Origin of the sequence: Sphingobium sp. B8D3B (genome assembly GCF_025961875.1) — a bacterium.
Classification (GTDB): domain Bacteria; phylum Pseudomonadota; class Alphaproteobacteria; order Sphingomonadales; family Sphingomonadaceae; genus Sphingobium.
Map to the genome: position 1 here is coordinate 1,191,333 of NZ_JAOQON010000001.1, position 56,305 is coordinate 1,247,637.

Annotated in this window: 51 protein-coding genes, 1 tRNA gene and 1 pseudogene (2 of these 53 only partly in view); 27 read left to right on the forward strand and 26 right to left on the reverse strand. The window is 65.6% G+C overall.

From position 1 onward, the window contains the following. The 3 genes in view from M2343_RS05565 to M2343_RS05575 are tightly spaced (at most 53 nt apart) and all read right to left on the reverse strand, a layout consistent with a single transcriptional unit that may run on beyond the window. Positions 1–529, reverse strand: partial view of an SDR family oxidoreductase gene (locus tag M2343_RS05565; protein ID WP_264575908.1) — the 5' portion only. It extends 137 nt beyond the left edge of the window; only the first 529 of its 666 coding nucleotides appear in the window; its start codon is at positions 527–529; the stop codon falls past the left edge of the window. Between the two features lie 53 nt (positions 530–582). Continuing rightward, complete coding sequence (locus tag M2343_RS05570; protein ID WP_264570168.1) at positions 583–1,254, reverse strand: ABC transporter ATP-binding protein; 672 nt, start codon at positions 1,252–1,254, stop codon at positions 583–585. Continuing rightward, positions 1,247–2,497: a lipoprotein-releasing ABC transporter permease subunit gene (locus M2343_RS05575; protein ID WP_264575909.1), complete on the reverse strand. Its 1,251-nt coding sequence runs from the start codon at positions 2,495–2,497 to the stop codon at positions 1,247–1,249. Before M2343_RS05575 ends, M2343_RS05570 begins: the two co-directional genes overlap by 8 nt. A gap of 589 nt (positions 2,498–3,086) precedes the next feature. On the opposite strand from M2343_RS05575, the gene M2343_RS05580 reads away from it, so the two are divergent. The 3 genes from M2343_RS05580 to M2343_RS05590 all read left to right on the forward strand — a co-directional run bounded on the left by M2343_RS05580 (position 3,087) and on the right by M2343_RS05590 (position 5,838). Then, complete coding sequence (locus M2343_RS05580) at positions 3,087–3,554, forward strand: Hsp20 family protein (RefSeq protein WP_181559518.1); 468 nt, start codon at positions 3,087–3,089, stop codon at positions 3,552–3,554. A 257-nt stretch (positions 3,555–3,811) separates the two neighbouring features. Beyond that, positions 3,812–5,035: a bifunctional glutamate N-acetyltransferase/amino-acid acetyltransferase ArgJ gene (argJ, locus tag M2343_RS05585; RefSeq protein ID WP_264572693.1), complete on the forward strand. Its 1,224-nt coding sequence runs from the start codon at positions 3,812–3,814 to the stop codon at positions 5,033–5,035. A gap of 5 nt (positions 5,036–5,040) precedes the next feature. Beyond that, positions 5,041–5,838, forward strand: a complete 798-nt coding sequence (locus M2343_RS05590; protein WP_264575910.1) for an inositol monophosphatase family protein — start codon at positions 5,041–5,043, stop codon at positions 5,836–5,838. Positions 5,839–5,942: 104 nt separating this feature from the next. Here M2343_RS05590 and trxA read toward each other — a convergent pair whose 3' ends face one another. The 9 genes from trxA to M2343_RS05635 all read right to left on the reverse strand — a co-directional run bounded on the left by trxA (position 5,943) and on the right by M2343_RS05635 (position 20,313). Next, positions 5,943–6,263 carry a thioredoxin gene (trxA, locus tag M2343_RS05595; protein WP_181559514.1) on the reverse strand — a complete coding sequence of 107 codons (321 nt, stop codon included), beginning with the start codon at positions 6,261–6,263 and terminating at the stop codon, positions 5,943–5,945. Between the two features lie 29 nt (positions 6,264–6,292). Beyond that, on the reverse strand, positions 6,293–9,769 hold the full coding sequence (gene addA / locus M2343_RS05600) for a double-strand break repair helicase AddA (protein ID WP_264575911.1): 3,477 nt from the start codon (positions 9,767–9,769) through the stop codon (positions 6,293–6,295). Then, positions 9,762–12,791, reverse strand: coding sequence for a double-strand break repair protein AddB (gene addB / locus M2343_RS05605; protein ID WP_264575912.1), 3,030 nt, complete (start codon positions 12,789–12,791; stop codon positions 9,762–9,764). The genes addA and addB overlap by 8 nt, the downstream gene beginning before the upstream one ends. Then, positions 12,784–13,509 (reverse strand): nucleotidyltransferase family protein, encoded by a 726-nt coding sequence (locus M2343_RS05610; RefSeq protein ID WP_264575913.1) that lies wholly within the window; start codon positions 13,507–13,509, stop codon positions 12,784–12,786. Before M2343_RS05610 ends, addB begins: the two co-directional genes overlap by 8 nt. After that, positions 13,506–14,498, reverse strand: coding sequence for an aminoglycoside phosphotransferase family protein (locus M2343_RS05615; protein ID WP_264577503.1), 993 nt, complete (start codon positions 14,496–14,498; stop codon positions 13,506–13,508). Before M2343_RS05615 ends, M2343_RS05610 begins: the two co-directional genes overlap by 4 nt. Further along, on the reverse strand, positions 14,495–14,953 hold the full coding sequence (gene tsaE / locus M2343_RS05620) for a tRNA (adenosine(37)-N6)-threonylcarbamoyltransferase complex ATPase subunit type 1 TsaE (RefSeq protein WP_264575914.1): 459 nt from the start codon (positions 14,951–14,953) through the stop codon (positions 14,495–14,497). Before tsaE ends, M2343_RS05615 begins: the two co-directional genes overlap by 4 nt. 4 nt (positions 14,954–14,957) lie before the next feature. Next, the gene (locus M2343_RS05625; RefSeq protein ID WP_413716040.1) at positions 14,958–17,306 is read right to left on the reverse strand and encodes a PAS-domain containing protein; all 2,349 of its coding nucleotides are present in this window, start codon (positions 17,304–17,306) and stop codon (positions 14,958–14,960) included. 92 nt (positions 17,307–17,398) lie between these two features. Further along, the gene (locus M2343_RS05630) at positions 17,399–18,445 is read right to left on the reverse strand and encodes a 2-oxoacid:ferredoxin oxidoreductase subunit beta (protein WP_264570157.1); all 1,047 of its coding nucleotides are present in this window, start codon (positions 18,443–18,445) and stop codon (positions 17,399–17,401) included. Continuing rightward, positions 18,442–20,313 (reverse strand): 2-oxoacid:acceptor oxidoreductase subunit alpha, encoded by a 1,872-nt coding sequence (locus M2343_RS05635; protein WP_264575916.1) that lies wholly within the window; start codon positions 20,311–20,313, stop codon positions 18,442–18,444. The genes M2343_RS05630 and M2343_RS05635 overlap by 4 nt, the downstream gene beginning before the upstream one ends. A 158-nt stretch (positions 20,314–20,471) precedes the next feature. Between M2343_RS05635 and M2343_RS05640 the strand changes: the two genes are divergently transcribed. From M2343_RS05640 to M2343_RS05655, 4 genes are all read left to right on the forward strand, one after another. Further along, entirely contained in the window at positions 20,472–20,957 is a 486-nt protein-coding gene (locus M2343_RS05640) for an RNA pyrophosphohydrolase (protein ID WP_181559507.1), read from the forward strand. A 141-nt stretch (positions 20,958–21,098) separates the two neighbouring features. Further along, complete coding sequence (locus tag M2343_RS05645) at positions 21,099–21,320, forward strand: hypothetical protein (RefSeq protein ID WP_264575917.1); 222 nt, start codon at positions 21,099–21,101, stop codon at positions 21,318–21,320. 94 nt (positions 21,321–21,414) lie between these two features. Continuing rightward, positions 21,415–21,843: a ketosteroid isomerase-related protein gene (locus M2343_RS05650; RefSeq protein WP_264575918.1), complete on the forward strand. Its 429-nt coding sequence runs from the start codon at positions 21,415–21,417 to the stop codon at positions 21,841–21,843. Next, the gene (locus M2343_RS05655; protein ID WP_264575919.1) at positions 21,840–22,433 is read left to right on the forward strand and encodes a GNAT family N-acetyltransferase; all 594 of its coding nucleotides are present in this window, start codon (positions 21,840–21,842) and stop codon (positions 22,431–22,433) included. Before M2343_RS05650 ends, M2343_RS05655 begins: the two co-directional genes overlap by 4 nt. A 1-nt stretch (position 22,434) precedes the next feature. Here the strand turns inward: M2343_RS05655 and M2343_RS05660 are convergent, their stop codons facing one another. Continuing rightward, a complete protein-coding gene (locus tag M2343_RS05660) occupies positions 22,435–25,008 on the reverse strand; it encodes a TonB-dependent receptor (RefSeq protein ID WP_264575920.1) in 2,574 nt (857 codons plus the stop codon). 191 nt (positions 25,009–25,199) lie between these two features. Here M2343_RS05660 and M2343_RS05665 point away from each other — a divergent pair, with 191 nt between their 5' ends. Continuing rightward, complete coding sequence (locus tag M2343_RS05665) at positions 25,200–25,694, forward strand: nuclear transport factor 2 family protein (protein WP_264575921.1); 495 nt, start codon at positions 25,200–25,202, stop codon at positions 25,692–25,694. A gap of 9 nt (positions 25,695–25,703) precedes the next feature. Here M2343_RS05665 and M2343_RS05670 read toward each other — a convergent pair whose 3' ends face one another. The 8 genes from M2343_RS05670 to plsY form a co-directional block, all read right to left on the reverse strand. Next, entirely contained in the window at positions 25,704–26,438 is a 735-nt protein-coding gene (locus tag M2343_RS05670; protein WP_264575922.1) for a 3'(2'),5'-bisphosphate nucleotidase CysQ, read from the reverse strand. Further along, entirely contained in the window at positions 26,435–28,369 is a 1,935-nt protein-coding gene (cysN, locus tag M2343_RS05675) for a sulfate adenylyltransferase subunit CysN (protein WP_264572677.1), read from the reverse strand. The genes M2343_RS05670 and cysN overlap by 4 nt, the downstream gene beginning before the upstream one ends. After that, the gene (gene cysD, locus M2343_RS05680; RefSeq protein ID WP_264575923.1) at positions 28,369–29,274 is read right to left on the reverse strand and encodes a sulfate adenylyltransferase subunit CysD; all 906 of its coding nucleotides are present in this window, start codon (positions 29,272–29,274) and stop codon (positions 28,369–28,371) included. Before cysD ends, cysN begins: the two co-directional genes overlap by 1 nt. Before the next feature lie 175 nt (positions 29,275–29,449). Further along, on the reverse strand, positions 29,450–32,035 hold the full coding sequence (gene topA, locus M2343_RS05685; RefSeq protein ID WP_264575924.1) for a type I DNA topoisomerase: 2,586 nt from the start codon (positions 32,033–32,035) through the stop codon (positions 29,450–29,452). 73 nt (positions 32,036–32,108) lie between these two features. Next, a complete protein-coding gene (locus M2343_RS05690; protein WP_264575925.1) occupies positions 32,109–32,738 on the reverse strand; it encodes a DedA family protein in 630 nt (209 codons plus the stop codon). A 78-nt stretch (positions 32,739–32,816) separates the two neighbouring features. Then, on the reverse strand, positions 32,817–33,119 hold the full coding sequence (locus M2343_RS05695; RefSeq protein WP_264575926.1) for a hypothetical protein: 303 nt from the start codon (positions 33,117–33,119) through the stop codon (positions 32,817–32,819). A 439-nt stretch (positions 33,120–33,558) separates the two neighbouring features. Then, positions 33,559–34,650 (reverse strand): DNA-processing protein DprA, encoded by a 1,092-nt coding sequence (gene dprA / locus M2343_RS05700; RefSeq protein ID WP_264575927.1) that lies wholly within the window; start codon positions 34,648–34,650, stop codon positions 33,559–33,561. After that, the gene (gene plsY / locus M2343_RS05705) at positions 34,647–35,261 is read right to left on the reverse strand and encodes a glycerol-3-phosphate 1-O-acyltransferase PlsY (protein WP_264575928.1); all 615 of its coding nucleotides are present in this window, start codon (positions 35,259–35,261) and stop codon (positions 34,647–34,649) included. Before plsY ends, dprA begins: the two co-directional genes overlap by 4 nt. Before the next feature lie 153 nt (positions 35,262–35,414). On the opposite strand from plsY, the gene M2343_RS05710 reads away from it, so the two are divergent. After that, positions 35,415–36,164, forward strand: coding sequence for a ParA family protein (locus tag M2343_RS05710; RefSeq protein WP_264577504.1), 750 nt, complete (start codon positions 35,415–35,417; stop codon positions 36,162–36,164). Positions 36,165–36,174: 10 nt separating this feature from the next. On the opposite strand, the gene M2343_RS05715 is transcribed toward M2343_RS05710, so the two are convergent. Both M2343_RS05715 and M2343_RS05720 read right to left on the reverse strand, forming a co-directional pair. Then, complete coding sequence (locus M2343_RS05715; RefSeq protein WP_264575929.1) at positions 36,175–38,538, reverse strand: putative bifunctional diguanylate cyclase/phosphodiesterase; 2,364 nt, start codon at positions 38,536–38,538, stop codon at positions 36,175–36,177. 76 nt (positions 38,539–38,614) lie between these two features. After that, on the reverse strand, positions 38,615–40,333 hold the full coding sequence (locus M2343_RS05720) for a fatty acyl-AMP ligase (RefSeq protein ID WP_264575930.1): 1,719 nt from the start codon (positions 40,331–40,333) through the stop codon (positions 38,615–38,617). 195 nt (positions 40,334–40,528) lie between these two features. Between M2343_RS05720 and M2343_RS05725 the strand changes: the two genes are divergently transcribed. From M2343_RS05725 to M2343_RS05740, 4 genes and pseudogenes are all read left to right on the forward strand, one after another. Beyond that, a complete protein-coding gene (locus M2343_RS05725; protein WP_264575931.1) occupies positions 40,529–41,083 on the forward strand; it encodes a regulatory protein RecX in 555 nt (184 codons plus the stop codon). After that, positions 41,080–41,664 (forward strand): DUF192 domain-containing protein, encoded by a 585-nt coding sequence (locus M2343_RS05730; RefSeq protein ID WP_264575932.1) that lies wholly within the window; start codon positions 41,080–41,082, stop codon positions 41,662–41,664. The genes M2343_RS05725 and M2343_RS05730 overlap by 4 nt, the downstream gene beginning before the upstream one ends. A 60-nt stretch (positions 41,665–41,724) precedes the next feature. Next, positions 41,725–42,120 (forward strand): NADH:ubiquinone oxidoreductase subunit NDUFA12, encoded by a 396-nt coding sequence (locus M2343_RS05735; RefSeq protein ID WP_264575933.1) that lies wholly within the window; start codon positions 41,725–41,727, stop codon positions 42,118–42,120. A 236-nt stretch (positions 42,121–42,356) separates the two neighbouring features. Beyond that, a pseudogene (locus M2343_RS05740) lies at positions 42,357–42,527 on the forward strand (DUF2155 domain-containing protein); the annotation flags it as partial. 35 nt (positions 42,528–42,562) lie between these two features. Here the strand turns inward: M2343_RS05740 and aat are convergent. Further along, on the reverse strand, positions 42,563–43,303 hold the full coding sequence (aat, locus tag M2343_RS05745) for a leucyl/phenylalanyl-tRNA--protein transferase (RefSeq protein WP_264575934.1): 741 nt from the start codon (positions 43,301–43,303) through the stop codon (positions 42,563–42,565). 118 nt (positions 43,304–43,421) lie between these two features. Between aat and M2343_RS05750 the strand changes: the two genes are divergently transcribed. From M2343_RS05750 to M2343_RS05770, 5 genes are all read left to right on the forward strand, one after another. Beyond that, the gene (locus tag M2343_RS05750; protein WP_264575935.1) at positions 43,422–44,111 is read left to right on the forward strand and encodes an alpha/beta fold hydrolase; all 690 of its coding nucleotides are present in this window, start codon (positions 43,422–43,424) and stop codon (positions 44,109–44,111) included. Between the two features lie 77 nt (positions 44,112–44,188). Further along, positions 44,189–44,264, forward strand: a tRNA-Trp gene (locus tag M2343_RS05755). A gap of 144 nt (positions 44,265–44,408) precedes the next feature. Beyond that, entirely contained in the window at positions 44,409–44,615 is a 207-nt protein-coding gene (gene secE / locus M2343_RS05760) for a preprotein translocase subunit SecE (protein ID WP_181559485.1), read from the forward strand. 44 nt (positions 44,616–44,659) lie between these two features. Next, positions 44,660–45,196, forward strand: a complete 537-nt coding sequence (gene nusG, locus M2343_RS05765) for a transcription termination/antitermination protein NusG (RefSeq protein WP_181559484.1) — start codon at positions 44,660–44,662, stop codon at positions 45,194–45,196. 299 nt (positions 45,197–45,495) lie between these two features. Continuing rightward, positions 45,496–47,607, forward strand: coding sequence for a PQQ-dependent dehydrogenase, methanol/ethanol family (locus tag M2343_RS05770; protein WP_264575936.1), 2,112 nt, complete (start codon positions 45,496–45,498; stop codon positions 47,605–47,607). Positions 47,608–47,625: 18 nt separating this feature from the next. On the opposite strand, the gene M2343_RS05775 is transcribed toward M2343_RS05770, so the two are convergent. Further along, the gene (locus M2343_RS05775; protein WP_264575937.1) at positions 47,626–48,300 is read right to left on the reverse strand and encodes a spermidine synthase; all 675 of its coding nucleotides are present in this window, start codon (positions 48,298–48,300) and stop codon (positions 47,626–47,628) included. Positions 48,301–48,413: 113 nt separating this feature from the next. On the opposite strand from M2343_RS05775, the gene M2343_RS05780 reads away from it, so the two are divergent. The 7 genes from M2343_RS05780 to M2343_RS05810 all read left to right on the forward strand — a co-directional run bounded on the left by M2343_RS05780 (position 48,414) and on the right by M2343_RS05810 (position 54,282). Continuing rightward, positions 48,414–48,869: a hypothetical protein gene (locus M2343_RS05780; protein WP_181559481.1), complete on the forward strand. Its 456-nt coding sequence runs from the start codon at positions 48,414–48,416 to the stop codon at positions 48,867–48,869. Between the two features lie 109 nt (positions 48,870–48,978). After that, positions 48,979–50,355 carry an MFS transporter gene (locus tag M2343_RS05785; RefSeq protein WP_264575938.1) on the forward strand — a complete coding sequence of 459 codons (1,377 nt, stop codon included), beginning with the start codon at positions 48,979–48,981 and terminating at the stop codon, positions 50,353–50,355. 117 nt (positions 50,356–50,472) lie between these two features. Continuing rightward, positions 50,473–51,171 (forward strand): HPP family protein, encoded by a 699-nt coding sequence (locus tag M2343_RS05790; RefSeq protein WP_264575939.1) that lies wholly within the window; start codon positions 50,473–50,475, stop codon positions 51,169–51,171. Positions 51,172–51,349: 178 nt separating this feature from the next. Then, positions 51,350–51,781 carry a 50S ribosomal protein L11 gene (gene rplK / locus M2343_RS05795; protein WP_181559478.1) on the forward strand — a complete coding sequence of 144 codons (432 nt, stop codon included), beginning with the start codon at positions 51,350–51,352 and terminating at the stop codon, positions 51,779–51,781. A gap of 4 nt (positions 51,782–51,785) precedes the next feature. Continuing rightward, on the forward strand, positions 51,786–52,484 hold the full coding sequence (gene rplA, locus M2343_RS05800) for a 50S ribosomal protein L1 (protein WP_181559477.1): 699 nt from the start codon (positions 51,786–51,788) through the stop codon (positions 52,482–52,484). A 187-nt stretch (positions 52,485–52,671) separates the two neighbouring features. After that, positions 52,672–53,682, forward strand: coding sequence for a hypothetical protein (locus tag M2343_RS05805; protein WP_264570135.1), 1,011 nt, complete (start codon positions 52,672–52,674; stop codon positions 53,680–53,682). Between the two features lie 72 nt (positions 53,683–53,754). Continuing rightward, positions 53,755–54,282: a TIGR02281 family clan AA aspartic protease gene (locus tag M2343_RS05810; protein ID WP_264570134.1), complete on the forward strand. Its 528-nt coding sequence runs from the start codon at positions 53,755–53,757 to the stop codon at positions 54,280–54,282. A gap of 103 nt (positions 54,283–54,385) precedes the next feature. Here the strand turns inward: M2343_RS05810 and M2343_RS05815 are convergent, their stop codons facing one another. Continuing rightward, positions 54,386–54,931: a PEPxxWA-CTERM sorting domain-containing protein gene (locus tag M2343_RS05815; protein WP_264575940.1), complete on the reverse strand. Its 546-nt coding sequence runs from the start codon at positions 54,929–54,931 to the stop codon at positions 54,386–54,388. Between the two features lie 595 nt (positions 54,932–55,526). Between M2343_RS05815 and rplJ the strand changes: the two genes are divergently transcribed. Both rplJ and rplL read left to right on the forward strand, forming a co-directional pair. Next, positions 55,527–56,042, forward strand: coding sequence for a 50S ribosomal protein L10 (rplJ, locus tag M2343_RS05820; protein WP_181559473.1), 516 nt, complete (start codon positions 55,527–55,529; stop codon positions 56,040–56,042). An 83-nt stretch (positions 56,043–56,125) separates the two neighbouring features. Continuing rightward, on the forward strand, positions 56,126–56,305 hold the beginning of the coding sequence (gene rplL, locus M2343_RS05825) for a 50S ribosomal protein L7/L12 (RefSeq protein ID WP_181559472.1). Its footprint extends 201 nt past the window's final position; only the first 180 of its 381 coding nucleotides appear in the window; the start codon lies at positions 56,126–56,128; its stop codon lies off the right edge, out of view.

Below are 56,305 nucleotides of genomic sequence, written 5' to 3' on the forward strand. Positions count from 1 at the left end.
GTACCCAGCCGGGGTGGAGGGAAGCCACCGCAATCCCCTCGCCAGCCAGATCGGCGGCGAGGCACTGGACGACCTTGTTCACCGCCGCCTTGGAGGCGCGATAGGCGAGATGGCCCGACTGAGGCGCGGCCATCGACCCCATGCGGCTGGAGGTCACCGCCACGCGCGGATGAGCCGCTTTGCGCAAATTGGGCAGCAGTGCCTGGATCACCCGCAACGGCCCGAGCACGTTCACATCGAGCGTCCGCAGGAAGCCATCGAAGTCCATGTCCGTGCTGCTCTGACGCTCGGGGCCGATCACTCCGGCATTGGCAAGCAGCAGGTCGACCGGCCTGCCATCGAGCGCCGCAGCGAACTTGCTGACCGATTGCGCATCCGCCACATCCAGCGCCATGGTGGTGCCGAAGATGGGGTCGGCCCGGTCTTCGCCGCGCATGGCGCGGATCACATCATGCCCGTCCTGCGCATATTGCCGCGCCAGTTCCAGGCCGATGCCCCGATTGGCGCCGGCGATCACGATGGTTGCCATGAGTCGTCTCCTGTCGCGTGCCGCCGGCCACCATGGCGCGCCGGCACAAATCGCTAATCGAGAAACCCGTCATGCAGCCGAACGATCCGGTCCATCCGTGCCGCCAAGCGCTCATTATGCGTCGCGATGAGCGCGGCTGAGCCCTGCTCGCGGACCAGCCGGATGAATTCGTCCAGCACCACATCGGCCGTGCGCTCATCCAGATTGCCGGTCGGCTCATCGGCCAGCACCAGCGCCGGGCGATTGGCGAGCGCACGCGCCACCGCGACGCGCTGCTGCTCGCCGCCGGAAAGCTGGCTCGGCTTGTGCTCGAGCCGGTGGCCGAGACCGAGGCTGGTGAGCAGGCTTTCCGCCCGCGCCAGCGCCTCAACCTTGCTCTTCCCCAGGATCAGCTGCGGCAGGATGACATTCTCGACCGCGCTGAAATCGGGCAGCAGATGATGGAACTGGTAGACGAAGCCGAGCTTCTCGCGCCGCAGCGTCGTGCGGCCATCATTACCTTCGCTTGCAACTTCGACGCCGCAGAGGCGGATCGAGCCGCCAAAGCCGCCCTCCAGCAGGCCGATCGCCTGCAACATGGTCGACTTGCCGGAGCCGGACGGGCCGAGCAGCGCCACGATCTCGCCGGCCTGCACGTTCAGGTCCACGCCGCGCAGCACGTCGATTTTGGCGCCGCCCTGCGTGAAGCTGCGCGACAGGCTGTGAACGGAGAGCACCTCACTCATAGCGCAGCACCTGTACGGGGTCGGTATTGGCAGCCTTCAAGGCCGGATAAAGCGTGGCGAGGAAGCTGAAGCCCACCGCCATGATGCAGATCGCGCCGATCTCGACCGGATCGGGCTTGGACGGCAGCGAGGTCAGGAAGCGGATCGACGGGTCCCAGAGCTGCTGGCCGGTGAGCATCTGCACGCCATCGACAATGCCCTGACGGAAGAACAGGATCACCGAGCCAAGGACAAGCCCCGCGCCGGTGCCGAGCGTGCCGATGGTCACGCCCACTGTCACGAAAATCCGCAACAGGCTGGCGCGCGTGGCGCCCATCGTGCGCAGGATCGCGATGTCCCGCGTCTTGGCGCGGACCAGCATGATCAGGGAGGAAAGGATGTTGAACACTGCGACCAGAATGATCAGCGACAGGATGACAAACGAGACCACGCGGTCCACCTGCAAGGCCTCGAACAGGCTGGCATTCATCTGCCGCCAGTCGATCACCTGGCCTTGGGTCGCTACCTGCTTGGCCAGCGGCGCTAGGATCTCGCCGACCCGGTCCGGATCTTCCGTCTGCAACTCGACCATGCCGACCTTGTCGCCCATCAGCAACAGCGTCTGTGCGTCCTGCATCGGCATGATCACGAACGCCTTGTCATAATCGTAGATGCCGATCTCGAAGATGGCGCCTATCTCATAGGGGAGCTGGCGCGGCACCGTGCCGAAGGGCGTCGAGCGCCCGGCCGGATTGATGACGCTGATGGACTGGCCAACGCCCACGCCAAGCGCCTCGGCCAGGCGGGAGCCGATCGCCACCTTGCCGCTGCCGGCCCGCACATCCTTGAGCGAGCCTGCCAGCACCTTGCCGGAGAGCGATGCATTGTCGTGAATATCGGCTTCCGTCATGCCGCGAATCAGGGCCGCTTCAACCCGGCCGTTGAACGTCGCCAGCAGCGGCTGCTCGATTAGGGGCGTCGCGCTGGTCACGCCCGGGGTGGCTCGCGACTGCCGCGCGATCTCTTCCCAGTTGTCCAGCCGCCCGCCATAGCCCTGCACCACCGCATGGCCGTTCAAACCCACGATCTTGTCGAACAGCTCGGCGCGGAAGCCGTTCATCACGCTCATCACGACGATCAGCGCGCCCACGCCCAGCATCACCGCGACGAGGCTGATGGAGGCGACGAGGAAGATGAATCCCTCGCCCTTGCCAGGCAGCAGGTAGCGCCGGGCGATCATGCGTTCGTAACGATTGAGGATCATGGCAGGGGCAGAAGCCTCGCGGGGGGACAGTCTGCGCACCTCTATGGTGCGGGGGAGGGAGTGGCAAGGCCCTGCGGCCTGACCGGGGGCATGGCGCGCCTGTTGCGGATATGGCACAGGGTGCTTAACAATTTCGTAGCGTCGCAACTTGCCTGATGACAGCCGCCGTGCGTCATCCTAGCGTCAGCGGCGAAACACAGGCAATCATAGCAGGCCGTGGTTCAGGGATGTCGCATCCCGCCTGACTCGCTTGAGGGGGCCGGACAGGTGAGCGGAAGCGATGCCAAAGGGGGAGACGATTAATCGTCCACGGGCGCCCGGATCGGCAACGATCTGGGCGCTTAGTCTTTGTGGCGATCTTCCCCGCACGTCTAGCACCCGATTGTTGCCGGATGATGTCAGCGCGAGCGGCACCGCTTGGCTGTGCAAAAATCATGATCAGTCGCCTCACCTGCCCCTCTTGAAAGGGCATGGCGCGCGCATATCTCTGCCCTGTCCGGTCGCCCATGATGGGGATCGGCTGATGCACCGGGCGCCGACTTCGGGCCTGGCATCGCAGTTCAAACACGCTCCAATGGAGGATTTGATTATGCGTGGCTTTGATTTGACTCCCTATCGCCGCTCCACTGTCGGCTTCGATCGCCTGTTCGACCTTATCGAGAACAGCGCGCGCCTGCAGCAGACGGACAATTATCCGCCCTATAACATCGAGCGCCTCGATGAGGATCGCTATCGCGTAACGGTCGCCGTCGCCGGTTTCAAGGCGGAGGAAATCGACATTACGGCGCAGCAGAACCTGCTCCAGATCACCGGCCGCAAGGCTGAGGTCGCGGAGAGCGAGCGCGCCAATTATCTTCACCTCGGCATCGCGAACCGCAGCTTCGAGCGCCGGTTCGAGCTGGCCGACTTCGTGCGCGTCGAGCGCGCCGACCTCGCCGACGGCCTGCTCATCGTAGAGCTGGTCCGTGAGGTGCCGGATGCGATGAAGCCGCGCAAGATCGCCATTAACGGCAAGGGCGAGGTTATTGACCTCTCAAGCGACAAGAACGCCGCCTAATCCGTTTCAACCCTCTCTCACCAGTCGGAGAGATGAGCGCCCGGGGAGACCCGGGCGCTTTTTTATGTCGTGAACCCGGCGCGCCCGGCCACACCGACGAGCGCCACGATAAAGTCCTGCGATTTGCGGTTCATGCCCCCATCTCCGTTTCCGCATCATGCCCGAGCGGCGCATCAAAGCGCAACCGGTCACCCCGCCATATCGATAGCCGCACCAGAAGCATTGGCCCCTGCCCCATCTTGCGCTAATCGCGCGGCATGACTGATCGATCGCCTCTCGCTCGCCCCTTCCCCGCCCTCCCGGATATTGCCGGCGTGACGCCGCGCGTCGCCCGCGCCCGATACAAGCAATGGGATCGCTGCGACCTCACTTATGTGGAACTGGCGGAAGGCACCGCTGTGGCCGGCGTCTTCACCCGGAACGTCTGCTGCTCGACCGAGGTCGAGCTTGGCCGCGAAAGCGCCGCGCAGGGCAAGGCGCGCGCATTGATCGTCAATGCCGGAAACAGCAACGCCTTCACCGGTTTTCGGGGGCGCGAAGCCGTGGACCAGATTCGCGATCAGGTCGCCGGGCACCTGGGCTGCGCCGCCAGCGACGTGTTTGTGAGCTCGACCGGGGTGATCGGCGTGCCCCTGCCCCGCGACAAGGCCCGCGCTGGCGTCGAGGCGGCACTGGCCGCTACGCCCTGCACTTGGGAGCAGGCCGCCGAGACCATCGGCACCACGGACACCTTCGCTAAAGGCGCCACAACCAGCGCCGTCATCGGCGACAAGACCGTCCGCCTCTCCGGCATCATCAAGGGCTCGGGCATGATCGCGCCTGATATGGCGACGATGCTGGGCTATATCTTCACCGATGCCGCCATCGCGCCCGATTTGCTCCAGCAGATGCTGAGCGCCGCCAACCGGCGCAGCTTCTCGTGCATCACCGTGGATGGCGACACCTCCACCAGCGACACCGTGCTGCTCTTCGCGACCGGCAAGGCCGGCAACGCCCCCCTCACGAGCATGGACGATGCCGGCGCCGACGCGTTTCAGGCAGCGCTCAATGACATCTGCACCCAGCTCGCCCAGCTCGTGGTGCGTGATGGCGAAGGGGCGCAAAAGTTCATCGAGGTCGAGGTGACCGGCGCCGTCAGCGACGAGAGCGCCCGGCGCATTGGCCTCTCCATCGCCAACTCCCCACTGGTGAAGACGGCCATTGCGGGTGAAGACGCCAATTGGGGCCGCGTGGTCATGGCGGTCGGCAAGGCCGGCGAACCGGCGGATCGCGACAAGCTCGCCATCCGCTTCGCCGACAAATGGGTGGCGCAGGATGGGCTTGCCGTGGACAGTTATGACGAGGCCCCGGTGGCAGCGCATCTCAAGGGGCAGGATGTCCGCATCGGTGTCGACCTTGGGCTGGGCACAGGCCGCGCGACCGTGTGGACCTGCGATCTCACCCATGGCTACATCTCGATCAACGCCGATTACCGGAGCTAAGCCTCATGAACAGCCTCAGCAGCGCCGTGAGCGCGCTCCTGCGTGATGTCGCGCGCGATGTCGTCCTGCCGCGCTACCAGAACCTCGCCAATCACGAGGTGGAGGAAAAGGCGGTCGGCGAACTGGTGACCATTGCCGACCGCGAAGCCGAGTTGCGCCTCAATGAAGGGCTGAGCCGCATCCTGCCCGAGGCGGGCCTTGTCGGCGAAGAAGCCTGCGCGGCCGATCCCGGCCTTACTGGCAAGCTCGAAACCGGTCTCAACTGGGTGATCGATCCCATTGATGGGACAGCGAATTTCGCTTCCGGAAAGCCGCCCTTTGCCATCATGGTCGCGCTGGCCGATGCCGGCGTGATCCAGGCGGGCTGGATCCTCGATCCGCTCACCGGGCGGCTGTGCGAGGCGTCGCTCGGACAGGGGGCGTGGATCGATGGCGAGCCGATAAAGGCCAAGGAGAGCGGCGCGGATATCCCGGTTGCCGGACTGTCCGTGCTGTTCCTGAACCCCGCCGACCGGCAGGCGATGATCGACCGCGTCGAAGGCCAGTTCGCCATTGCCGACATTCCGCGCTGCGCTGGGGAGCAATATCCCCGCATCGTGCTGGGCGTGCATGATCTGGCGGCATTCGAGCGCACCTTGCCATGGGATCATGCCCCCGGCGCGCTGTTCGTCAACGAGGCGGGCGGTCGTGTCGCGCGCCCGGATGGCTCGCCCTATCGGCTCGCAGCCCATCCGGGTCGCGGTCTGCTTGCAGCGGCGTCTCCGGCTCTGTGGGATCGTGCGGCGGCGGTTCTGTACGGTTAATCAATAACCGGTATAACATGCTGTTTTGTAAAGATAGCTGATAACAAAAAGGGCGCCATTTGGCGCCCTTTCTTTGGCTCACCGCCAATCGTGGCTAAATGCCCTCACAGCTCGCCTTCGATCCAGCCCTTAAGCGCGCTCTTGGGGGCGGCACCAACCTTGGTGGCGGCCGGCGCGCCATTCTTGAATAGGATCATCGTGGGGATGCCGCGCACGCCATAGCGAGTCGGCGCGTCGGGATGATCGTCGATATTGAGCTTGGCGATGGTCACCTTCTCGCCCAATTCCTCGCTGATTTCCTCCAGCGCGGGTCCGATCATCTTGCACGGGCCGCACCATTCCGCCCAGAAATCGACCAGAACGGGCTTGTCGGACGCAATCACGTCCTCATGGAAGCTGGCGTCGGAAATTGCCTTGGTAGCCATCGTCGAAACTCCTTCTGTCGAACGTCTATCTAGGTTGCCGAGGCGTCCGCCTCAAGGTCGGTGCTGCCCAACTTGTGCTCCTGTGCCAGCAAGCCGGGCTTGTGCGCAGCGAGCAAGGCCTGCGGCAGATCGATGAGGCGGGGGGCCGCCGTGTAAAGCAGGCTGACCCGTTGCGGGCGGCCCGGGAAAATCTCGGCCAGCGCAGCGGCATATGCTGCCATCTGGCGGACATGCGCGGCCGGCAAATCCACTGCATTGTCAGGGACATGCCGCCCGGTCTTGAAATCAACGATATGGACGAGATCATCCGTCACTAGCAGCCGGTCCACCGTTCCCGCGATCACCTGCCCGGCGACGACGGCCGCGATGGGCGCTTCTGCCAGCGCATCCGGGCCGAACAGCGCGGCATGCTCGGGATCGTCCAGCACGGCATTGACATGCGCGAGCAGGTCCGCGCGTATCCCGGCGTCGACCACGCCGGCCCGCTCCAGCCAGCGCATGGCGGCGGCAGAGCGCTCGGCGGCCGGCAGATCCGGCAAACGCTCGAACAGCGCGTGGAGCAGCCGGCCCCGCTCTGCAGCCGCACGCATGGCGGCATCCGGCGGCGGATTGGGCACATCATCCTCGACCAGCGCGGAGGGAGACAGCGGACGGGGCGGCCGCGCTTCCTGCGGCGCCGGCGCGCGCAGCCAGGCGGGCAGCGCGGGTTCTGCGGCGCTGGCATCTGCCTCGCGCGCTTTCTTGGGCTTGGCCGGCGCGAGACCTGCCGGGCCGGACCAGCGCAGGGCCTTGCCCCAGTCGGGCACGTCCGCCTCGGCAGCCCCGAGTGTCCGCATCGCCAGATCGACGGCCTGATACCAGCTTTCCTTGGGCGGCTCACCCCTGGCGCGGCTGCCGAGCGATCCGGTGACGATCAGCCGCTCTTCTGCGCGCGTGAGACCGACATAGAGCAAGCGCCAATGCTCCTCCATGTCGAGCCGCTCAGCGGATTGCATAGCTTGTTCGATCGCCGGCGCGGCTTCGCCCTTGGCGGGGCGGATGAGCGGCAAGCGGGCGGCCTCGGTCACCGGCAGGCTCACGGCGTCGGCGCGCGGGCGCTGGCTGGGATCAAAGGCGGCATCGGCCAGAATGACGATGGGCGCCTCCAGCCCCTTGGCGCCATGCACGGTCATCACCCGCACCATGTCACCGCCCTCGCCCAGTTCGCGCTTGATGTCCGCGTCGCCACGGTCGAACCAGTCGATGAACCGCTGCAGCGAGGGATGATCGTCCGCCTCGAAGCCCAGGGCGGCATTGAGCAGCTCGTCAATGGCATCGCGCGCCTCCTCGCCGAGCCGGGCGATCAGCTTGCGCCGTCCGTCCATTGCGCCGGAGAGGATGGCCTCGAGATAGCGATAGGGCGTCGTGAAATCCGCCTGCCCCAGCAGCGTGCGCAACGGGGCCTGAAGCTCCGCCGCCAGCGTCGCGCGCAGGTGGCTCCACAGCGAGCCCTCGCGCGGGACCGCGCGCGCCAGCAATTCATCCTGCGTCCAGCCGATGAGCGGCGAGACCAGCAGATTGGCGAGGTTGAGATCGTCCTCGGGCTGCACCGCAAAGCGCAGGGCCGCCAGCAGATCGCGCACGGCGAGCGGGGCCTGGAGCCGCAACCGGTCCACGCCGGCTACCGGCACGCCCGCCTCATACAGCCGCGCGACGATGAGGCGGGAGAGCGCGCTGCGGCTGCGGAGCAGGATCAGCACGTCGCCAGCACGCGCCGGGCGGCCCTGAGTAGCCAGCGGCGTGCCGATCATGCCCTTCACCAGCCGCGCGATCTTCTCGGCATGGCGGCGCTGATGGTCGGCCAGCCAGTCTTCCTCCCCCTCGCCGGCAGTCTCGTCAGCCTCGCCGTCCTCGTCGCTCTCACTTGGCAGCAATGATGTCGGCGGGAGCAGCAGAACCTCGCCGGGGTGCTGGCGGGCGGCCTGATGCGGCGCGGAGGGCGTCTCCAGCCCGAGGCGATCATGCCCGACCGCATCCAGCACAGCGTCGACGACATCGAGCACCGCCGGCATGGACCGGAAGCTGCGGGCCAAAGGCAATTCTGCGAACGGGTGGCCGACGCGCTCGGTTGCCGCGCGGAAGCGCTGCAGGGCGCTGGAAAAGGCCTCGGGGCTAGTGCCCTGAAAGCCGAAGATCGCCTGCTTGGTGTCCCCCACCACGAACAAGGTGCGCAGCCGCGCCTGCTCGTCGGGCTCGACCTCAAGAAACTCCTCGACGATGGACCAGACGATGTCCCACTGCGCGTCATTGGTGTCCTGCGCCTCGTCCACGAGGATATGGTCGACCTGCTGATCGAGCTTGTAGCGGATCCAGTCCGCCATGCCGGGCTGGGTGAGCAGCGCACTTGCGCGGCCGATCAGATCATCGAAATCGACCGCCCCGGCCTGCCGCTTGGCCTTGGCATAGGCCCGCGCATAAGCACGGCCCGCCGTCAGTCCCTGCGCCGCCGTGCGCGCGAAGGCGGCTTGCTTGCGCAGATCGAGCAGGGTCTTGATCGCCGCGCCGCACGCGCTGGCGAGATCGACATAATCCGGCTCGGCTTCCAACAGATTCTTGTTGGCGCGGTTCTTGACCTCGCCTTCCTTGGTGAGCATCACGCCGAGCAGGTCCGCCAACCCCTCGACGCGCTGGACCTCGGAGCCGCTTAGCCAAGCCGCGATCATATCAGCGCACGCTAGGCCGGATTTGGCACCCCATGCACCATTGGCCCGCGCGACGGCCTGCAACGCGGCCACCGGAAACACGCCCTCAGCGCAGCGATCCGCCAGATGCGCATCGATGTCGCCATCCGGCAGGTCGAGAAATTCCAGCAACGCCGACTCGAGATCGTCCGGTAGTGCCTCAAGCGCCCGGCTCGCCGGCACGCAGCGCGCGAGATAGGCCTGCGTGCCTTCCTCGCCCAGCCGCAGAGCGAGCATCTCCAGCGCCGCCAGCACCGGATCGTCCTGCGCTTGGCCCGCATCCTCGATCATCGCGATCAACGCACGGCGGGCCAGCTCGCCCTGCCCGCGCTCGTCGAGCGGGCGGAACCCGGGGACCAGCCCCGCCTCCAGCGGGAAGGCGGCGAGCAGCGTCTGACAGAAGCTGTGGATGGTCTGGATGCGCAGGCCTCCGCCAGTCGCATCCAGCACGCGCGCGAACAGCAGGCGAGCGCGGGCGATCGCTTCCGGTCCCGGATCTTCGCCCAGTGCTACCAGATCGCGCGCCACATCGACCGATTGCCCCTGCACCCAGCGGGCAAGCCGGCTGTGGACGCGCTCGGCCATTTCCGCCGCACCCGCCTTGGTGAAAGTGAGGCACAAAATGCGCTCGGGCGCGACGCCGCTCAGCAGCAGCCGCAGCACCCGCGCCGACAGCACGGCAGTCTTGCCGGTGCCGGCGGAGGCGCGCACCCAGCGATGAGCGGCGGGGTCCGAGGCCCTGGCCTGCTCGTGCGTCAGCCGGTTGAGTTCGCCCGCCTCAGCCATCGCCCACCTCCGGCAGCGGCTCGGCCCGTCGATCCCGCGCGAACCACTCATCCAGCCGCATGAGCTGGTCATAATCTGTGAACACGGGTGCATCGCTGTGCGGGCGTGCGGCGAATGGTTCGTTCCCAGTCAGCCAGCGCGCCACGGCATCATCGAAGAAGCCGGCGACCATCGCGAGGAAGTCTGCCGTCACGATCCGCTTGTAGCTGCCCTTGGGGTCGGTCAACGGACGCTTGAAGCCGAAATTGCCATCCGTGCCCTTGCCGAGCTTCCAATATTCAAAGGCGCTCACATCCGATCCGGCGGCGAGACCGGCCTCCTTGGCAAAGCCGCCTGCCTGCGCGATCAGCCCCAGCAAACCGAGCTGGAGCGAGAAGCCGGCCTTGACCTGCTTGACCGAGGCGGTCGCGCCGCTCTTGTAATCGACAATGGCGAGCGTGCCGTCCGCGAACCGGTCGATCCGGTCGGGCTTGCCGCGCAGGGTCACGCCTGCCCGCTCGATGCGGCCCCATTTCTCGCCGAACAGCACCTCGCGCCCCTGCCCGGCCTGATCGCGCACGGCGTTCGCCACCCAGTCCAGCGCGGCCAGCAAACGCGGCTGCCAGAGCGTCTTGAGCAGCGGATGGGCTTGCGCCTGCGCGATCATTTCCTGCGCCAGCGCAGAGAGCCGCGCGGGATCGTGCCCGCCTTCTTCCATCCAGCGCTGCAGGACATCATGCGCGCGGGTACCACGCCAGGCCGGGCCGGGATCGGCATCCACGACGTCCAGCGGCGCCAGACGCAGAATGCGCGCGGCGTAGAAGGCATAAGGATCGGCCCGCAAGCGATCGACATCGGTGACGGCGATCTCGCGCGGGCGCAGGTCGGCGCGTGGGCGAGGTGCAGGCGCGCGATAGGCCGGCGCAGGAGCATCGGGCCGATCGATGGCCCGCGCGAGCGCGATCAGCCTGTCATCTTCGACCCAGCGCGCGCCGGTCATGGCCTTGAGCCGGAGCCAGAAGCGCGAGGCGACGGTCGGCGCAGAGGCATCCCGCCGCGCGCGGGAGAGGATCACCTGCGGCGCGCCTAGCCCATTGGCGAAATCATGTGCCGAGAGACCGATGCGATAATCCAGCCCCGGTAGGCCCAGCGCGCGGCGGATGCGCGGGGCGAGCCATGGGTCTGGAGACGGCAGGCCCGGCCAGACGCCTTCATTGAGGCCGGCAAGGATCATCAGATCGGCCTGCTGCAGCCGCGCTTCCAGCAAGCCCAGGATCTGCAGGCGCGGGTGACCGCCCTGCGGGGGACGCACGGCCTGCCCGCCGAGGATCTGCGCGAGCATCCCCACGAAGCCGGCGCCATCCGCGCGCGCCGGCCCTTGCGGTGCTGCGGCTTCCGCATCGCCCAGGCATTGCGCGGCGGCATGGCCCTGATGACCGGCCCAGACGCGCTCCTCCGTCAGGGCCGAGGCCGCCTCGCGGACGGCGGCGAACAAGGCTGGCAGGCTCTGCTCTTCAGAAAAGGCGGCCTCCAGAGGCGCCAGCAGTGCCACGACCTGCGCCCACCAGGGACGCAGCGATTCCCTCATCGCCTGTTGCCGGCCGCCCTTCTCCGCGAGCATGGCGGTCACACCGGCTAAGCCCGCGGCCGGCCGGGGGCCGCGCAGCACCAGATCGAGGCGGCGCACGGATTCGAGCCACGCCAGCCGCTCGTCACCGGCCATCACCAGCGGATGCTTGAGCAGGGCGAGCAACGGCACCGGCGCGAGCTGTTCCGCACCGGCCTGCACAAGTGCCAGCAGCAGCGTGCCGGGCGGAAGCTGGGAGAGCGGGCGGCCGGCGCTGTCATCCGCCTCGATTCCCCAGCGGCGCAGATGCGCGGACACGCGCGTCGCGAGCGCACGATCCGGCGTCACGAGCGCGGCCGTGCGCCCTTCCGTCTCCACCGCCTCGCGCAGGGCGATGGCGATGGCCTGCGCCTCCTCCGCCGGGTTCGCCGCCTCGATGGCGCGGACATCCTTGAGCGAGCGCTGCGCCGTCGGCACATCCGGCCAGCCGCCGGTCAGCAAAGCCGGCAGCAGCGCGTTGCTGATCGCCTTGCCCCGCGCGGCGCGGGCATCATGCTCGCTGCCCCAGCGCCACAGTGCCACCTCGGCCCGGTGGGCATCCATCCGCTCCAGCAGCAGCTTGAGCGCGAATTGCGGGTGCGATTCATTGGCGGGCGGTGGCAGATCGCGCCCCGGCTCCGGGCGCGCGACGGGGCCGATCGCATCCCATTGCTCATCCGAGAGATTCTGGTCGAGATCGGGCAGCACCACCGCGCCGCGCGGCAGGCCGGCGACCGTCTTGAGCAGTCCCGCCACGGCTGGCGCATTGGTGACGATACCTGCGGCAACCACGAAGCGCTCCGGCGGCATCTCGCGCCAGCGGGCCGCAACATGATCGAGCAGGCGATTGCGCCGCTCGGCCATGTCGATCAGCCCGCGCGCGGCCAGCTCCTGCTGCCACTGGGCCGCCAATGCATCGAAATCGCTGAACGCGGCTTGCCAGTGGTGGGAAAGGTCATCGGGCTGCAACGCCTTGAGATCGGCCAGCGCCTTGCGCTCGACGGTGAGCTGATCGAAAGCGGCCGCCAGCGCCGTCGCCAGCCGCCAGCCCTCGCCCGTCTCAAGCCGCTCGCCCCGCCGCGCGCGCTGGTCGATCACCAGCCGCGTGAGGATCATCAGCCGCTCGGCCGGCGCGATGGCTTGCGGGATATCCGCTTCCGCCCCGATCGGGCTGAGCGCGCTGCCCAGCGCCTCATCGAGATCGATATCGCCGATGGGCACCAGCCTCGGCAGCAGCAACCCGTTGCCGGAGGCGCGCACGAAGGCATCGCGCACCGCCCGCACCGCACGATTGTTCGGCAGCAATATGATGCCGCGTGCCAGCGCCAGCCCGCCATCGCGCCGGCCATGCTGGGCGAGAAGCCCGGCGGCGAGCGCATCCGAAAATGCCCGGTGAGCGGGGATGGTAAAGAGGGCCGGCGCGCGGCGCTCAGCCATCGGCCAATCCTGCCTCGACCAGCGGAATCGCCTGCGGGGTGCCGACATCGAACCATTGGCCGCCATGGCTGAGGCCAAAGGCGCGGCCCTGTTCGATCGCGCGGTCCCAGAAAATATTGGTCGAGAAGACGTCGCCCGGCGGATCGCGCACCAGGCGCGGCGAGAGGATTTGCACGCCGGTGAAGACGAACGGCGCCACGCGGCCGGGCTTGCGCCGGCTCAGGCGACCATTGGCCTCCATGTGGAAATCGCCAAGACCACGATGACCGGTGGCACGGGCGTGCGGGATGAGCAGCAGCAGCGCATCCATCGCGTCATCGTCCCAGCGGTCGGCCAGCGCGCGGATGGAGTCGAACGGCCCGTTGATCCATAGATTGTCGCTGTTCGCGCAGAGGAACGGCTTGTCGCCAAGCAACGGCAGGGCCTTGACCAGACCGCCGCCGGTTTCCAGCAACCGGGCGCGCTCATCGGAGACCGGATAGCTCGCACCCGTCCGCCGGGCACGCGACTCCAGATGCGCCTCGATGGGCCCGGCAAGATAATGGACGTTCACCACCGTGCGGCGAATGCCGGCGTCCTCGATGCGGTCCAGCGCATGATCCATGAGCGGCTGGCCAGCGACGCGGATCAGCGGCTTGGGCCGCGTGGCCGTGAGCGGACGCATCCGCTTGCCAAGGCCGGCGGCCATCAGCATCGCCGTCTCAAGCGTGGTGCTCATTGCGCGGATTGCCCCGCAGCCAGTTGGCCCCGCGCCGAGGCGGGCACATTCTGCGCGAACCAGTCGGCCACGGGCGCGAGCGCGGGATGGGCAAGATCGCGCTCCAGCAGCCCCCACATGCGCGGCAGGAAATCGAGATAGCGCGGCTTGCCGTCGCGCTTCCACAGGCGCGTAAAAATGCCGATGATCTTGGCATTGCGCTGGGCACCCAGCACCGCATAAGCCGCCTCGAAATCCGGCGAAGCTTTCGCGCGCGTCTGATAATGCGCCAGCATCGCCTGCTCCACAGCGGGGCTCACATCGCGCCGTGCATCCTGCAGGAGCGAGACGAGGTCATAGGCCGGGTGGCCGGCCAGCGCGTCCTGAAAGTCCAGCAGACCGAGCCCGTGCGAGCGCGCATGGTCCGGCAGCAGCATGATGTTCTCGGCATGATAATCGCGCAGCACCGTCACCACTGGCGCGACATCCTGCTCGGCAATGGGGAGCACCTTGTCCCACGCTGTAGTGTATCCCGACGCATCGACCGCAAGCCCTGCCGCCGGAGCGAACCATTCGGTCAACAGCGCTGCCTCGCGCTGGTAGACGGCGCGGTCATAAGGCGCGAGGCCGCTCTGGGCCGGCTGCTCATGAAGATCGGCGAGGAGGTCCACGGCGCGGGTGTAGATCGCCATTTCCTCGGCCGGCGCGGCATCCAGATGCTCGCGCACCCGCGCATCGCCGAAATCCTCAAGCAGCACGAGGCCCTGCGTCAGATCCCGCGCCAATATGGCGGGCGCCGCGAATCCGTTTTCACACAGCCACTCGCCCACGCTGATGAACGGGCGCGGATCTTCATGCGGCGGCGGCGCATCCATCAAAATGGCGCGCCGGTCACCCTCGACCACGCGGAAATAGCGCCGGAACGAGGCGTCACCGGCAAGCGGCAGGATCTCGGCCCCTGCCCATCCGGCTTGATCGAGAAACGGGCGCGCGCTCTGCGGCGGGATCATGTGACTGGCCATCGGCTCTCCCAAACGCGCGGCACCCGCGCTGTCAAGCGGCGCGTGCCGTCCGCCAAAATGTCGATCTGCAAGGCAAGGGCAATGGCATCATAGCGCCCCGCCAGCCGGTCGGGCCATTCAATCGCCAACGCGCCATCTTCGAGCCATTCGTCCAACCCGAGTTCGCCGAGATCGCCCGTGTCCTCGATGCGATAGAGATCGACATGGCCGACCGGCAGACGCGTCTCGGGCGGCTCATAGCCCTGCAGGATGGCAAAGGTCGGGCTCGGCACATCGCCTTCATGCCCAAGGCCCCTGAGCAGGCCGCGCGCGAGCGTCGTCTTGCCGGCGCCCAGCCCGCCCGCGAGCGTGATCACATCGCCGGGCCGCAGCTTTGCGCCCAAAGCTGCGCCGAAATCGGTGAGCGCGTCTGCTGAGGAAAAGACAAGGGCATGATCGGACACGCCATCATTCTCCGCGCGGCAGAGTGAGCGTGACGCTGGTCCCCTGCCCCGGCTCGGAGACGAGATCCACGCTGCCGCCATGCGCTTCCACGAACTGGCGCACCAACGGCAATCCGAGCCCCTGATTGGCCCCATCGCCATGGCGCCCGAACCGCACGAAAACGTCGAACAGATGCGCCTGTGTCTTGGCATCGATGCCCGGGCCGTCATCGGATACGATGATGCGCACCACGTCCGGCGCGGGCTGCACGTGCACGAGAACCCGCCCGCCCCGGCTCACGAAACTCACTCCATTATCCACCACATGGGCGAGAGCCTGCCGCAGCCGGCGCTCGTCGCCCGACACGGTGCCCGGCTCCTGCTCGAACGACATGTCGACCGTCACGTCGCGCGAGTCCGCCTTGTCGCTCAGGCCCTCGACCACCTGCCGCACCATCGCGGCCACATCTATATCGCGCCTCTCGATGGGCAGGCCGCCCGCTGCGCCCTGCGTCAGATCCAGCACATTGTCGATCAGTCGCGTCAGTCGCGTCGTCGCCGTCATGATGGCATTCACATAGTCACGCGACTGGGCGCTCAATTCGCCCGCATAGCCGGCCTCCATCATCTCGGCGAAGCCGACGATGGAGGTGAGCGGCGTGCGCAATTCATAGCTCATGTTGGAGACAAACGCGGTCTTCACCCGGTCGGCGTCCTCCAGCGCCTCATTGCGATCCCGCAGGGCCTGCTCGATGTGGCGGCTGTCGGTGGTGTCGAGCATGGTGAACAGCGCGTTGCCGTCCGGCAGCGGGATGGCCGCGAACTCGAAGAAGCGCCCGTCGGCAAAGGCGATGCGCCCGCCCCGCTGGCGGCGCTCCATCGTGGCGGCGCGGATGAGTTGGTGGACAAGACCTGCCTGTTCGGGTCGCGCCAGGCGATCCGCCAGCGCCGACATAAGTTCATCGACCCGGGGGTGCGCCGCCATGATGGTGTCCGGCACCGACCAGATCTTGGTGAAGCGGCTGTTCCATAGATGCAGCCGCCCGTCGGAGGCGAACACGGCAATCGCCTCGAACAGATTGTCGAGCGTGGCCGTGCGCACCCGCAGCAGCGTATCGCGCGCCGAGGCCAGCTGGACATGCTCGGTACGGTCCTCGAAGATAACCAGCAGGCCGCCATCGGGCAGCGGCTGGGCGTAAACGCGCAGATGCACGCCATCGCGCAGGCGCCACTGCTCCTCATGCGCGGAGGGGGAGAGGAACCAGTTGCGACGCTCCTGCCGCCATGCACGGAAATCCGGCGTGTCGGGCACCTGCCCGCTGTCCCGCATGGCATCCAGCACACGGTCGAAATGGGTGTCAAACGCCGCTGTCTCGGGGGTGAGGCCGAACAGGCTGAGGAAGGGCTGATTGCAGAACTGCAGCAGTTGATTGGCACCGAACTGGACGACGCCCGCCGACAGCCTGTCCAGCATGTCCCGGTTGGCTTGCGAGAGGTGGCGCAGTTCAGCCCGCACCTCCTCCAGCTCCTGCATGTCGATCGCGTAGCCCGCCACGCCCGAGGGGCCGAGCGGGACATCGACGACCTTCATCAACCGGCGCTTGCCATCGATGGTGACCGGCAGCATCCGGGCCGTTGCGGCCTTGCGGGCGGCAGCGTTCGCGGCGGATGCGCGCGGAGAAATGCCATCGACTGCTTCGACAAGCTCAATGCCTTGCTCAATCACATCCTGCGCGGATTTTCCGTCCACCGCCTTCACATAGGCGCTGTTGACCAGGCTGATCTGATGATCGGCGCCGCGATGCCAGACCGGCATGGGCGCGGCCTCGATCACGCCCGAGAGCGCGTCGAGCGCCTGGCGATATTGCCCGACCTGCCCGCGCAATTCCTGAATCTGCGCAAAACTGTCCGTGGCATCGAAAACCCAGAGCACCACCGTGCCGGCCTTGCCGAGCCGTGTGCCGACCGGACCGCCACGCACGAGCAGCATCCGCTCCGAGCCGTTGACCCGCACCGGTAGCGTGAAGGGTCGGCCGCCCTGCTGCGCCGCTGCGATCTCCGCAGCGAGCGCGCGGGCATGATCCGGCTCCAGGCCGCCATCAGCATCCAGCAGCGCATCGAGATCGGTGGGCGCGGCCTCACGGCCGAGCCATGCGGCGAGCCTGTCCGGCGCATCCAGCTTGCCATCGGGGCGGATGAGCAAGGGTACCGCGGGCGCGGAATTCAGCAGATCGACCAGTTGCGCGGCGTGCGTGCGCGCCAGCGCCGCCTTGCGCCGCATCGAGAGGCCGGTGAACAGCGCCCAAACCGCCAGCACCAGCCACACGGCCAGCACGGCACCCACGATCAGCGGAAAGAACGGGACATTGGCAATCACGGGAGTGGATTACGGGCCAATCCACCCTGAGACAAGGTCGGCTTGCGCCTTCTTTGGCGTTGGCCGGATAAGAAACGGAACCGGCGCCCTCAGAGCGCCGGGCCGTCCTTCGTCACCGTCCAGGTCTGGCCCTGGCTCACCAGCTTCTGCAGGTCTGGCGTCTTGCCCTTGGCCAGCAGGGCATTTTGCTCCACCACGGCCTGCTCGAAGCTCGCCTTGGGGGCATCGTAGAGCACGCCCAGCGCCATCGGGAACAGGCCGAAGGGCATTTCCACCAGCATATGCGCAACGGCGCGGTTGGTGACGTCATGGACGATCACGCCGGCTGCCTGCCAGTCGCCATCGACCACGTCCACGACCTTGAGCGTCAGCGCCTCGCGGTCGAGCGCGATGCCCTTAGCGCCCTTATCGAAGAGCAGCGGCTTGCCATGCTCCACCCAGAGCTGGCCGACATCGGCATTCTTCTTCTCGGTGAAGTCGGCGAACACATCCTTGTTGTAGACGATGCAGTTCTGGAAAATTTCCACGAACGCCGCGCCCTTGTGCTCATAGGCGGCCTTGAGCACGTCCGGCAGCTGCTTGGACACGTCATAGGCCCGCGCGATGAAGCGGGCGCCCGAGCCGAGCGCGAAGGCGCAGGGCCGGGCCGGATGGTCGACCGAACCGAACGGCGTGGACGGGCTCTTGGTCCCCTCCCGGCTCGTCGGCGAATATTGCCCCTTGGTGAGGCCGTAGATCTCGTTGTTGAACAGCAGGATCTGGCAATCGAGGTTGCGACGCAGGATGTGCATCGTGTGGTTGCCGCCGATGGAAAGGCCGTCGCCGTCGCCGGTGACGATCCACACGTCCAGTTCCGGATTGGCCAGCTTCACGCCCGTCGCCACCGCCGGCGCGCGGCCGTGGATGGTGTGGAAGCCGTAGCTCTCGACATAATAAGGAAAGCGTGAGGAGCAGCCGATGCCCGAGACAAACACGGTGTTCTTGGGGTCCGCGCCCAGCTGCGGCAGCGTGCGCTGCACGGCCTTGAGGATGGCGTAGTCACCGCAACCCGGGCACCAGCGCACCTCCTGATCGGTCTCCCAGTCCTTGAGGCTGGTCTCGACGCGCGGCTTGGTCAATGTGGTCATGTCGTTCATGCGAGCATCCCCTCGATGGCCGCCTCGATTTCCGCGATGCGGAAAGGCTGACCCGAGATCTTGTTGAGCGGGCGGGCATCCAGCAGATACTGGTCGCGCAGCACGGTCTTGAGCTGGCCAGTGTTCATCTCCGGCACTAGGATCTTCTCGTAGCCAGCGAGCAGCTCACCCAGATTTTCCGGCAGCGGCCAGATATGGCGGATGTGGATGTGCGAGACATCCAGCCCCTTGCGCCGGGCGCGCCGGACTGCCTGATGGATCGGGCCGTAGGTCGAGCCCCAGCCGACGACGACGAGCTTGCCGCTCTCCTCGCCCAGCGACACCTCCTGCCGCACGCCCTTGGCAATGCCCAGCACCTTGTCGCGGCGCAGTTCGGTCATCGCCTGGTGGTTGGCCGGCGCATAATTGATGTGGCCGGTGTTCACTTCCTTCTCGATGCCGCCGATGCGGTGCATGAGATCGGGCGTACCCGGCTTGATCCACGGCCGCGCCAGCTTCTCATTACGGGCATAAGGCTTGAGCCCGCCTTCCGGCACCGCATCCAGGAACTTGACGGCGAACGGCGTATAGCCGCTCATATCCGGCACTTTCCAAGGCTCGGCGGCGTTGGCGATATAGCCATCGGTCAGCAGCATGACCGGTGTCATATATTCGATCGCGATCCGGCAGGCCTCGATGGCGCAATCAAACGCATCGGCGGGCGAGCGGGCGGCAATGACCGGCATCGGCGCATCCCCATTGCGGCCATAGACGGCCTGGTAGAGATCGGACTGCTCGGTCTTGGTCGGCAGGCCGGTCGAGGGACCGCCGCGCTGCGAGTTCACGATCACCAGCGGCAGCTCGGTCATGATCGCGAGGCCCATCGCCTCGCCCTTCAGCGCGATACCGGGGCCGGACGAGCTGGTGACGCCCAGCGAACCGGCATAGCTCGCGCCAATCGCGCTCGCGATCGCGGCAATCTCGTCCTCGGCCTGGAACGTCGTCACGCGATATTCCTTGAGGCGCGAGAGATGATGCAGGATCGAGCTGGCCGGCGTGATGGGGTAGCCGCCGAAGAACATCGGCAGGCTGGCCAGCTGCGCACCGGCCACGAGGCCGAGCGAGATCGCCTCGGCGCCCGTCACCGTGCGGTACAGCCCCTCGGGGGCCGGCGCCGGGGCGACATGGAGCTGCTTGAGCGGCGCGGCCAGCTCAGCGGTCTCGCCATAGGCGTGACCGGCATTGAGCGCGGCGATGTTGGCATCGGCAATTTCCGGTGCCTTGGCGAACTTGGCCTTGAGCCAGTCGATGATCGGCTGGCGGCTGCGGTCGAACATCCACAACGCCAGGCCCAGCGTCCACATGTTCTTGGAGCGCAGCGCTTCCTTGTTGCCAAGGCCGAAGGGCTTCACGCTTTCCAACGTGAGCGCGGAAATATCGAACGCCAGCACCTGCCAGCGCGCCAGCGAGCCATCCTCCAGGGGATTGCTCTCATATTTCGCCTTGGCAAGATTGCGCTCGTTGAACTCGCCGGTGTCGGCGATGATGAGGCCGCCCGGCTTCAAATCCACGACATTGGTCTTGAGCGCGGCCGGGTTCATCGCGATCAGGATATCGGGCGCATCGCCGGCCGTCGTGATCTCGGACGAGCCGAAATTGATCTGGAACGCCGAAACGCCGAACAGCGTCCCCTGCGGCGCCCGGATTTCCGCCGGAAAATCGGGGAAGGTCGCAAGGTCATTGCCTGCCAGTGCGGTGGACAGGGTAAACTGCCCGCCGGTGAGCTGCATGCCATCGCCACTGTCTCCGGCAAAACGGACGACAACGGCTTCGGGCGCAGCCTCTTCGCTGCTGTGAGTTATGGTCGATGTGGGTGCGGCAGATGCCATGCTCAGACTCTAGTAATGCAGTGGTTGCATCGCCCCTAGTCCGTCGAGCCCAGCCGAGCAAAGTAGAAAAGCTGCGCGCGACAGAGCATTGCCTTTTTCTCTCCGGCTTGCCATCGCGGCCGTGAACTTCTTTTAACGGATGAAATCGCGACCTCGTCATGACCAAGATCGACCCCGCCTCTCTCCCCTACCGCCCCTGCGTCGGCATCATGCTGGCCAACCGTCAGGGCGAGGTGTTCGTGGGCCAGCGACTCGATTCCAAGGAAGGCGACGCCTGGCAGATGCCGCAGGGCGGCATCGACAAGGGCGAGACGGCCGAGCAGGCACTGCTGCGCGAACTGGGCGAGGAAACCGGCATTGCGGCCGATCTCGTCGACATCATCGCCCGCTCGACCGAGGAGCATCTTTACGATCTGCCCGAAGAGCTGATGGGCCGGCTGTGGGGCGGCAAATATCGCGGCCAGACGCAACGCTGGTTTCTGCTGCGCTTCAAGGGCGAGGATAGCGATATCGACATTGCCACCGAGCATCAGGAGTTCATGGCGTGGCAGTGGGTCACGTCCGACCGACTGGTGGATCTGATCGTGCCGTTCAAGCGCCCGGTCTATCGCGCCGTCGTGCAGGAATTTGCGCACCTGCTCTAAAAATCGGGGCCGGCAGGCACGCCTGCACCGTCCCATCCTGAAACAACTGCAGCACGCGCCCGCCGCCTGCGATTGCGCATGGTTAACGCGATCCTTACCTTTGCATCTCGCCCTTCGGACTCGCGATGCACAGGACCAGAGATGCGCAAGATCGCCCGCCTCTTCACCATTCGCACCAAGTTCGAGGCCTATCTCGCGATCTTCGGCGTCGCCATGGGCGCGACCGCGCGGGGCGCCCATTATCTTGAGGTTTACCCCGGCTTTCCGGGCTATCTGCTCTATGCCAGCTGCTGCGGCGCGGTGATGATCGTGGGCGGCTTGATGATCGATGGCGTGACCCTCAAGCAGACCTACTGTCACTGAACCCAAGCGCCTCGGTTGGGGCACATCTTGCGCTCGATTGTTGAACCGTGAATAGGTTCGCGATCCGCCTCCCATGGATCACGAAAGACCTGCGATGACCTCAGCAAGCCAGACCCGCGCCCTTCTCGCGCGCTATTATGACGCCTTCAATGCCGGCGATGCCGAGACCATGCTGGCCTGCCTCGCCGACGATGTGGTGCATGATATCAATCAGGGCGAACGGGAATCCGGCAAGGACGCCTTCCGCGCCTTCCTGGGCCGGATGGACCGCGCCTATCGCGAGCGCCTCGCCGACATCGCGCTGATGGTGAATGAGGATGGCAGTCGCGCTGCGGCGGAATTCGTGGTCCATGGTGAATATCTGGTCGGCGAGGACGGCCTGCCTCCCGCGCATGGCCAAAGCTATGTGCTGCCGGCTGCGGCCTTCTTCGAGGTGCGCGATAATCTGATCCGCCGCGTCACCGTCTATTATAATCTCGCCGACTGGATCGCGCAGGTCAGCCGGGAAGACGCGCCAGCGTGAGCAACCTGACCGTCGAGACGCTACGGGACCGCGAGGCACGCCATGCCGCCATCGACGATCTCGCCCGCCTGCGCATCACCGTCTTTCGCGAATGGCCATATCTCTACGATGGCTCGGTAGACTACGAGCAGCGCTATCTGAGCGCGTTTCTCGACGGCGCAGATGCGGCTTTGGTCATTGCCCGCAATGGCAGCGCCATCATCGGCGCAGCCACCGCCTCGCCCATGAGCGGGCAGGACGAACCGCTGCAGGCGCCATTCCGCGCGCAGGGCATCGAGGTGGATCGGCTCTTCTACTTCGGCGAGTCCGTGCTGCTCGGTGCCTATCGTGGCCATGGGCTTGGCCACGCCTTTTTCGATGCGCGCGAAGCCGTCGCACGCGAGGCCGGCGCGACGGCGACCTGCTTTTGCGGCGTCATTCGCCCGGCCGATCATCCGCTCCGCCCCGCTGAGGCCCGCGATCTTGGGCCATTCTGGCACAAGCGGGGCTATCAGCCGCTGGAGGGCATCATAGCGGAATATCGCTGGAAGGACATCGACCAGACGGACGAGACCAGCCACCCGATGCAGTTCTGGTCCCGCAACCTGTAACCTAGAACAGCTTGCGGAAGCTCAACCGGACGGTGCGGCCCAGCGGATCGATGAAGGCGGGCTGATAGGCGAAGGGCACTGCGCCATTGCCATCCGTGACGCGCTGGCGCGTATCGAAGACATTCTCGACCCCCAGCTGGAGCCGCGCGCCGCGGAGGAACGAGGCTTTCTCGATCAGGCCGGGCATCTGATTGAAGTTCACGAACGTCCGCACGTCCACCTTGGCCAGCGCACCGAAGCGCAGCTGGCTGGCCGGCAGCCCTGCCGTGCCATTGACGCGCGAGGGGCTGCGCCAGCTGCCGGTCAGCCGCAGACCATAGCCGCTCTGCGAAACGGCGGTGCGCAGCTCGATCAGATGCCGCGACGGCCCGCTAGTGTCGCCCAGCGTATCGCCATCCAACAGATCAAGCACGGGCAGGCTCGGGGCCAATTGCGTGGTGTTGGTCAGCGCCCATTCGTGGTGGATCGAGAAATCGACACGTCCGCCGCCGCCTGCACCGCCCCGTCCACCGGGGCCACCAGGACCACCGGGACCAAAGCCGCCCGGCCGGGGACCGGGTGCATCGCCCGGAGGGGGTCCATCGGCGCCGGGTGGCGTCTCGGCTCCAGGCTGTCCGCCCCTGCCCGGCCGATCCGCACCGCCCGTTTCCCCGCGCGCGGCCCGCTGGGCCTGCCGCCGCTGGAACGCAGCCCGCATGGCATCGATCTGGCTCTGCGGGGTGGCAAGGCGTTTGCTGAAGCTGAAACCCCAGCGGAGCACTTCCCGCGTCTGCTCGGCGATGTTGATCGGGCGCAGGTCTACCTGCATGAGGCGGCCGCTTTCATCGCGCAGGAACCGCTCCGGGAACGCGCCGATCGTGTCCGCCGTCACGCCCGGAAAGGCCGACACGCCACCCTCGGTCGCGCGGTGATTGTAGGATATGTCGAACCGCAGGCGCGGCTCGCGTAGCACCGAGATGTCCGCCCCGAGCCGGAACGTCTTCACCCGCGCCTTGTCGAGATTGGGATTGCCGCCGGTGATTGTTGTCACCAGCACGGATTCGCCGCGCGCGAAATCGAAGATCGGTACGAAGGGCGTAAAGGTCTGCGCATCGCCGATCTGAGCCACCGTCGCGGCGGAGTCTTCATCGCTGTAACCGGCGGAGAGCGCCAGGAAGCCGAGCGGCGACCAGTTGAGACCCAGCCCGAAGTTCCGCAACGTACCGGCATCCGAATAATGATCGAGCCCGAGCGTGGCATTGGCGGACATCAGTCCGATGCCCGAGGAGGCGGGCACGAGGGGGATGTCCACGGTGAGCGACCCGGTCGCGCTGTCCCGCCCAAGGTCGCGAACCGAAGGGACCAGATCACGCTCGCGCATATTCTCGATCCGCGTGAGCGCGCCGCCCAGCTTCACCGTGGCCATGACCTCGCCGGCCGGCAACCTGAACAGTGGCCGGTTATGGATGAAGGTGATGTCCGCCGTATCCGAGGTGCTGCGTGTGAGGTCCGCAGCGCGCGCGTTGAGAAAGGCGGCATCGATCGGCAGGCTGGGGTCGGCCGCCGGATCGCCTGCCGCCAGCGCGTCGGCATAATCTGACAGATCGAACGGGCGGCCGGTGATGACGCGGCTCTCGGCGCGCGCATAATTGGCGGTCAGCGTCCATTGCCCCGTGCTGCGCTCGGCATTGACGGTGAGGCCGACCGTGCCGGTCTGGCTCTTGGAGGCGCGCCCCAGAGCGCCGGCGCCCGCCAGTTGCGGGTAGAACAGCACGTCGTCCGAGCCCGGCGCATAAGGCGTTCCGGCGGGAATCGTCACGCCCGGCAGAGTGAGGCCAACCAGACTGTCCCGCCGGTTGGTGACCAGCTCGCCACTCAGCGTCGCCTTGGTGCGCTCGCCCAGGGGTCGGCTGTAGCTGGCATTGAGCGTCAGCGTCTCCTGCGCGGCCTGCAGACTGCGCGCCGGGCTCTCTGCACGGTCCAGCCCGCGATCGCTCTCCAGAATCGGATCGACGCTCTCATGCTCGGCGCTGATGTTCACCCGCTGGCTGTTGCGGATCAGGAAGAGCCCGCCCTGCAGCTCCAGCGAAGCGCCATCGCCAGCGGTCGGCACCCGGCCATCGACCTCGGCCGTGACCGCGCGGAAGCGCTGGCGCAGGACGATGTTCATCACCTTCTGGTCGGCGCCGTAACCATAGCGAAGTCCAACTTCTTCCGGCAGGATGTCGATCCGCGCGATGGCCTCGGCCGGGAGGCGGGCGATCTCGCGGAAGCCGGAAATGCGGTGCCCTTCGAGCAATGTCACCGGCGGCTTTCCGCTCGCGCTCTGCAGCTCAGGACCGAGTTCGGTCAGCAGGTCGCTGATCGTGCTGACGCCCAGGGCCCGGATGTCCGCTGGGCGCAGCTGCAACTCAGGGGTGGCATTGCCGATGACCGCGCCCCGCTCGCGCTGACCGCTGACCACGATCTCCTCGATATCCGTCCCCACGCCCTCATCGAGGTGGGTAGCCGCTTCTTGCGCTCCCGCTACGGGCATCAGGGCAAAGGACGAGGTCGCCAGGAACAGAGCGGCGGCAGTGCGTCGGTTGGCGGGCATAGAAACCTTCAGAACGAGGGAGAGCCGAGGCTCGACCGGATGGGGGTGGCAAACAGCGAAACGGGTTCATTTCTGGCCTGTCCGCCAAGACCGCATTGCAAAATGCCGCCGCCGCCTTCAATCCTGCAATTTGTACTAAAATGTCACCCTGCCCGCCGCAGGGATGGCACACATAAGAGGAGAGGCGCGCAATGACTTTGCCGATCGAAGACAGGCTCGGCCTGCAGGATCTTATCGCCAACTACAGCTGGGCGCTGGATACCGGCGATGTCGATGCGCTGGTCGCCTGCTTCACCCCCGATGCGCGCATGGTGGAGGAAGTCTTCGAGGATCCAGACATCTGGGAAGGCCATGAGGGCATTCGCGGCATTGCCGAGCATTATCGCAATGCGCCGGGATTTCCGGGCCGGCAGCATCATGTCACCCAGACGCAGTTCATGCCACAGCCGGACGGATCGGTGAAGATGCGCTCCTTCGCCTTCGTGACCGAGTGCGAGGGCGAGCCGCCCTATCTGCTGCGCTTTGCCGGCTGGTATGACGACCATGCCGTGAAAAGCACGGACGGCGCTTGGCTGTTCCATCGCCGCACCGTGCGCCTGTGGGATGGGGAAGTGCTGAAGAACTTCCCCGGCAAGGGCGAATGGGTGCCGCGCAAGCGCCCGGAATCGCTGATCATCAAGCGGTAAGCCCGCCCGTCACCCCGCCTTCGCGCCGACCAGGGCCAGCACCCGGTCGGCATAGTCCGGGCGGCAGATCAGCAGATCGGGCATGTAGACATCGGCCTGGTTGTAGCGCAGCGGCGTCCCGTCGATGCGCGAGCAATGCAGGCCATGGGCCAGCGCGACGGCGACGGGTGCGCAACTGTCCCACTCATATTGGCCGCCGCTGTGCAGGTAGATATCCGCCGCGCCGCGCACGACCGCCATCGCCTTGGCGCCGGCCGAGCCCATCGGGACCAGTTCGGCACCCAGCGCCTGCGCGACCGACAGCGCCTCAGGCGCCGGGCGAGTGCGGCTGACGACCATGCGTGGCGTTACAGGTGCCGGCGGCACGGCGATGGGCCGGTCTGAGCGCATCACCAGCCCCATGTCCGGCAGGGCGACGGCGCCGAGGGTGGCCACGCCATCCACGGCGAGCGCGACATGGACCGCCCAGTCCGCCCGCGCCTCGCCATATTCGCGCGTGCCATCGACCGGATCGACGATCCAGACGCGTGACTTGGCCAGCCGATCCTTCGTATCGCGGCTCTCTTCGGAGAGCAGGCCGTCGGCCGGCCGCTCACGGCCGAGCGCCTCGCACAGATAGGCATTGGCAACAGCGTCGCCCTCGTCGCCCAGCGCCTTTCCGTCAAAGCGTGCTTCGTCCCGCAAGGCCCGCAGCCGCCGGCCCGCTTCCTCCGCGAGGTGCGCGGCCAGCTCTGCGTCCGTCACAGATCCGGGCTCCACACGCCCACGATGCGCTCGACGATGAGGTCCGCCGCCTGCTCGGGCGTGAGGGCCTGGGTGTCGATGCGGATTTCCGGCTTCTCGGGCGCTTCATAGGGACTGTCGATCCCGGTGAAGTTCTTGAGCTCGCCGGCACGGGCCTTCTTGTAGAGGCCCTTGACGTCCCGGCGCTCCGCCTCGGCCAGCGGGGTGTCCACGAACACCTCGATGAACTCGCCCGCCGGCAACATCGCGCGGACCATGTCCCGCTCGGCGCGGAAGGGCGAGATGAAGGCGGTGATCACGATCAGCCCGGCATCGGCCATCAGCTTGGTCACCTCACCGACGCGGCGGATATTCTCGATCCGGTCGGCCTCGGTAAAGCCCAGATCCTTGTTCAGGCCATGGCGGACATTGTCGCCATCGAGCAGGAAGCTGTGGCGGCCCAGCGCGAACAGCTTCTTCTCGACGATGTTGGCGATGGTCGACTTGCCCGAGCCGGACAGGCCGGTGAACCACAGCACCGCAGGCTGCTGGCCCTTCTGCGCCGCATGGGCCTCGCGGCTGACATCCATCGCCTGCCAGTGGACATTCTGCGCCCGCCGCAGTGAGAAGTTCAACATTCCCGCCGCAACGGTGGAATTGGTGATCTTGTCGATGAGGATGAAGCCGCCCAGCGTGCGGTTCTCGGCATAAGGCTCGAACACGATGGCCTTGTCGGTCGTCAGCTCGGCAACGCCGATGGCATTCAGCTCCAGCGTCTTGGCCGCGAGATGCTCCATGGTGTTGACGTTGACGACATATTTGGGCGGCTGGACCGTTGCGGACACAGTCTGCGTGCCGATCTTGAGCCAATAGGCCCGGCCCGGAATCAGGGCATCGTCGGACATCCACACAACGGTGGATTCGAACTGATCGGCGGCCTGCGGAGGATTTTCGGCGGACGCGATCACGTCGCCGCGGGAGCAGTCGACCTCGTCGGCAAGGCAGAGCGTCACCGACTGGCCGGCAACGGCTTCGTCCAGATCGCCATCCAGCGTGACGATGCGCGTGACCGTGCTGGTCTTGCCCGAGGGGAGCACGCGGATGGCATCACCCGGCTTGATCGCGCCGCTGGCGACCAGGCCCGAGAAACCGCGGAAATCCAGGTTCGGCCGATTGACCCATTGCACCGGCATGCGGAACGGGCGGGCCTGATCGGCGCTGTTATCGACCTCGACCGTCTCCAGATAATCGACCAGCGTCGGCCCCTGATACCAGGGTGTGTTGGCCGAGAGAGTCGTGATGTTGTCGCCCTTGAAACCGGAGATCGGCATGGGTACGAACTGCTCGATGCCGATTTCCTTGGCGAAAGCGGCATAATCCGCGACGATCTTGTCGAACACGGCGCGGTCGTAACCGACCAGATCCATCTTGTTCACCGCGAGCACGATGTGGCGGATGCCGACCAGCTTGGCGAGATAGCTGTGCCGCCGCGTCTGGGTCAGCACGCCCTTGCGCGCGTCGATGAGGATCACGGCAAGATCCGCCGTGGAGGCTCCCGTCACCATGTTCCGGGTATATTGCTCGTGACCCGGCGTATCGGCGACGATGAACTTGCGCTTTTCCGTCGTGAAGAAGCGATAGGCGACATCGATGGTGATGCCCTGCTCGCGCTCGGCGGCGAGGCCATCGACCAGCAGCGCGAAGTCGATCTCCTGCCCCTGCGTGCCGACCCGCTTGCTGTCCGCCTCTAGCGCGGCAAGCTGATCCTCGAAGATCATCTTGCTGTCATACAGCAAGCGCCCGATCAGGGTCGACTTGCCGTCGTCCACGCTGCCACAGGTGATGAAGCGCAGCAGCGACTTGTGCTGATGCTGCTCCAGATAGGCATCGATATCCTGCGCGATGAGGGCATCGGTCTGGTAGACCGGCGTCTCGAGGGTGGCGTCGGCCATCAGAAATAGCCCTCCTGCTTCTTCTTCTCCATGCTGGCGACACCACCATCCTTGTCGATGATGCGCCCCTGCCGCTCGCTGGTGGTGGTGAGCAGCATTTCCTGAATAACCTCGGACAGCGTGCTCGCCTCGCTTTCGACCGCGCCGGTGAGCGGATAGCAGCCCAGCGTGCGAAAGCGGATCGAACGCATCACCGGCTCCTCGCCGGGGCGCAGCGGGAAGCGCTCGTCATCGACCATCAGCAGCATCCCGTCGCGCTCCACCGTCGGGCGCGGCCGCGCGAAGTAGAGCGGCACGATGGGGATGCGATTGAGCTGGATATATTGCCAGATGTCCAGCTCAGTCCAGTTGCTGATCGGGAAGACACGGATGCTCTCGCCCTTGGCCTTCTTCGCATTGTAGAGGTTCCACAGCTCGGGCCGCTGGTTCTTGGGGTCCCAGCCATGGCTTGCGGTGCGGAAGGAGAAGATGCGCTCCTTGGCGCGGCTCTTCTCCTCATCGCGGCGCGCGCCGCCGAAGGCGACGTCGAAGCCGTAGAGATTGAGCGCCTGCTTGAGACCCTCGGTCTTCCACATGTCCGTGTGGAGCGGGCCATGATCGAACGGGTTGATGCCCCGCTCCTTGGCCTCGGGATTCTGGTAGACGAGCAGTTCCATGCCGCTCTCTTCCGCCATGCGGTTGCGCAGCTCGTACATCGCCTTGAACTTCCATGTCGTGTCGACATGGAGCAGCGGAAAGGGCGGCGGTGAGGGATAGAAAGCCTTGCGCGCCAGATGCAGCATCACTGCGCTGTCCTTGCCCACCGAATAGAGCATCACCGGCTTTTCCGCCTCGGCCGCCACCTCACGCATGATGTGGATGCTCTCGGCTTCGAGGCGTTCGAGATGCGTGAGCGTACGGGTCATGGAAAGTCCTGGACTGGATGGGCCGGTGGCATTGTCGATCAATCCTGGCCGATTAATCTGGCCACGCTGCTAGCCCAGCACCAGAGGTGGTGCAGCAAGCTTTTCCTACGATCCGCCACAGTTTGGCTTGGGCAGTCTCGCCTGAGTTTGCGACTGCCCCGTGAGAAGCGGACCCTTAAGCCTCTTCTGCCGCCTTCTTCTTGGCCGGCGCTTTCTTCGTGGCAGGCTTCTTGGCCGCGGCCTTTTTGGTTGGCGCCTTGGCGGTCGCGGCCTTCTTCTTGGCCGGTGCCTTCTTGCCTTTCTTCTTGGCCGGCGCGGCAGCCGCGCGCGCATCGATAAGCTGAGCCGCTTCCTCCAGCGTCAGCGCGTCCGGCGCCACGCTTTTGGGCAGAGTCGCATTGGTGGTGCCATCGGTGACATAGGGGCCATAGCGGCCTTCCATCAGCTTGATCTCGGCCTCTGTGCGGGGATGTGCGCCCAGTATCTTGAGCGGCTCGGCGGCCTTGCGGGCGCCGCCGCGATTGGCGGCATCGGCCAGTTTCGCAACGGCGGCATTCATGCCCGTTTCGAAAATCTCGACCGTCGAGCCCAGCCGGGCATATTTGCCCTCATGCGCCAGATAGGGACCATAGCGCCCGAGGCTGGCCACGATCGACTTGCCGGTCTCGGGATGGTCGCCAATTGTGCGCGGCAGCGAGAGCAGCTTGACCGCCCAGTCGAGCGTCAATTCGCCATCCGGCAGATCCTTGGGGATCGAGGCGCGCTTGGCCTCCTTGCCATTGCCCATTTCGACATAAGGCCCGAACCGCCCCGACTTGCGCAAGATTGGCTCACCGGTCTCAGGATGCTTGCCAAGCTCTTCGGGCCCGGTGTCTGCCTCACCGCTGCCCCCGGGCTGGCCGAATTTGCGGGTGAACTTGCACTCGGGATAGTTGGAGCAGGCGATGAATGCGCCGAAGCGCCCGCCGCGTAGCGACAGGCGCCCGTCCGCGCACAGCGGACAGGCACGCGGATCGCTGCCGTCGGCCCGCTCCGGGAAGAGCATCGGCGCGAGGAATTCGTCCAGCTCCGCGGTGATCTCGGACGGCTTGCGATCCATGATCTCGACCGTCTTGGGCTTGAAGTCGCGCCAGAAGGCTTCCAGCACCGCCTGCCACTGGGCCCGGCCGCCGGAAATCTCGTCCAGCTCATCTTCAAGACCGGCGGTGAACTCATAGGCCACGTAGCGCTCGAAGAAGCGCTCGAGGAAGGCCGTCAGAAGCCGCCCGCTCTCCTCGGCGAAGAACCGGTTCTTCTCGACGCGGACATAATCGCGATCCTTGAGCGTCTGGATCGTGGATGCGTAGGTGGACGGGCGCCCGATGCCCAGTTCCTCCAGGCGCTTGACCAGGCTCGCCTCGCTGTAGCGCGGCGGCGGCTGGGTGAAGTGCTGCTCGGCGCGCACATCGCGCTTGGCCGGCTGGTCGCCTGCGGACATGGCGGGCAGCAGCTTGCTGTCCTCATCGGCCACGTCGTCGCGACCTTCCTCATACAGGGCCAGGAAGCCGGGGAAGAGCACGACCTGCCCGGTCGCCCGCAACGCGTGCTGGCCGGTGCCGTCGGTGAACTCGACCGCCGTGCGCTCCAGCCGCGCCGAGGCCATCTGGCTCGCCAGCGCGCGCTTGAAGATCAGATCATAGAGCTTGGCATGAACGCCCGAACCCACGCTCTCGCGCGTGAACTCGGTCGGGCGGATCGCCTCGTGCGCTTCCTGCGCGTTCTTGGCCTTGGTCTGGTACATGCGCGGCTTGTCCGGCAGATAGCCACCGTCATAGCGGTCCGCGATGGCCTTGCGCGCGGCGGAGATGGCGCTGCCATCCATCTGTACGCCGTCGGTCCGCATATAGGTGATCGCGCCGTCTTCGTAGAGCTGTTGGGCGACGCGCATGGTTTCGTTGGCTGAAAGACCGAGCTTGCGCGCGGCCTCCTGCTGCAGCGTCGAGGTGGTGAAGGGCGGCGGCGGATTGCGGGTGGCCGGCTTGGTCTCGACCGAGGCGACGGTGAAGCGCCCGGCTTCCACATCAGCCTTGGCGGCCTTGGCATCGCCTTCTTTGCCGATGGTCAGCCGGTCTATCTTCTCGCCACGCCAGCGGACCAGCCGCGCCTCGAAGCTCTGCCCCGCCTGCTCCAGATCGGCGGTGACGGACCAATATTCCTGCGGCGTGAACGCCTCGATCTCGCGCTCGCGCTCGACGATGATGCGCAGCGCGACCGACTGGACGCGCCCGGCGGACTTGGCGCCGGGCAGCTTGCGCCACAGCACCGGCGAGAGCGTGAAGCCGACCAGATAATCCAGCGCGCGACGGGCGCGATAGGCATCGATCAAATCTTCATCGAGCGCGCGCGGCGCCTTCATGGCCTCCGTCACGGCGGCCTTGGTGATGGCATTGAATGTCACGCGATCGACCAGCTTGGGCAGCGCCTTCTTGTTGCGCAGCACTTCCTGCACGTGCCAGCTGATCGCCTCACCCTCGCGATCAGGGTCAGTCGCGAGGATCAGACGGTCGGCCTTCTTGGCCTCGTCGGTGATCGCCTTGAGCTGGCGCGCCTTGTCGCCATAATTCTCCCAGGCCATCGAGAAGCCATCGTCCGGATCGACCGAGCCATCCTTGGCAGGCAAATCTCGAACATGGCCGTAGGACGCCAACACCCGGAAGTCGCCTCCCAGATATTTTTCGATGGTCTTGGCCTTGGCCGGTGATTCGACGATGACGAGTTGCATAGAGTTCCGCTAACGATCCTTACGTGTACGCGCGAGTCTGGAAACGGCTCGGCCGCAACGTCAAGCGAAATGCTTACTCGCCGACATCGGGCTTATCGGCTGCGACATGACGGCGGTGCCATGTCGCCTGCCGCCAGATATAGATCAGCACGATCAGCAGGATGATGCCGGTCGACAGCGGCCCGAGGAACTGCTCGATATTGCTGAACCGCCGCCCAAGGACCCAACCGGCAATCGCCAGGCCGGAGCTCCATGCCGCAGTGCCGACTGTCGACCACACGAAAAAGCGGACCAGCCGCATCCGCAGAACGCCGGCGGGAATGGAAATGACCGAGCGAATGGTCGGGAGGACCCGGCCGATCATCACGATCGGCCCGCCGAAGCGCCGAAACAGGCCCTGCGCGCGCTCGACTTCAGGCCAGTCGAGCGTCAGCCAGCGGCCGTATCGCTCGATGAGGGGGCGGAATCGATGCAGGCCGATCATCCGCGCCAGCGCATACCAGAACAGATTGCCGACCATCGCGCCCGCCGTGCCGGCCAGGATCACCCCGCCCAGCCCCATGCCACCCCGCGCGGCGAGCACGCCCGCGACCGGCATGATCACTTCCGATGGGATGGGCGGGAACACCGTCTCCAGCAGCATGAGCAGGAACACGCCGAACAGGCCGCTGCTTTCCACGACATCAAACACCCAACCTTGCATCGAAAACTCCAGTCAAGCGCGCACGCGTTGAGACGGGGCGGCCCTGCAAGCGGCAAGCCCGCCCTGCCTCAACACCTGTCAGCGCAAATAGTTGATGATCGCATAAACGCCGATGGCGCAGAGCAGAACGAGGATCGATATCGCTGAATATCCAACGGGCGAAATCCGCCCGATATGATCCTTGTAGAAGCGCTCATAGCCCGGCCGCAGGTCATCGCGAGCGGACAGCATCGCGACATCGTAGGAGGAGGCCTCCTTGCGATACCAGTGGAGAAGGCGGCGCAAATCGTCCTCGGTCAGGTCGGGATATGCGGCGATCAGGGTCTCGATGCGCGCCTGCGCAGCGACATCCCCGGAGTCGGGGGTCGTCAGATGTTTCATGATAATTGTCCGAAGTTCGGGTGAGATAGGGCGCCGAGAAGGCGCGATTACCGAGCTTCAGACAGAGGGAGGTGGGCGTGGGCCTTGATTGCGCCGCGCCGCCTGATCGTGGGTTGGGTCTGCGCGGCCCAGCCGCGGCAAGAATTCCGGGACCGCCACTGTGCGCCCTGCTGCCACGACATCGGGCGCATAAGGGAGCGGCGGCAGCGTGTGAGGCGGCTCCGCCTTGGCAAACTCGCTTCGCCCCGACGGAACCAGCGCGACGTCGACGGTCGAAGCGCTGAAGGCCGAGCCGTTGCGCGGCTGGAACGTCGCGGCACCGTCGGGCCACGCCTGCGCCGCGATGAGCGCAAGGAGCAACAAGGACAGCAGCCGGCGCATTATCGCGCCGGGCAGTCCTCGTCCCTGCCAGGCGGGCGGCGTATCAGGCGATGCCACCTCAGGCAAGGCTCACCCGTCCCCCGGCATGGCGCTGCAGACGACCGGCAATCTCAAGCTCCAGCAGCGCCGTCTGCACGCTCGCCGGTGCTAAGCCGCTCTGCCGGATCAGTTCGTCAACCGCCACCGGGCTGAGGCTGAGCAAACCGGTCACGCGCTGGCGTTCCGCCTCCCCCAGATCGTCAGATGGCGGCTGCGACAGGAAGTCGCGCTGACCCGAGCGCAGCGCGCGCGGATCGAGCGACGCGATCGCCTCCACGACATCCTGCGCGCTTTGCACCAGCGTGGCGCCGTCGCGAATGAGGGCATTGCAGCCATGGGCGCGCGGATCGGCCGGAAAGCCGGGCACGGCCATCACCTCCCGCCCCTCCTCGCCGGCCAGCCGCGCGGTCAGCAGCGAGCCCGAGCGCGGCGCTGCCTCGACCACCACCGTCCCCAGGCTCATCCAGGCGATGATCCGGTTGCGGGCGGGAAAGTGGCGGGCAAGCGGCTCAGCGCCGGGCGGCAGTTCGGTGAGCAGCAGGCCCTCGCGCGCAACCCGCTCCTGCAGATCGGCATTTTCCGCCGGAAAATTGACGTCGATGCCTGACCCGATGACCGCAACGGTCCGCGTGATCCCTGCCCCCTGATGCGCGGCGGTATCGATGCCGCGTGCGAGACCGGAGACGACGACGATGCCAGCCTCGCGCAGGGCGTGGGCCAGTTCTCGCGCAAACCGGCAGGCTGCAGCGGAGGCATTACGCGCACCGACGATGGCGACACAGCGCTCCATGCCCAGCCTCGCATTGCCACGGGCGATGAGCACCGGCGGGGCCCCTTCGGCCTGACCGAGCAGAGCCGGGTAATCCGCCTCGCCCAGAAACAGATAATGCGCGCCCAGCCGCTCCACCTGCGCGATTTCGGCATCGACGCTGTGGCGATCACAGGGTTTGAAGCGCCGGTTTCCACCGCGCGAGGCGAGATCGGGCAGCGCCTCCAAGGCGCGCCCCGCCGTGCCGAAGCGGGCCAGCAGCTGCCGATAGGCGACCGGGCCGATATTCGGCGTCCGGATGAGCCGCAGGCGATCGTGCCGATCTGCGTTGAGCCTCGTCATGCGGCGCGGGAGCGTCCCACGCGCGGTTCCTCCCCGCGCAGCAGGCGCGCGATGTTCAACCGATGCCGCCACAACACCACGAGCGCCATGCCGGCGATGGGCGCCGCAAGATCGGGCCGGCCAATCAGCAACGCCGCCACCGGCGCGCTGATGGCCGCGCTCATGCCGCCCACCGAACTGATCCGAAACAGGGCCAGCGCGGCCAACCAGACCGCCGCAAAGCCCAGCCCGACGATCCAGGACAGCGCCAAACACACGCCCAGCATCGTCGCCACGCCCTTGCCGCCGCGAAACCGCAGCCAGACCGGATAGCAATGCCCCACAAAGGCCATGACGCCGCCAATGGTGGCGCCGCTCAGGGCCATATCACCGACCGGCATCAGCCACGCGCCGACCATCGCCGCAACGGCACCTTTCGCGCCATCCAGCAAGAGCGTCGCAGCCGCGAGGCCCTTACGTCCGGTGCGCAGCACATTGGTCGCGCCGATATTACCAGAGCCGATCGCGCGCAGGTCCCCCGCCCCGGCCAGCCGCGTGAGAATGATGCCGAAGGGGATGGACCCCAGAAGATAGCCGACAAGCGCGACAAGGGCCGGCAACTGCCATTGCATGGGAATTCTGCTCCTGTTTCGCCGGTGACCTTTGCGCAGCGGCGGGCGATCTTGCAAGCGGGGATCGCGTGCGAGGGCTCGGCGCATGGCGCGGACGGGCCCATCGCATGACTTTAATTTGCAACATTTCTGTCATCGATCCATCACAGGATGATGGCAGCGCAACCCGAGATGAAGACAATCGCGGTGTTCAGCCTCAAGGGAGGCGTCGGCAAGTCCACCTTTGCCGTCAATCTGGCATGGGCCTCGGCAAGCCTCTCGGCGAGGCGGACATTGCTGTGGGATCTCGACCCGCAGGGCGCAGCGACCTGGCTCCTGGCCGCGCAAACAGAAACGCGCGACGCCGCCCGCGCTGTCTTCGCGCGGCAGCTGGAACCGGAAGACATCTGCCAGCCCACCGCCATCCCCGGCCTTGATCTCTTGGCCGCCGACATGTCCCTTCACGGTCTGGAGCGGCTGCTCTTCGATCTGGGTAAAAAGCGCCGGTTGGCGAAGCTCCTCTCGGGCCTCGCGCAGCGTTATGACCGTGTTATCCTGGATTGCCCGCCCGGGCTCACCGAGACGGCCGAGCAGGTGCTGCGGAGTGCTGATCTTGTCGTGGCCCCGGTGATCCCCTCACCGCTCGCGCGCAAATCGCTCGATGATCTGGCCAGCATCCTGATCCGGCGCGGCGGATGGCATCCCCCGATCCTGCCGGTGTTCTCTATGGTGGACCGGCGGCGCAAGCTCCATGCCGAGGCGCTCGAAGCCCATCCAGACTGGCCGATTGTCAGCTATTCCAGCCTTGTCGAGCAGATGGGCTTCCGGCGCGCGCCATTAGCCACCTTTGCAACTCAGAGCCAGCCGGCCGAGCAATTTGCGACGATCTGGCAAGCCATCGAGCGCCGTCTCGCCAAAGGGTGAGGCGAAGGGATCAGGCGACCTGCGTCGCCGAGCGCCCGAACAGGCCGATGCTCTCGTCTCGCGACATGGGCCGGCCGAAATAATAGCCCTGAATCTTCGAGCATCCCAGCGCCCGGATGATGTCATATTCCCCTTCGGTCTCCACGCCCTCGGCGGTGGTCTCCAACCCAAGGCTGGTGGCCATCGCCACCACCGCGTTGATGATGGCGAGGCTCTCACGCTGGCCGCGAGCGGCGCCGTGAATGAAGCTTTGATCGACCTTGATGGTGTCGAACCGTGCGCGGGAAAGGTAGCCGAGCGACGAGTAGCCGGTCCCGAAATCGTCCAGCGAAAGCCGGATGCCCATTTTCGCCAACCGATCGAGCGCCTGCGACGCGCCCGTCTCCTCCTGCATGAAGACGCTCTCGGTCACCTCCAGCTCCAACCGGCTGACTGGAAGCCCGGACTGTGCCAGAGCTGCGCTGATCTGCGGGACGATCTCGGGATCGCACAGTTGCTGGGCCGACACATTGACCGAGAGGCTCACCGCGTCGGGCCAGTGACAGGCTGTCTTGCATGCCGTCTCCAGCACCCAAGCCCCGAGGCGGGAGATCAGCCTTGTATCCTCGGCGATAGGAATGAAGCGGCTGGGCGGAATCGGACCAAGCTGGGGGTGCGTCCACCGGCAGAGCGCCTCGAAGCCGATGACATGGCGGGACCGCGCGTTGACGATGGGCTGGTAGACCAGATGGAATTCACCGGCCTCGATTGCGTTGCGCAACGCCAGTTCGAGATTGCGGCGCTCCTCCGCGTCGGCGTGCATCGATGCCGTAAAGCGCAGATGCTTGCCCCGCCCTGCCTCCTTGGCGCGATACATGGCCAGATCCGCACTGCGCATCAGCATGTCCGCATCCGTGCCGTCCTGCGGTGCCATGGCCGAGCCGATGCTGGCGCCGATGAACAGCGTCTGCCCATCGAGCACATAGGGTCTGGACACGACCTCGATGATCGCGCTCGCCAGCCGGTCGACATAGATGGGATCGGCCACCTCGCGCACGACTACGGCAAACTCATCGCCGCCGAGCCGCCCGCAGACTTCGTTGAGCGAGCAGACGCCGCGCAACCGTTCGGCAACCTGGGCCAGAAGCTGGTCGCCGACATGGTGGCCCAACGTATCGTTGACCGATTTGAACCGATCGAGATCGATCATCATGAAGGCGCACCGCGTCTGCCACGTCTGCGTGTCTTCGACGGATTTGGCCAGTTCCTCGCCCAGATTGAGCCGGTTGGGAAGATTGGTGAGCGTATCCAGCCGGGCGAGTTGCGAAATGCGCTCGTTCGTCTCTTTCTGCACCGTGATGTCGGAGCCGACACCGCGAAAGCCCAGGAAATTGCCGGCCTCATCCAGCCGGGGAGATGCGGACAGTGACCACCATCTGCGCGCACCGTCGACCGTGCCGGACAGGCACAGGTCGGAAAAGGACACCCGGTCCTTGAGCTTCTCCGCCAGCACATGAAGGGCCGGGTCGAAATCCCCGTTCGTCCAGGTCGATCCTGCCAGCACTTGGAGGATGGATTGCCCGTCCACCTCCTCCACCGTCTTGCCGAGCATCCGCGCAAAGGCCGGGGAAACCCCGGTCAGGCGACGGGCGGTGTCGGTCTGCCACAGCACATCGGCCCCGTCGCGATCATGCTCGCGCAGCAGGAGACTGACGACCTCGCGCTTTTCGGCCAGCGCCTTGCTGGTCGAGACCTGCACGCCGAACTGGTGCGCCTGCCAGAGGCTTGTCGCCAAAGCGAGCAGAGCATAGATCGCCACGACACCCGCCAGAAAGGGATCGGCATGTCGCAGCATCATCCAGACGGTGCCCGCGCCGATCGACAGGATGAAGCCACTGGCGGACAATGGGGTGGACTGGAACGAAATGGCCACCGACGCCATCAGGCAGCAGGCGATGGTCCAGAATGTGACCACTTCTTCCGGCCTGGCTTCGCCGGTGAAGAGCACCATTGCGGCGACCCATATGGCGCCCTGCAGCCAGCAGATCGCGCCATGTCGCAACAATGCGGCCCGCGTCGCATCGGCATAATCCGACGCCACATTGACCCGGCGCAACCGCAGCAACTGCGCTTGTGAAACACCGAGCACCAACATCCAGACAACGAACATCCAGATATTGATATGGTTGTAAAAGCGCGCGCCCACGAGCATGGCCGAGATGGCCGTGATCGTGGTGAAGAGCCCCAGCATCCGGTCTGCGGAGCGCAACTGGCTCCCGCATACAAGGCGCCCCTGCGCCCCGGGAAGCGGGCGGAATCCGCACAACAAGCCGAGCGAAACGACTTCCGTGGCGGGCGCTGCGCGCTGGTCTGGGACGGTTGAACGCTTGGTCACGGCGCGGTCATATCGCGCTCAGGTTATCAACCCGTAAGCAAGCGCTCGCAGTCTTTTACCGCGTCAACCGCCCCGATCAGGCCGCGATGTCATAGGGCACGATTTCCCCGGTCAAATACAGGGTCCGCGCCTTCGAGCGGCTGAGTTTGCCCGAGCTGGTGCGCGGCAGCGAGCGCGGCGGTACCAGTTCAACCACGCAGTTCATGCCGGTGATCGAACGGACGCGCTCGCGAATCTCTTCCCGCAGCCGTGCGCGCTCGACATTGTCGGAGACGCGGCAATGCACGAGGACGGCGGGTGCTTCCTCGCCCCCAGCGGTGGTGATGGCGAAGGCGGCAATGTCCCCCTGCTTGAAGCCGGGTAGCTGCTCCACCGCCCACTCGATATCCTGCGGCCAGTGATTCTTGCCGTTGATGATGATCATGTCCTTGGCGCGGCCGACAATGTACAGATAGCCATCCGAGAGATAGCCCATGTCGCCGGTGTCCAGCCAGCCATCGGCCATGCAGGCATCGGTCGATTCCTGATCGCGGAAATAGCCGACCATGAGCGAGGGACCGGTCGTCCACACCTTGCCGATGGTCCGCTCGGCCAGCGGGCCGCCGAATTCGTCGCGGATTTCGACAGTCATGCCCATCACGGGCTTGCCGCAATTGACGATCGCGCGGAAGCGCTGCGGGCGATCCTCCACGGCATGACCGCCGGACAGTTCGGTTTCCTCGACCAGCTCCACCATGATGCCTTCACCCGGCGGCATGATGGTCACGGCCAGCGTCGCTTCAGCCAGGCCATAGCTTGGTAGGAAGGCCTTGGGCGAGAAGCCGGCTTCCGCAAAAGCATCAACGAACTGCTGCATCACATCCGGGCGGATCATGTCCGCGCCGTTACCGGCCAAGCGCCAGCGCGACAGGTCGAAGCGCTCGGATGCCCGCGTCTGGCTGGACATGCGACGGGCGCAGATATCGTAGCCGAAAGTAGGCGAGTAGCTGATCGCGGTGCCCTGATGGCGCGAGATCATATCCAGCCACGCCAGCGGGCGGCGCGCGAAATCCTCGGTCTTGAGGTAATCGGTCGAGACCTGATTGGCGACGACCGACAGGAAGCAGCCCACCAGACCCATGTCATGATACCAGGGCAGCCAGCTGATACAGCGGTCGCTCGCGATCAGCTCCATGCCGTGGCTGTGCGCCGCGAGATTGCTGAGCAGTGCCTTGTGGGTCACCGCAACGCCATGCGGAAACCGCGTCGATCCGCTGGAATATTGCAGATAGCAGATGTCGTCCGGACCGGCCTGCGGCAGCGCACAGGCTGCAACGGGTGCCGCGAGGAAGTCATCGAAGCTCAGCGGTTCCACGCCCTTGCGGCGCGCAGCCTCACCGGCCATCTCGCTCAGCTCGGTAGGGAAGAGCAGCATGATCGGGTCGCAGCTGTCGAGCTGGACGCAAAGCTGATCGATATAGCTTTCCTTGCCGCCGAAGCTGGTGGGCAACGGTAGCGGCACAGGCCAGGCACCGGCATAGACAATGCCGAAGAACAACTGGGCGAACTCGGGGCCGGTCTCGGCGATCAGGGCGATCCGCTGCTGGGGCTGGACACCCCGCGCGATCAGCCGATAGGCGCAGGCCAGTGCATCGCCGCGCATCTCCGAAAAGGGATAAGGACGCGCAAGATTGCCGCGGGCATCGTGAAAGTTAACTCCACGAACACCCTGCGCCGCATAATCAAGCGCGGCACCCAAAGTATCGAAATCGGCAAAGCGCCGCTCAAGCCGATCTTCCGTCGGTGTTGGCTGCATCTTAAATGACCCTTCTTTTTCCGCCAGATATCATCCCCTTAAGTCAAGGCATGGCGGCTGTTCTCTTGCGTCTACGCCTGGCTGGCTTGCGCTTGTCTGAACCGAAAAGCCGCATTCTATGCCTGGCCCTACCCCGTTCTTGCGCGAGTTAGGCGCGTTTACTTTAAGACAGGGAGTGTGGCACAAAAATGGCGCATGACGCCGCGCCCGCAAAAATCGCCGCCAAAACCGCTTGTCGAAGCGAGCCTTGAGGCGCTGGCCATCCACTATGTCGGGCGCTTCGCCACCAGCCGGGGCCGGCTCGCCGCCTATCTTGCGCGCAAGCTGCGCGAGCGTGGCTGGGCCGGCGATTCCCCGCCCCCGACCGAGCGGATCACGCAAAAGCTGGTCGATCTCGGCTATGTGGACGACCGGGCCTATGCCGAGATGAAATCCGGGGCGATGCAGCGGCGGGGCCTCGGGCAACGCCGCATCGCGCAGACGCTGCGGCATGACGGCATCGACGAGACGACATCCGAGCAGGCCGCCCCCGACGCTGCCGCGCAATGGGATGCGGCCGAGCGCCTCGCCCGCCGCAAGCGAATCGGGCCGTTCGCGGCCGAGCCCGCCGACCGGCCGATGCGGGAAAAGCAGATCGCGACCTTTTTGCGGGCCGGCCACAGCATGCAGACCGCCCGCGACTGGATCGAAAGCGCGCCGGGCGAGTTGCCCGAGCGACCAGAGACCCTGTCAGCAGAGGATTGGGAATGACGAAGAGGCGGCGGATCGGGCGTGGTCTGAACATCGGCGCGCTGGCGACAGCGCTCGCACTGTCCGCCTGCCATGCGACGCCGGAGGACAGCGCTAACACCTTAGTGGTTGCCAATAACGCGGCCCTGCCCGCTGGCAGCACCGAGGTCCGCATTCGTACTGCCAGCGGCCAGACCCATCGCTTCGTCGCGGAACTGGCGGTGGACAAGGAGGCCCAGCAACACGGCTTGATGGGCCGCGAGACGCTGGCCGACGATGCCGGCATGATCTTTCCGTTTGCCTACCCAAACATGGCGTCCTTCTGGATGAAGGACACCCGCGTTCCGCTGGACCTGTTGTTCATCCGCACCGACGGTACGATTGCCGACATCCTGCAGGGTGAGCCAAACAGCCTGCGCCCGCTCGCGGCCAATGAGGCGGTGACGGCGGTGCTAGAAATCCGGCAGGGACGTGCAGAGGCGCTCGGCATCGCCAAGGGTGACCGGATCGAATGGGGCGATTGCGCCACGGATGCAGGCGCCGGTTCCGGTCGCGCGCCCATGTGGCGAGCGGATCGCTTCTGCCCCTCGTCGCAACGCTGAGCGCACTTCATTCGATTCCACGTTGCCAATCCACCGCGAGTGCGGCTAAGCGCTCTGGCCATGGGACTGCTCGGCAAGATCTTCACCTGGTGGGACGGCGCCACCATCGGCACCTCGTTGTTCACTTCGCGCAAAGGCACGAAAGTGGGCGAGGACCATCAGGGCAATGTCTATTATGAAGGCGGGACGGACCCCAACGGCCTCACGCGCCGCTGGGTGATCTACAAGGGCGCCAATGATGCCAGCCGCGTGCCTGCAGAATGGCATGGCTGGCTGCATCACAGCATCGACGGCACGCCCGAGAGCCATTTGCCGCCGCCGCGCATCTGGGAAACCGAATTCACGCCCAACCAGACCGGCACGCCGCAGGCCCATCTGCCTTCCGGCGCCACTGCTGCCGGCGGTCGCCGCCAGATGGCGACGGGCGATTACGAAGCCTGGACGCCGAATACGTGATGATTCTCCGGTCCGCGCGGCCGGGCCGATGGTTGCTCGCGCTCGGCATCATCGGACCGCTCACGGCCTGCGGGGACCCCGAGGCAGCCCGCAATGTCGCGGTCGTGCCGGAAGAGCGCACGCAGGACGAGCGCCCCGTGAAGGTCGAGACCGGCTTGCCCGGAACGCCGATGGCAGAGCGCGTCGCGGAGATCGGCCTGCTCAACAAGCGCAACGGGATCACCCAGAAATTCACGATGAAGCCGGGCGTGGCGTTGCGCTCGGGCAATGCCATCATCCGCCTGCGCGCCTGCGAAACCACCGCGCCGTGGGAAATGGACAAGGAAACCGGCGCATTCGTGCAGCTCGACGTGCTGGAAAGCCGCGACAATAAATGGCACCGCACCTTCTCCGGCTGGCTGTTCAAGGAACGGCCCGACCGTAATGTGGTGCTGCATCCGATCTACGACGTCTGGGTGATCAGCTGCGCGATGAGCTGGCCGGAGACCGGGCCGGATACGGTGCGCGTGGCGGATCGCAGCGCACGTTCGGCCGGCGCATCCGGCAACGAATCGAGCGCATCGAACGCGGCAGAAGCCCCCGCAGCGCCGTCCGCGCCTGCCGACAGCGCATCGCCGAGCAATCCCGAATAGGTCTGCGCATCGATCTCCACCGCGCCCAGGGAGGCAAGGTGCGGGGTCATGAACTGGCAATCGAGCAATGTGAATCCACCGACCCGCAGCCGGGCGACCAGCCAGGCCATCGCCACCTTTGAGGCATCACGCCGGCGGCTGAACATGCTCTCGCCAAAGAAGGCCCGCCCCAGCGCCAGACCGTAGAGCCCGCCGACGAGATGGCGCTCGCCATCCTCGCGGCTCCACACTTCCACGCTGTGCGCCAGCTTGCCGTGGTGCAGGCGCACAAAGGCTTCCTCAATGTCCCGATTGATCCACGTCGTCGGGCGATCTGTGGCGCTCTGCGCACACAGGGCGATGACCTGCTCGAACGCGGTGTCCGCCGTGACCTCGAACCGGTCGGCGCGCACGGTCTTGCGGAGGGATTTGGAGAGGTGAAAGCCATCGAGCGGCAGGATCGCCCGCCGCTCGGGTTCCACCCAGAAGACCGAATTGGCGGCACGGTCGTCGGCCATGGGGAACAGGCCGACCGCATAAGCGCGCAACAGGATCGGTAAATCGATCGCCATTCCCAGCCTTTAGCATCCCCACCGCCCTTTGTCGCGCCCGTCCCTTGGGGCAAAAAGGGCTGGCAGGCGCCACGGGGAGGCGATAGCGATCCGGCACAGTCTGGAGAGGAGCAAGCCTGTGGCAATTTTCGTGCTGGTTCATGGCGCCTGGGGCGGCAGCTGGGGTTATGGCCCCCTCGCCCGTGAACTGCGGTCCGCCGGCCATGAGGTGCATGTGCCCTCGCTGACCGGCCTTGGGGAGCGTGCTCATCTGGCGCATGGCGGCATTACGCTCAGCGATCATATCGCCGATGTTGTCGGCCTCATCGATTGCGAGGGCATGCGCGACATCATCCTCGTCGGCCATAGCTATGGCGGCATGGTCATCACCGGTGTCTCTGCCCTGCGCGGCAGCCGCATCCGCAGCCTCATCTATCTCGACGCCTTCCTGCCGAAGGACGGCGAAATGCTCTGGGACATCGTCGATGACGCGACGCGGGCGATGTATATCGAGAATCAACGGCAGTCGCCGGGCCTCGTCCGGCCGATCTTCCCGATTCCGCCGGGCCGGGCCGGGCGCGTCTCGGGCCATCCGCTCCTCACCCTGCTCGAACCGGTCAAGCTCGGTGGCGAGGAGGACGCGGTTGCGCGGCGGACGTACGTCTTTGCGTCCGCCAGCCCGCTCGGCTCGTTCGCGCCGTTCCGCGCGCGCTGCACCGCAGACCCCGCCTGGGACGTCCACGAACTCCCCACCAGCCACATGATGTGGGACGACGATCTCCCCGGCGTGACCCGCATCCTCCTTGATGACGCGGCGAAGGACGAATGACGACAAGTTGCGGAAAGCGCCGTTGACCGCTTGCGCCCGCCTTCGGGTCGCGTTAAGGGCAGCGCCTTCACCGGCACAGGGGTGTAGCTCAGCTGGTAGAGCGTCGGTCTCCAAAACCGAATGTCGTAGGTTCGAATCCTATCGCCCCTGCCAAAACTTGCCCCGAGGCGCCCGAGCGCGTAGAGGCAAGGACGGTTGCGAAATGCAGGCGGCGGGCCGGCCGGAGAAAGCTCCGGGTGCGGTCCGCTTTCTTGTGTTTCAAAGAGTTCTGGTTTCATCTGAAAGAGCAGGCTGAGCGTGGCGAAAACCTCCCCCATCGAATTCGTGAACCAGGTCAAGGCCGAGTGGAACAAGGTCACCTGGCCGACCTCGCGCGAGACGGTGATGACCACGATCATGGTGGTGATCCTGACCACGGTGCTCGGACTTTTCTTCTTTGGCATCGACACGTTCTTTGGCTGGATCGTTCGCACGCTGCTGGGTTTGGCCGCGGGCCAGAGCTGATCGCCGCTCTCCCGACCAAGACGAATTGAGGAAACGATAAAATTATGGCGCGCTGGTACATCATCCACGCTTATTCGGGCTTCGAGAACAAGGTCCGCGAGTCCATCCTGTCCGAAGCCGAGCGCATGGGTCTGGCCCAGCTCATCGAGCAGGTCGAGGTGCCGACCGAGACCGTGACCGAAGTGAAGCGCGGCAAGAAGGTTCAGGTCGAGCGCAAGAACATGCCGGGCTATGTGCTCGCCAAGCTCAGCATGAACGATGATATCTACCACCTCATCAAGAACACGCCCAAGGTCACCGGCTTCCTCGGCAACTCCGGCAAGCCGCAGCCGATCAGCGAGGCGGAAGCCGCCCGCTTCTTCGGCGCGCGCGAGGAAGCCGCCGCCCAGCCGCGTCACAAGGTCAATGTCGATTACGAGATCGGCGACAGCGTGAAGGTGATGAGCGGCCCGTTCGCCAGCTTCATCGGCACCGTCGAGGAACTGGACTTCGAGAAGAGCCGCGTGAAGGTCTCGGTTTCGATCTTCGGCCGCGCGACGCCGGTGGAACTGGACTTCGAGGAAGTCGAGCTTTCCAAATAAGGCCTTCGACAGCCAATTTTTCGAGCCGCCGGTCCCTGATCGGCGGCTCTTTTCTTGTGTCGGCCGCGACAACTCGCCCGGCATTTCCGCGAACGCGGGAATGACGGGCAGGAAACGCCGAAAAGGCACAAACGCGCCGCGCCGGTCTTCAACCGTTCTTCCACCTCATCCAACCTGACCATCGCGCAGGGCGATTGCGTTGGTGCGGCGAATAATCCCTTGATTGCGCAAGCACCGCAACGGTGCCGCATCAGGAGAGATTAGACGTGGCAGGGAGCAGGAGATCGTGGATCGCAGGCATGGCGCTGATGACGGCGCCGCTGCTCCTCGCGGGACAGGACGCCCGGTCAGGCGGCATGCAGCCAGCCCATGTCACCAGCGAGCGGATGCGGGCGCCAGACGCACCCGCCAGCGCCGGCAGTTGGATGGCCTATGGGCGCAGCTATGACGAGCAGCGTTATTCGCCGCTCACCCAGATCAACGACAAGACCGTCCAAAGGCTGGGACTGGCCTGGTACGATGATTTGAACACCTATCGCGGCGTGCAGGCGACGCCGCTGGTGGTCGATGGCGTGATCTACAACGCCTCCGCCTTCAACATCGTGACGGCCTATGATGGACGGACCGGCCGCAAGCTGTGGACCTATGATCCGCAGGTCGAGCGACAGTGGGCGCGACTGGCCTGTTGCGGTCCGTCGACCCGTGGCATTGCCGCGTGGAATGGCAAGATCTACATCGCCGCGCTCGACGGCCGGCTGATCGCCGTAGATGCGCGGACCGGCAAGGAAGTCTGGACGGTGCAGACCTTCGACCGCGCGCACCCTTATTCCATCACCGGCGCACCGCGCGTGTTCGACGGCAAGGTGGTGATCGGCCATGGCGGCGCCGACTATGGCGTGCGCGGTTTCGTCAGCGCCTGGGATGCAGAGACCGGAAAACGGCTGTGGAAGTTCTACACCGTGCCCGGCAACCCCGCCGATGGGCCCGATGGCGAAGCCTCCGACGCCGCGATGAAGATCGCCCTGCCGACCTGGCACGGAAAATGGTGGCAATATGGCGGCGGCGGGACCGCGTGGGACAGCTTCGTCTACGATCCGGCGCTCAACCTCGTCTATATCGGCACAGGCAATGGATCGCCGATCAGCTGGCATTTCCGCAGCGCGGGCAAGGGTGACAATCTGTTCCTCTGCTCCATCGTGGCGGTGGATGCCGACACTGGCGCCTATCGCTGGCATTATCAAGCGGTGCCGGAAGAAGACTGGGACTTTACCTGCACCCAGCCGATGATGCTCGCGGACCTGAAGATCAAAGGCAAGACCCGCCCGGTCATCATGCAGGCGCCCAAGAACGGCTTTTTCTATGTGCTCGACCGCAAGACGGGAGAATTGCTCTCGGCCGAAAAATTCGTGCCGAGCAACTGGGCCAGCCATATCGACATGAAGACCGGGCGGCCGGTGCTGTATCCGGGCGTGCACCTGACGACGACGCCGCAGCGGATCACGCCGAGCCTGCTCGCCGCGCATAGCTGGCACCCCATGTCGTTCAGCCCGAAGACCGGGCTGGTCTATTTCCCGGCCATGGAACAATCCATCGTCTATGCCCGGCAGCGGGACGAGGATTTCGCCTTCGTGCCGTTCCGCAACAATGCCGGCTTTGATTATGCCGGCGCCACGCCGGAATGGGCTGCGCAGCGCAAGGCCTTGCAGGCAGAGGCGGATGCCATGGAGAAAGGCTATCTGCTCGCCTGGAATCCGGTCACACAGAAGGAAGCCTGGCGGGTGCCCTATTCACTCCCCGGCTCGGGTGGCACGTTGGCGACGGCGGGCAATCTCGTCTTTCAGGGCACCATCGAGAAGACCTTCGCCGCGTATCGCGCCGACACCGGGCAGAAGCTCTGGGACATGAATGTCGACAATGTCGCCATCGGCGGTCCAGTCACTTACGCCATCGACGGCGTGCAATATGTGGCGGTGAACGTCGGCTGGGGCGGATCGATCGTCGCGGGGCTGAGCAAGATTCCCGGCGGCTTCCGGGTGTCACCGGCGCGGTTGCTGGTGTTCAGGCTGGATGCAAAAGGCGTGACGCTGCCGCCGCTACCGCCGCCGACGGCCCTGCCCCGCCCGCCCTTCCTCCGCGCCACCGAAGCGCAGGTGCGGCTGGGCGCCCAGCTTTATGGCGACACCTGCGCCCGCTGCCATGGCGAGAATGCGCGCGGCGGCCTCAAGGATCTGCGCTACATGACGCCCGACACCCGCGCGCAGTTCCTCGACATCGTGCTGGAGGGCACCAAGGCCGATCTGGGCATGGCCAGCTTCAAGGGCGTGCTGGACAAGACACAGGCGGAGGCGATCCACGCCTACCTCATCGCGCGCGGCAATGAGGATTGGCAGGACGACGCCGTGCGGCAATGAGGGGCTAGTTCGTGCGGCCTAGCCCCGCCGCTGGGCAAACCAGATGACGTGGCGCGGCCCCTTGCCGTTCTCCCGCGCCTTCACCGCCACCTCGTCGACGATGAACCCGGCGCTTTTCAGCCGGCGGGTGAAGGCTTCGTCCGAGCCGGCGGACCAGACGGCGAGAATGCCGCCCGGCTTGAGCGCCCGCATCGCCTGAGAAAGGCCGCGCGCGGAATAGAGCCGGTCATTGGCCGGCACGGTGAGGCCGTCGGGGCCGTTATCGACGTCGAGCAAGATGGCATCGTAGCGCCCCTGCCCGTCCTCGATCAGCTCGGCGACGTCGCTGTGGACGAGATTGACGCGGGGGTCATCCAGGCAGCCGGCCGCCAATTGGGCCATCGGCCCCCGCGCCCATTCGATGATTTCCGGCACCAGCTCGGCCACCGTGACCTTCGCCTGGGCGTCGAGCGCGCCCAGCGCCGCGCGCAGCGTGAAGCCCATGCCATAGCCGCCGATCAGCAGGTGACGCCCCGCGCGGGAAGGCAGCCGCTCCAGCGTCATCAGCGCCAGCGCCTTTTCCGATCCGCTCATCCGGCTGTTCATCAGTTCGTTGCGGTCCAGCACGATCATGAAATCGTCGCCGCGCCGGAACAGGCGCAGATCCTCGCCGCCGGGCACCTTTGCCGTGCCGAGATGTTCGCGGGGCTTCATATCGTTCCTTTCAACCGAGCCGTCCCTCTGGCAGACCCGGAGGCATCGCGCAAACGGTCCCGGCACTGTATGCCTCCGCGCGACTCTCCCCCCAATCCAATCCCCGGAGCTTCATGCGTTACTTTCTCGATACCGAATATAATGGTTTTGGCGGCGCCCTGATCAGCCTGGCCCTCGTGCCCGAATATGGCGATCAGGAGCTGTATCTCTCGCTCCTGCCGCTTCCCGAACCGCTCCACCCTTGGGTCGAGCATAATGTGATCCCTTATCTGCGCCATGTGCCGACCGGGCTGGATTATGCCGTGGAGCGGGCCAATGCGTCCGAACTGGTCGCCACCTATCTCGCCGGCGACAATGAGCCGATGATCGTCGCAGACTGGCCCGAGGACATCGCCCATTTCGCGACGCTGCTGATGACCGGCCCCGGCGAGATGATCGACGTGCGCGGCCTCCGCTTCGAGCTGGTCAATGCCGCCGGGTTCAGCAGCGCGCGCAACAGCCAGGTGCCGCATAATGCCCTTCACGACGCCCGCGCCTTGCGTGGCTTCGTGCTCTCGACCGATATCTGAACCGGGCGGCGCAGCAGGTATCGCTTGCCGCCGCCCGATAGATTGCTAACCATTAAAAGAATAGTTGCCTTACGAACGATTCGAGGCACAGCCGGAGAGGACAGCCAGCATGGCCAGCGCGCCCCGCTCGATCGATATCGCCACGTTCATCAATGAGCGGAAGCTCGGCCCGTTCAATTTCCGGCTGATCGTTCTCTCTTGGTTGATCACGGTGTTCGACGGGTTCGACATGATGCTGATCAGCTTCACCGCGCCCTGGATGCGCGATGAGTTGAGCCTTTCCACCCACCAGCTGGGCAATGTGTTTTCCGCCGGCCTGTTCGGCATGATGGTCGGCGGTTTTGCCTTCGCATACATTGGCGACAGGATCGGGCGGCGACAGACGATCATCGGCGCCGCCTTCGCATTCGGCATTTTGACGACCGCCACCGCGCTGGCGCAGAGCTATGAAGCCCTTCTCATCCTGCGCTTCCTCGATGGCTTTGCCATTGGTGGCATGCTGCCGCTCGCCTGGGCGCTCAACATCGAATATGTGCCCACCAAATACCGCTCGACCGTGGTGACGGTGATCATGGTCGGCTACAGCCTCGGCTCCTCGCTGGCCGGGCCGGTGACCGTGTGGCTTGCCCCCACCTATGGCTGGGAGGGCGTGTTCGTTTTCGGCGGCCTCGGTACAATCGTCTGCGCCTTTGCCCTGCTGTTCTGGTTGCCGGAATCGGTACGCTTCCTCGCCAGCAAGAACCTCAAGCCGGACCTCATCGCCAAGACGCTGAACAAGGTCGATCCCACGCTCGGCGCGACCGCGCAGGACCGCTTCGTGCTCAGCGACGAGAAGCAGGACACCAGCAACTTCACCGCCGCCAAGCTGTTCAAGCGCGACCTTAAATGGCTGACGCCGCTGCTCTGGCTGGCCTATATCGCCAGCACGCTGGCCGTCTATTTCAAGGCCAATTGGGGCCCGATCGTCTATGAGGATCTCAAATTCTCGCGGGAGACGGCAGCCTATGTCTCGTCCATCGGGGGCATTGCCGGCGCGGTGCTGGGCCTGCTGCTGATGCGCTTTACCGATGGCAAGGGGCCGCTCGCGGTCGCGGTCTATCCCGCCGTCGCCTTCCCGCTCCTGCTGCTGGTCGGCCTGGTGCCGATGGAACCGACGCTCTTCCTGATCGTCTCGGTCGCCGCAACCAGCTTCGTGGGCGGCGCGCATTTCGGTATTCTGTCGATTGCCGGCGTCTTCTATCCCTCCGCAATCCGGGCGAACGGCGCCGGCTGGGCAACATCCGTAGCCAAGATCGGCGGCATTGCAGGGCCGATCATCGGCGCGTTCGTGCTGGCGAGCGGCCTGCCGATCGTGCGCAGCTTTGCCATTCTGGCGCTGTGCCCTGCCGTTCTGGCACTGTGCGCGCTCGGCATCGGCATGATCGTGAAGCGCCGCAAAGCACCAGCAGACGTGCTCAACACGGCACAACCTGCGGCGGCCGAATGAGTGGCGGCGCAACGGACTGAAAGCCCCGCTTGATCGGCAAGCGGAAATGCTCGCTGGTCTTCTGGGTGAAGCCGCGCCAATAGCGCGCCTCTCTTCCAAGCCAGTGCGACGAAACCCATGACCACAGAGCGCCTCTTCAAACCGATCCTCGCCGGCGCCCGGCTGATGCCGCGCCTGCTGGCCGTGATCGGCGCGACGGCGGGGATCGGGCTGACGATCGTGCTCTGCCTGCAATTCCCGATCGCTTATGCTGATCTGCCGATCATCGTCGCGCCCATTGGCGCTTCGGCAGTGCTGGTCTTTGCCGTGCCGACCAGTCCGCTCGCCCAGCCCTGGTCGGTGGTGGGCGGTAACATCCTCTCGGCATTGGTGGGCGTGGCGGCGGCCCGCTGGATTCCGCCAATGGCGCTGGCGGCCGGCGTGGCTGTCGGCGGCGCGATCCTCGTAATGTCGCTCTGCCGCTGCCTACACCCGCCCGGCGGCGCGGCAGCGCTGACCGCCGTGATCGGCAGCCAGGGCATTCACGATGCCGGCTATGCCTTCGCCTTCGCGCCCGTTGGGCTCAATTCCATCGCGCTGGTGTCGCTCGCCATGTTCTTCCATCGCATGACCGGTCACAGCTATCCGCATCAGCCGGCTGCGCCCGCAATCCAGAGCGCGCAGGTGCGAGAGGCATCAGGGCTGCACAGCGAGGATATCGACAAGGCGCTGGAGGATATGGACGAGAGTTTCGACATCAGCCGGGACGATCTCGCCCTGCTGCTCTCCCAGGCGGAGCTTCATGCGCTGGCGCGGCGCACCACGGGGCAAAAGTGAATCGAGAAGACCGCTCTTTCCTTTTGCACCGGTCACCGCTATAGGCGCCGGCTTCCGGACGGTCTTGCAGGCCTGATGGAAGCCCATTGCGGGAGGACGACCCCTCAGGGTCAGCCGTTTGACCGCTAAGCTTGAACCGGGCGGCGCCATTGGCCCCGCCTTCTACAGAGTGAGTGTAATGGCCAAGAAAATCACGGGCTATATCAAGCTCCAGGTGCCCGCTGGAGCCGCCAACCCCTCGCCGCCGATCGGCCCTGCCCTGGGTCAGCGCGGCGTGAACATCATGGAATTCTGCAAGGCGTTCAACGCGGCGACCGAGAAGGAGCAGAAGGGTACGCCCCTGCCCACGATCATCACCGTCTACGCTGACCGCAGCTTCTCCTTCGTCACCAAGAAGCCGCCGGCAACCTATCTCATCAAGCAGGCCGTGAACCTCAAGTCCGGCTCCAAGGAGCCCGGCAAGGTCTCCGCCGGCAAGATCACGCGTGCCCAGCTCGCCGAGATCGCCGAAGCGAAGATGGTCGACCTCAATGCCAACGACATCGAGGCCGCGACGAAGATCATCGAAGGCAGCGCCCGCGCGATGGGCCTGACCGTGGTGGAGGGCTAAGAACATGGCAAAGCTGACCAAGAAGGCCAAGGCAATGGCCGCCGCAGTCGATGCGAACAAGCTGCACGGCGTCGATGAAGCGATCGCGCTCATCAAGAAGAACGCCACCGCCAAGTTCGACGAGACCGTTGAAGTCGCGATGAACCTGGGCGTCGATCCGCGTCACGCCGACCAGATGGTCCGTGGCGTCGTCACCCTGCCCGCCGGCACCGGCAAGGACGTGCGCGTTGCCGTCTTCGCCCGCGCCGACAAGGCGGATGCCGCCAAGGCAGCCGGCGCCGAGATCGTGGGTGCCGAGGATCTGCTCGAGCACATCCAGAACGGCAATTTCGACTTCGACCGCGTGATCGCGACGCCCGACATGATGGGCCTGGTCGGTCGCCTCGGTAAGGTGCTGGGTCCCAAGGGCCTGATGCCGAACCCGAAGCTCGGCACCGTCACGCCGAACGTCGCTGAAGCCGTGAAGGCTGCCAAGGGCGGCCAGATCGAGTTCCGCGTCGAGAAGGCCGGCATCATCCACGCCGGTCTCGGCAAGGCCAGCTTCACCGAAGCCGACCTGCGCAAGAACTTCGACGCCTTCGTCGATGCCATTGTGAAGGCCAAGCCCTCGGGCTCGAAGGGCAAATATGTCCGCAAGATCGCCCTGTCGTCCTCGATGGGCCCGGGCGTGAAGGTGGACGTGGCTCAGGTCGCCTCGGCCTGATCTCACCCAATTCTAAAAACGCCCCGCCCGGTATCCACCGCGGCGGGGCTTTTTTATTGCCCGATGTTGTGATCTGAATTGGCGACCTGATTAGGCGTTTGTTCGTAAAGCGCCTGTTAACCCTGCGATGGCATTGCTTGGCGAGGCACGCGACGATAGAACTCAGATGAAAAACAGGGAAATTGGGGTGAAGAAGCGACATCCAACTGCTGGACAGGATGCCTATGACCGGGTGTCGAAACAGCTCAATCTGGCGGTTCGCCTTCTCGGCTTCTGGATCGCTCTTGTCAGCCTGTTCTTCCTCTTTCAGGCGCTCGATTATCGCGGGCTGATCGCGCGACTGGCCGAATGGCAGTTTCTTCATTTCGATCGTTACTGGCCCACCCTGACCTTCGTCGCGGTGACCGCATTGTTCTCTGCGCCGCTCATCGCTGCCGTGTGGCTGCTGCGCACGCGCCAGCGCCGCACCGAATCCTTCGGCCCTGCCCGGCAGGACGATCTGCGCATCGTTAAGGGACGCCTCGCTCGCCTCCAGGGCTTTTTCGCCGGCGTTTGCGTCGGCAGCCTGCTTGCGGCGGTCATTGTGCTGATCCTGCGGCTGCAATTGCCGTCCGATGAAGGCACCCCGCGCAGCATCGTCGTCGGCTCGCCCGATGCGATCGCGCCGGTGGAAGGCCGCGCCGTCATCACCGGCAGCATCGATCTGCGCGAGACGGCGCAGTTCAATGAGGATCTGCTGCTGGTCAAGCGCTCGCTCTATTTCGCGCCGGTTCGCTCCGGGCCGGACGACCGCTCGCCGCTGCGCTACTTTGTCGAGGTGCGGCGCAACGATGTGCCGGAAGGCTATCATCCCATCACCTTCCCCAAGGATGAGGACCTGGTGCGCGTCTGGCGGTTCCGCCTCTCGCACCTCGTCTTCACGCCCTATCTCGACGGTGTTCTGCGGCGCGAGGCCCTGCCAGGCGAGATCGTCAACCTGTATCGGCACGCCGGCTATGACGTCGAGGACGATAATTTCGTACTGTTCAGTGGGCTCGACAAGCTGACCTGGCGCTACAACGTCCTTGCCGCCGAATTCGGAATTTCAGCCCTGATCTCCGGCCTTGCCGCCTTCATCTTCGGCCGCCGCCGCCGCCAGGTGAAGCAGCGGATGGAGGACGAAATCGAGGCCTCTCGCACGGCACAGGCGCCCGCCTGACCGCCCTTTCTTAATGCCGCGCTAACTCAATCTCGAAACCGCTTCTTGGGTGAGTCGGGGTGATGATGCGGCATGATCGGCATCCATCTCGAATTCGGTAGCATCATGGCGGCAATGGCATCCATTGCCGTCGCCCTGAGCAACCCGTTCACGGATCACCAGAACATCCAGAAGGAAGCCGCCGCAAACATCGCCGTGCCGGAGGCCGCAGTCCTGGACGCCTCGGCCATCCACCTGCCTGCCAATACCGTGCAGCGCCATGCCGACGGCCTCTTCTATGTCGAGGCGAAGGCCAACGGCCACTCGATCCGCTTCGTGGTGGATACTGGGGCTACGGTCGTCGTGCTCAATCGCGCCGACGCGGCCAAGCTCGGCCTGACTTATGAGAGCCTGCCCGGTCGCGCGCAGATGCGCACCGTCAACGGATCGTCCGCGATGCGCTGGGCGAAGATCGAGCGGATGGAAATGGCCGGCAAGCGCATCGAGCAGATCAGCGCCGCCGTGGTCGATGGCGCCCTGCCGGTTTCGCTGATGGGCCAGAATGCGCTCCAGCAACTCGGCACCGTCACCCTGAGCGGCGACACCTTGACGATCCACTGAACCGGGCTTCCCAGCCAGACCGATCCCGCCGCGCAATCGGCAAAGAAAAGGCCAGTCCCCCCGGACTGGCCTTTTCAGCGGGAAACGCGTGTGAAGCCGGCCATCAGCCGGCGGCGAAGGTAACCTTCACCGGATTGCGGCGGCGCATCATCGTGCCGGCCAGACCGAAGCCCGCGATCATCAGCGCCCAGGTCGACGGCTCGGGAACCGAACCGAACACCGGCGGCACAAAATCGGGCAAGGGAATGGGAATGCCAGGGATGAACCCGCCGCCACCGCCCGTACCACCTGTGGGCGGCGTGAAGGAGGCCATGGAGGGCTCGAGCGTGGGCTGCGTCACGATCAGCGGGCTGTTGAGGTTCGATACGAAATCGGCAGCTTCCGGCTCGGCGAAGAAGGCGGTCGGCGCAACCGGCGACTTGTTCGGCGTCGCGGTCGGCTTTCGCGCGAACGGGCTGCTGCCCTGGTTGCGCGAACGGCCAGGACCGCAATCGGCGCGATTGACCAACTGGGTCAGGTCACCCTTGGAATTGACGAACTCGGGCGCACAGCCATCGCGAAGATAGCCCATGATCGCGGAGCGCAGCGACGTCTCTTCCGGCGCCGGCACGGCGACGAATGCCGAGGCGAACTCAGGGATGGTAAACATCCGGCGCTCATTGTGCGGCGCGGCTGCGATCAAGGCGCTGGCCACGACGGCCAGACCAATCAAAGCCCGGTGCCGTTCAATTTCACGGCGCGCCCAACGGAGCGAGTCTGTCGATAAGCTTTCCATGAACCCGTGCTAAACCTGCGGCGGAAAGAATTAAAGCGCTTTAACCTTCTTTTCCCACGCCTTAACCACCTTTGCGCAGATGGCCGAAGGACGTTGCCAAAGGGTCACAAATTAAGCGTTTACCGCCCTCCCCGGCTCCCTCGCCGTGGCCGGAATTGGAAACGACTTGCTTTTCACGGCCGCCCCGCCTATCGGGCCTTCGCTCACCGGGTCCGTCCCGGTGCACCGTCCGAGACAGCTGGTGATGGGATCTGCCCATCTTAATGCCCAGCCGAGACGGGGAAAAGTTCTTGCCGGACGGCGCTCCGCTTCGATGCGCAGCTCAATCCGGGTCTGTCCGCACTCTCGTGCTGGACCAGTCAACCCTTCCCCTCGGACTGCTTCGCCGCTTGCGGCCCCTCTCGGGTCGTGCGCGGCACATGTGTGAACGCGGCCGGGCCTTCCGGGCCTTGCCGCAGAGGAGAATGGCATGGATCGCAATGAAAAGACCGAGGTCGTTTCCGCGCTTCACGAATCTCTGAAGGAAATGGGCGTGGTCGTCGTGACCCGCAATCTGGGCCTTAGCGTGGCTCAGTCGACCCAGCTCCGTCAGAAGATGCGCGATGCGGGTGCGACCTACAAGGTGACGAAGAACCGCCTTGCCAAGATCGCCATCAAGGACACCGATTATGCCAGCATCGAAGAGATGCTGGTTGGACCGGTGGGCCTGGCGACGTCTTCCGATCCGGTTGCGGCTGCAAAGGTCGCGATCGATTTCGCCAAGACGAACGACAAGCTGGAGATCGTCGGCGGCGCCATGGGCACTACGCTCCTGGACGCCAATGGCATCAAGGCGCTGGCTTCGATGCCGTCGCTCGACCAGATGCGCGCAACGCTGATCGGCCTCATTCAGGCCCCGGCGACCAAGCTCGCAGTCGTCACCAAGGAACCGGCCGCGCAGCTCGCGCGCGTCTTCAACGCTTATGCCACCAAGGACGCTGCCTGATCTTCAGGCCGCCTCCCCGGCAGACAGTTGCAATCAATTGACTTGGGCCAGACCCGGCCCCGCTAGAAAATGGAGTGAATTACATGGCTGATATCAACTCGCTCGTCGACCAGCTCTCCGCGCTGACCGTTCTCGAAGCTGCTGAGCTGTCGAAGGCTCTCGAAGAGAAGTGGGGCGTTTCCGCTGCTGCCGCAGTCGCGGTTGCTGCGCCCGCCGGCGGCGCCGGTGGCGATGCCCCCGCTGCTGAAGAGAAGACCGAGTTC

Excerpts from the sequence above, each read along its gene's own strand:
- M2343_RS05570 (WP_264570168.1), bottom strand. The coding sequence starts at position 1,254 with ATGAGTGAGGTGCTCTCCGTTCACAGCCTGTCGCGCAGCTTCACGCAG.
- M2343_RS05575 (WP_264575909.1), bottom strand. The coding sequence starts at position 2,497 with ATGATCCTCAATCGTTACGAACGCATGATCGCCCGGCGCTACCTGCTG.
- M2343_RS05580 (WP_181559518.1), top strand. The coding sequence starts at position 3,087 with ATGCGTGGCTTTGATTTGACTCCCTATCGCCGCTCCACTGTCGGCTTC.
- argJ (WP_264572693.1), top strand. The coding sequence starts at position 3,812 with ATGACTGATCGATCGCCTCTCGCTCGCCCCTTCCCCGCCCTCCCGGAT.
- M2343_RS05590 (WP_264575910.1), top strand. The coding sequence starts at position 5,041 with ATGAACAGCCTCAGCAGCGCCGTGAGCGCGCTCCTGCGTGATGTCGCG.
- trxA (WP_181559514.1), bottom strand. The coding sequence starts at position 6,263 with ATGGCTACCAAGGCAATTTCCGACGCCAGCTTCCATGAGGACGTGATT.
- addA (WP_264575911.1), bottom strand. The coding sequence starts at position 9,769 with ATGGCTGAGGCGGGCGAACTCAACCGGCTGACGCACGAGCAGGCCAGG.
- addB (WP_264575912.1), bottom strand. The coding sequence starts at position 12,791 with ATGGCTGAGCGCCGCGCGCCGGCCCTCTTTACCATCCCCGCTCACCGG.
- M2343_RS05610 (WP_264575913.1), bottom strand. The coding sequence starts at position 13,509 with ATGAGCACCACGCTTGAGACGGCGATGCTGATGGCCGCCGGCCTTGGC.
- M2343_RS05615 (WP_264577503.1), bottom strand. The coding sequence starts at position 14,498 with ATGATCCCGCCGCAGAGCGCGCGCCCGTTTCTCGATCAAGCCGGATGG.
- M2343_RS05630 (WP_264570157.1), bottom strand. The coding sequence starts at position 18,445 with ATGAACGACATGACCACATTGACCAAGCCGCGCGTCGAGACCAGCCTC.
- M2343_RS05635 (WP_264575916.1), bottom strand. The coding sequence starts at position 20,313 with ATGGCATCTGCCGCACCCACATCGACCATAACTCACAGCAGCGAAGAG.
- M2343_RS05640 (WP_181559507.1), top strand. The coding sequence starts at position 20,472 with ATGACCAAGATCGACCCCGCCTCTCTCCCCTACCGCCCCTGCGTCGGC.
- M2343_RS05645 (WP_264575917.1), top strand. The coding sequence starts at position 21,099 with ATGCGCAAGATCGCCCGCCTCTTCACCATTCGCACCAAGTTCGAGGCC.
- M2343_RS05650 (WP_264575918.1), top strand. The coding sequence starts at position 21,415 with ATGACCTCAGCAAGCCAGACCCGCGCCCTTCTCGCGCGCTATTATGAC.
- M2343_RS05660 (WP_264575920.1), bottom strand. The coding sequence starts at position 25,008 with ATGCCCGCCAACCGACGCACTGCCGCCGCTCTGTTCCTGGCGACCTCG.
- M2343_RS05665 (WP_264575921.1), top strand. The coding sequence starts at position 25,200 with ATGACTTTGCCGATCGAAGACAGGCTCGGCCTGCAGGATCTTATCGCC.
- cysN (WP_264572677.1), bottom strand. The coding sequence starts at position 28,369 with ATGGCCGACGCCACCCTCGAGACGCCGGTCTACCAGACCGATGCCCTC.
- cysD (WP_264575923.1), bottom strand. The coding sequence starts at position 29,274 with ATGACCCGTACGCTCACGCATCTCGAACGCCTCGAAGCCGAGAGCATC.
- topA (WP_264575924.1), bottom strand. The coding sequence starts at position 32,035 with ATGCAACTCGTCATCGTCGAATCACCGGCCAAGGCCAAGACCATCGAA.
- M2343_RS05690 (WP_264575925.1), bottom strand. The coding sequence starts at position 32,738 with ATGCAAGGTTGGGTGTTTGATGTCGTGGAAAGCAGCGGCCTGTTCGGC.
- M2343_RS05695 (WP_264575926.1), bottom strand. The coding sequence starts at position 33,119 with ATGAAACATCTGACGACCCCCGACTCCGGGGATGTCGCTGCGCAGGCG.
- dprA (WP_264575927.1), bottom strand. The coding sequence starts at position 34,650 with ATGACGAGGCTCAACGCAGATCGGCACGATCGCCTGCGGCTCATCCGG.
- plsY (WP_264575928.1), bottom strand. The coding sequence starts at position 35,261 with ATGCAATGGCAGTTGCCGGCCCTTGTCGCGCTTGTCGGCTATCTTCTG.
- M2343_RS05710 (WP_264577504.1), top strand. The coding sequence starts at position 35,415 with ATGGCAGCGCAACCCGAGATGAAGACAATCGCGGTGTTCAGCCTCAAG.
- M2343_RS05720 (WP_264575930.1), bottom strand. The coding sequence starts at position 40,333 with ATGCAGCCAACACCGACGGAAGATCGGCTTGAGCGGCGCTTTGCCGAT.
- M2343_RS05725 (WP_264575931.1), top strand. The coding sequence starts at position 40,529 with ATGACGCCGCGCCCGCAAAAATCGCCGCCAAAACCGCTTGTCGAAGCG.
- M2343_RS05730 (WP_264575932.1), top strand. The coding sequence starts at position 41,080 with ATGACGAAGAGGCGGCGGATCGGGCGTGGTCTGAACATCGGCGCGCTG.
- M2343_RS05735 (WP_264575933.1), top strand. The coding sequence starts at position 41,725 with ATGGGACTGCTCGGCAAGATCTTCACCTGGTGGGACGGCGCCACCATC.
- aat (WP_264575934.1), bottom strand. The coding sequence starts at position 43,303 with ATGGCGATCGATTTACCGATCCTGTTGCGCGCTTATGCGGTCGGCCTG.
- nusG (WP_181559484.1), top strand. The coding sequence starts at position 44,660 with ATGGCGCGCTGGTACATCATCCACGCTTATTCGGGCTTCGAGAACAAG.
- M2343_RS05770 (WP_264575936.1), top strand. The coding sequence starts at position 45,496 with ATGGCGCTGATGACGGCGCCGCTGCTCCTCGCGGGACAGGACGCCCGG.
- M2343_RS05775 (WP_264575937.1), bottom strand. The coding sequence starts at position 48,300 with ATGAAGCCCCGCGAACATCTCGGCACGGCAAAGGTGCCCGGCGGCGAG.
- M2343_RS05780 (WP_181559481.1), top strand. The coding sequence starts at position 48,414 with ATGCGTTACTTTCTCGATACCGAATATAATGGTTTTGGCGGCGCCCTG.
- M2343_RS05785 (WP_264575938.1), top strand. The coding sequence starts at position 48,979 with ATGGCCAGCGCGCCCCGCTCGATCGATATCGCCACGTTCATCAATGAG.
- M2343_RS05790 (WP_264575939.1), top strand. The coding sequence starts at position 50,473 with ATGACCACAGAGCGCCTCTTCAAACCGATCCTCGCCGGCGCCCGGCTG.
- rplK (WP_181559478.1), top strand. The coding sequence starts at position 51,350 with ATGGCCAAGAAAATCACGGGCTATATCAAGCTCCAGGTGCCCGCTGGA.
- rplA (WP_181559477.1), top strand. The coding sequence starts at position 51,786 with ATGGCAAAGCTGACCAAGAAGGCCAAGGCAATGGCCGCCGCAGTCGAT.
- M2343_RS05810 (WP_264570134.1), top strand. The coding sequence starts at position 53,755 with ATGATCGGCATCCATCTCGAATTCGGTAGCATCATGGCGGCAATGGCA.
- M2343_RS05815 (WP_264575940.1), bottom strand. The coding sequence starts at position 54,931 with ATGTTTACCATCCCTGAGTTCGCCTCGGCATTCGTCGCCGTGCCGGCG.
- rplJ (WP_181559473.1), top strand. The coding sequence starts at position 55,527 with ATGGATCGCAATGAAAAGACCGAGGTCGTTTCCGCGCTTCACGAATCT.